The following is a 56714-nucleotide window of genomic DNA, read 5'->3' as shown; positions in this document are numbered from 1 at the left end:
CTTGAGCGCCCCCACCATAGATCGCGCTGCACGGGGAGCCGGAAAAACCGGCCCCCTCACGGCCATCCGCCAGTTTTGCCTTGAGTGCCAGGGGGCTTCCGGCAAGGCTGTGCGGGCATGCGCCGACAGGCATTGCCCTTTGTGGGACTGGCGCCTGGCCTTGCTGGCTGACGGCACATGCCCAGCGCCGGAGGCCGAGGCGGGCCGTCAGGCCCTGCGTGCCATCCGGCGGCAATGCATGCTCTGCGCGGGCGACTGTAAAGAAGTGCGGGCCTGTGCCGCACGCGAGGCGTGTGTGCTGTGGCGTTATCGCTTCGGTGTGCGCCCGCAGACTTACAAAGCCGTACGCCGCCGCTTTTTTGCCCCCAAGCCTCTGAGCCTGTTGTGACGGACGTGCTCTGCATCTGCCCGAGGGCGGTGTGTGCATTCCGCGCGTTTTAAGGCCGCGCTTTTGCCCCCTGGGCGGCGCGGTATAAGGGAGAAGCCTATGTCCCATTATCTTGAATGGTCGAGAGCCTACAGTCACAGGTTGAATACGGCGGATGCCGCTCCCCTTCAGGCCAGGGCTTCTGAAATGGGTCTGCGGCTGGAGCGCGAACTCACGCAGGGCCTTTTGCCCTTTCTGTCAATGCCGTACCGGGCCTCGCTTGAAAGCGGCCTGCCGCCTGTGCTTGAGCGTATGCGACCCTGCAGGCACATGCTGGTGCTGGGCATCGGGGGATCCGCCCTTGGCGCTCGCGCCGTGCAGAAAGCCTTTGCCCCGGGGCAGGACAGGCCGGGGCACACCGGTTCCAGCCTGTGGATTGCCGACAATGTGTGCGCTGAAGAGTTTGAAGCCCTGCTTGCCGCGCTGCATCCGGCAGAAACGGCCGTGGTATGCATCAGCAAGTCCGGGGGAACCATTGAAACGCTGGCACAGTATTTTCTTGTGCGGCAATGGCTTCAGGACGCCCTTGGCGAGGGCTGGCGCGAGCACATGACTGTGGTTACAGACGCCGTGTCCGGTTATCTGCGGCAAGAGGCCTCGAGCTATGGCCTGGCCTCGCTGGAGGTGCCGGACCATCTGGGGGGCCGTTATTCCGTACTTTCTGCTGTGGGGCTGCTGCCCGCCGCCTTTCTGGGCATTGACTGGCGGGCGTTGCTGGACGGCGCGGCCCATGCGGCGCAGCCGCTGGTGGAAAAACCGCGCCGTGTGGGTGAGCATCCTTCCTATGCCATTGCCTGCTGGGCCAGGGCGCTGGAAATACAGGATTACAGCGAACTGATCCTTTTCTGCTACGTTCCCCGGTGGGCCGCCTTCGGGCCGTGGTTTGCGCAGCTGTGGGCCGAAAGCCTGGGCAAGGACGGGCAGGGAATTCTGCCTGTGTCGGCCACGGGCGTTACGGACCAGCATTCTGTGAACCAGATGTTTCTGGACGGTCGCCGCAACAAGGGCTGCATTTTCCTTACCGGCCGGAGACAGCAGCCGGGCCGGGCTTTTGGTCAGGATCTGCCGGAAAAATGGGCATGGCTGCGGGGCAAACCTTTGGGCGCGCTGCTTGAGGCCGAGGCACTTGGCACACGCATGGCGCTCTGCATGAGCGGTGTGCCGCTGGTTCATCTGGATATGGAAGATACCGGTCCCCGGTCTGCCGGGGCTTTCATGCTGCTGCTTGAGGCCGCCACCCTGTTTACCGGCTGGCTCATGGAGGTGAATCCTCTGGATCAGCCCGCCGTGGAGTTGGGAAAACGTCTTGCCAACGCCCGTCTGGGTGCGCCGGGCTATGAGCGTGAACAGACGGATCTGGACAGTTTTATGGCCGTACCGTTGCAGGAGCAGGTGTTTTAGGGCATGTGGACGTTCTTTAGAAAAAAACAGGCTCCGCCTCCTGATGCCATTGCTACGGCAAGCGGGCAGGACGGCGCGGCGCAGGCCGGAAGCGGCCGCGGCATGCCGTCGGGCAGCAGCCAGGATTGCGGCCAGACAGGCTCTACGGCCGGCTCCCGGGGTGATGCCGGCGAGGGGTTGCCCCTGAGTTACGCCCGGCCCCTGTCCTGGCTTTCGCTGGTGATTATTCTGCTCACCAGTCTGGTGCTTTCGTTCTTCATTTCCAATTCAGCCCGCGAAACCCTGCTGACCCGGCAGGAGGGTTTCGCCCGTCTGCTGGTGGAAAACCTCAACAGCCAGATTTTCCGGCGCTTTGCCTTGCCCACGCTTTTCGGCTACGGGCGCATTTCCTTGCGGCAGCCCGCCCAGTACGACCGGCTGGATCAGGTGGTGCAGTCCGTGATTCACGGTCTGCCTGTGGAACGTCTGCGCATCTATGATTTTTCACGCATTGTGGCATATTCCACCCGCAAGGAAGAAATCGGCCGTGCCGGGCTTTCTCCGGCCAATCTGGACGAGGTGTTGCACGGCGCGGCCCCCAAGTCTGAAATAATTTCGACCATACCGGCATGGCAGGCCCCTTTCAGGCTCCCGCTTGAAGAAGGAACCTTTGTTCTCCGTGTGCTGTACCCCTTGCGGGGTGAATCGCTCAAGCCCGGTGAGGATGCCCCCATCATGGGCGCGCTGGAGCTTACACAGGACATTACGGGCGACTATGAGCAGGTGGTGACGTTTCAGGGCATTATTGTAATCATGTGCCTCATGTCTTCGGTGGTGCTTTTCGGCCTTTTGATCATGCTTATCCACAGGTCGGAGCGTGTACTGGCCGAGCGGATGAATAAAAACCGCCAGCTCGAGAAGCAGCTTCACAGCAACGAACGTTTTGTGAGCATGGGCCGCGTGATCGCCAGTATTGCCCACGAGATCAGAAATCCTCTCGGCATCATCCGCTCCAGCGCCGAGCTGCTGCAACGCCGCAGCGATGCCGATGCAGGAACCCGGCGTATACTGGGAGCCATTTTTGACGAATCTGTGCGCCTTTCACAAACCGTAAACGACTTTCTTGACTATGCCCGCCCCCGGCAACCCAAGCAGGACCTGGTTGATATAAGCCTTGTGCTGGACCAGGTGCTGGGCTTTCTGGAGGGTGATATGGGCCGCCGCAACGTGGCGCTGGAACGCAATACTGAAGAGGGCCTTTTCGTTCATGGCGACAAGGATTTGCTGTACCGCGCTTTTTACAATATTCTGGTGAACGGACAACAGGCAATGGACGGCCCGGGCGTGCTGCACATCAGTGGAGTTCATGACGGCGAGGGGCATGTGCGGCTGGAGTTTCTCGACTCCGGTCCCGGTTTTGACGCCTCCGTTCTGGCCAACCTGCTGGACCCCTTCTTTACGACCAAAGACGGGGGAACTGGCCTTGGCCTGCCCATTGTGCAGTCCATTATCACAAGCCACGGCGGCGTGATCCAACTGGAAAACGGCCCGGAAGGCGGCGCTCTTGTACGTGTGCTGCTGCCCGAAGCCCATGCCGGGGTACAGGAATAGTCTCATGAGTGAAAAAGCGCATATTCTGATTATTGACGACGAAAAAAACTACCTTCTTGTTCTGCAGACCCTGCTGGAAGATGAAGGGTACACCGTTACCGCCATCAGCGATCCAGAAACGGCACTGGCCTTTCTGGATGAAAGCGAAGTGGACGTGGTGGTCACGGACATGAAGATGCCCAAGGTAACAGGGCGTCAGGTGCTGGAACGGGTCAAGAAAAGCTGGCCGTATATTCCCGTGCTTATCATGACGGCATTCGGCTCCATTGAAAGCGCTGTGGAGCTTATGAAGTATGGCGCTTTCGACTACATTACCAAGCCGTTTTCCAATGATGAACTGCTGCTTTCCATTCACAACGCGGTGGAACTTGCCCGCGCGCACCGGCAATACCGACTGTTGCAGGAAGTGATGGAAGATCGCTATGGCGTCCACAAGATTGTGGGGCGCAGCCGCGCCATACGTGATGTGCTTATCATGGTCGAGCGCGCCGCTCCCAGCCGGTCAACCGTGCTCATCACAGGTGAGTCGGGTACGGGCAAAGAGCTGATTGCCCGCGCCATCCACTATACAAGCCCGCGTAAAGACAATCCTTTTGTTTCGGTCAACTGTATGGCGCTCAATCCCGGCGTGCTTGAAAGCGAGCTTTTCGGGCATGAAAAAGGATCTTTTACCGGGGCAGTTGCCATGCGTCGGGGGCGTTTTGAGCAGGCCGACGGCGGCACGCTTTTTCTTGATGAAATCGCCGAACTGACGCCGGACCTTCAGGTCAAGCTGCTGCGGGTGCTTCAGGAGCGGCGCTTTGAGCGCGTTGGCGGAGGAGAGGAGATCGAGGTGGACATCCGCGTGGTGGCCGCCACCAATAAAGACCTTGCCGCCATGGTGGAAAAGGGCACGTTTCGTGATGACCTCTATTACCGGCTCAATGTGGTGCAGATTCCCCTGCCGCCTCTGCGCGAACGCCGGGAAGACATCCCGCTGCTTGTGGCTCACTTTGTAGATAAAGTCTGCACAGACAATACGATGCCTGCAAAAACCTTCAGCACCGAGGCTCTCAACTACCTAACGGGCTATGAGTGGCCGGGCAATATCCGTCAGCTTGAAAATGTGGTTGAAAGCTGTCTGGTATTGGTACCCGGTACTGTCATCAATGTTGATAATCTGCCCGCAGAGATTCGCGATGAAGAGTCGCAGTTCAAAAGTGCTGTGGACCTTCTGCCCGTACAGCTTGACCTGGCCGATACGCTGGAAAAAATTGAGGCTGCGCTTATCCGCCGTGCGCTGGTACGTGCTGACCTTGTTCAGGTTAAGGCGGCAGAATATTTGGGAATTTCAAAAAGCCTGCTGCAATACAAGTTGAAAAAATACGCCATAACCGGGCACTAGACAGCTTGTTTTGGGGCATGCATCCTCAGTCCTGATCAGGATGCATGCTGCGGCGGCAGCCGTGTAACCAGGCAATCTACTTGTTTTTATTGTTTTTCCACATGCTGGTTGAGGTTGCGTTATTCCCTGTGCCGGGAGTGCGGGCGTGCAGGCTTCAATCGCCGCAAACCAGCATTGTTCCGGTTTTTCTCGTCCCGGCGTCTGCGCTGTCATGACGTCGGGACGGGATCTGGTGCGCCTTCCGGATCTGCCGTCAAGCCCCTTGGCTGCACGTTTTTTATCAAATCTCCCCTTGAAATTGTTACCCTCGAAGCGCCCCTGGTTATGCCTGGGGCTCGTGCACAGCAACGGGCTGATGAGGACTTTTTGCTGCTGATTGTCAGGCTGCCGAGGTATTCCGTTGCTGTGCCGGCGTGAAGTAAAGGGCGAGGTGCCAGGCCAGGCGGAGATGTTTGCGCAGGAAAAGCCACGCAGCCGTTCATATGATTTCAACGTCAAACTGCTCCAGCATAGACATGCTACACGTGCTCATGGCACATGCAGCATGCGGCCCGCAAACCCGGCAGACAGACCATGTGGCGCATTCTTTCCGATTTTCGGCACCCGGCACGTAGTGGGCTGTTTTTTATTGAAAATATTGGGCCGCTGACCATAAAAACTGCGGTTTTTTCCTCCCCACCCAAGTGGTATCCTTTTTAGCTTGTCAAAATGTATTTTTTGAGCAACTATCATGTAACAAGATTCCACGCGGCAAGGGCCGCACCCTGCCGTAGCGCAGCACATGAAGCTGTGCGTGGGAATATCTTTGTTGTTTTTTGACGCTGATTGATTGCTCAATTAGAACAGCTCCGCGTTGATACAGCGCTGGCGGCTGCGTGAGCAAACATCTGACGTACTTGCGCAAACGTAAATTATCCGTGCGGCCATATGTCGAAACAGACGTTCAGCAGCCTTGAACATACTGTTTTTGCAGGCAAACAGTCATGCCAGTGGTCCAGCAAGAACCGCGCAAACAGCCGGGCGCAGGCTCGCCAGCCTGCAGCACAGCCAGAATGGGCGTATCCGGTGAAACGGCGTTTTCGGCTGGATGACTGTTGAAGGCAGGGACGTATCTGCAAAAAGATGCGAAATGCTTTTCACAGGGGCAACCCTGGCTGCCGCTTCCGGCCATGCGTATAATTCTCAGGCTTTCAATATGATATTGTTTTGCAAACAATGTTTTTGTCGTCGGCCTGCGTGTCTGGTTTGCGCGAAGTTCCGGCGTCAAATACACGCATGGATATTGTGTTGATACGTATATAATACCCCGGCAGAACTACCGGTCGGTTGCACTGCGATGCAAGGAGATAATAGAATATCATGACTACCGTAAATACGAACAACAGCAGCACTGAAAGGCTGCAAGGCAGACGGCGCAGCATACAGCGTCCGCGTGTGCATGTTGAGGTGCTGTCCTGTCTGTTGGAAGATATACAGTCCGGCGTATACCAGGTAGGGCAGAAACTGCCGTCCGAGCGCGAGCTTATGGAAGAATTTGGTGTCGGCCGTCCGGCTGTGCGTGAGGCCTTGTCGGCGCTGGCGCGTATGGGACTTATAGAAGTTTCGCCCGGTATGCGGGCGCGGGTTTGCAGGCTTACACTCAACCCGCTGTTGCGCGAAATGCGCGCCACTATGGAAATATACTCGAGCACTCATGACGGCTGGAGGCAGATGCACGAACTGCGGCAGTTCTTCGAGACGGCCGTGGCCCGGCGTATGGCGCGCCATATGACGGATGAACAGATGGTCGAGCTTGAGTGCATACTGCAAAAACAGCGCGGTTTGCTGGACGATTCGGCCATACGGGAATTTGCCGAGGCTGACATCGAGTTTCACCGTTACCTTGTGAACTGTGTCGGGAACAATTTTCTGGATATTGTTTCCGACGGCTTTGCAGGCTGGTTGATTACTCCCCTGTACGCCTCCATGCAGGTACGGCAGCAGAGCGAACTGGCCTATGAAGCTCATGTGCGCATTTTTGAAGCCCTGAAAAAGCGTGATGCCGATGCTGCGGAAGAAGCCATGCGGGCGCATCTGGAAGAGATGCGCGGTATTTATCAGGTGGATGTCATGTCAGGCACGGAAAAAAAGCCGGGCAAGATGTAAGGGCAGGCAAGCCGTAAGGAGCGTGTTTCCGGGGCCGCCGCCCTGTGCGTCGGGTTTGGGCATGCGCCCTGCTGGCCGCATGGCTGTCGGCCAGAAGGCGCAACATCTCAAGGAAAATCTGAAAAGGCCCCGCAGACTGGGGTGTACTGAAAGAGCGGCGCGCTTTTACGGCACGCCGCTCTTTTTATGCTTACAGTGCTGTGAAGGTTTGCAGCACCATGTAGAGCATTTCACACTTGACATGCTCTACATGGATCTGTCTCCAGATCATTGTCGCCAAATGATTGCAGGGCGGCTTTGCCGACCGTTAAGCAATCATTTGAAGCGTTAATTGCTCTAATGATGCATGGGGTAAATGATGACGCGGGGCGCTGCACAGGTCAGGGGGCAGGCCCTGAGCGCGAAGCCGCGTAAACGCAAAAACCGCAACGGGGATTCCATTGCGGTTTTTGTGGGCCGGACACCCGGCAACTTCTGTTGCCGCTGCTTCCTTTCGGACCTGACGGAGTTGGCAGTGCTGCCGCCGTCCGGCTTGGCAAATGCTTTACTTGGAAAGAGGGCGGCTGTCAATGCCTGATGGCTTGTTCCGCCTGTCCGGTCTGCGGGGGCAGCAGGCCCGGTATGGTTGCGGCGTTGCTCATGAGCCGTTCCAGCATGCTGTCGCTCAGGCCGCCTTTTTCCTGAAGCCTGTGTTTTTCATCCAGGGGATCATACAGCGGCCAGTCCGTGCCGAAAAGTATCCTGTCAGCGGGGTAGGCGGCCAGCAAGGTTTTTACAAGCATGGGTGTGGCAAACGGCGTGGTGCTTGAGCTGTCAAACCACAGGTTGGGGCGCTCCTTGCCGGCGAAAGCCTTGAGCGCATGCGCCCACATGCGGTAGCCGCCAAAGTGCGCGGCTATGACCTGAAGGCGTGGAAAGGCGTCCAGAATGGCAGCCAGCTTGTAAGGGCAGGAGGGGTTTTTTTCTGGAGAAATTTTGTCCCCAATGTGCATTTCAAAAATAAAGCGTCCTTGCGCAGCCTCAAAGATAGGCAAAAGGCGCGGGTCGCTGAGCCAGAAGCCCTGGAAGTCCGGATGCAGCTTGATGCCGCGTATGCCTGCGGCCTCCATGCGGTCAAGCTCGGCCTCCCACTGGGCGTAGCCGGGGTGTATGGTGCCGAAGGCAATCACACTGTCCGGATGCGCCCGTTGCAGGCTGATGGCGTAATTGTTGGCCGGAATGACTTGCGCGGGAGCAGTGGCCGCGCACAATACCACGCACATGTCGATACCGGCCCTGCGCTCATTTTCCAGCAGGTTGGTTATGGTGCCGTTGCCCGCACAGGCAACGGCGTAGTGCCCGTTCAGATGTTCCACCGCCTTGTGCGCAATCTTGGGATGAAAGGCGTGGGTGTGGATGTCAATATGCATGATTAGACGCTGCTCACCCCGTTGACTACGTTGACGGGTGTGCCGGCCTGCCAGCGACGGATATTTTCCGCCGTGAGATCAATGATGTTCTGCCTTGCCCTGGTAGTGGCCCAGGCAATATGTGGGGTGATGAGCGTATTGGGGGCAGAGAGCAGGGGGTTATCGGGGCTTGGCGGCTCCTCCGAGAGTACGTCTGTGCCGAGTCCACCCAACTGGCCGCTTTTAAGGGCGGCAGCAGCGGCGGCTTCATCGACCAGCGGACCACGGGAGGTATTGAGCAGAATGGCACCCTTGCGCATGTTGGACAGAGTCTTGGCATTGATGATGTGCTGCGTTTCTTTCGTCAGGGGGCAGTGCAGCGAAATGACATCCGAAGCGCAGATAAGATGCTCCAGCGTGGCGAAAGCAAAGGGGCTGTACGCGGGTGGATTCTTTGGGGTGCGGCATTGGGCAAGAACATTCATGCCGAAGGCATGCGCCAGCTCGCCCATGCGGCGGCCAATGGAGCCAAAACCAATAAGTCCCATGGTCATGCCTTCAAGGCAGACCGGAGGCACTTTCCAGTAGCACCACTGTTTTGATTTTTGCCAGTCGCCGTTTTTGACGCTCTGGGTATGCAGGCTGGTGTGACGGCACAATTCAAGCAACAGGGCCATGGCATGCTGGGCCACATCACTTACCCCGTAAGCCACCACGTTGCATACGGGTATGCCCCGCTGGGCCAGCGCTTCGGTATCAATGATATTATATCCTGTAGCTAGTACGCCTACCATACGCACACTTTCAAGGGCGGGCAGATCTTCCTTGAGCAGGGGGGTTTTGTTGGTGAGGAGCACATCCGCACCCCTGGCGCGCTCGGCCAGCTGATCCTTGCTGGTTTCGTCATATATGCTTACATCGCCCAAAGCGGTGACAGGCCCCCAATCAACATCGCCGGGGTTGAGCACCCCGCCATCCAGAATGACAATCTTCATGAGAATATCCTCGCTTAGGCGCAGTGTAGCCTGAGCCAGTACCCTTCGCAAGGCCTCTGCCCGCGCGAACAAAACACATGAACGCAGAAATGTGGTGCGCGCACGGAGCAGATGCGTTGCCGCAGGCAGGGTGCGCGTGGCAGGTTGGCGCAATTGCCGCAGAGAAACAGAAAAGGCCACCCTTGCGGGTGGCCTTGCATTCGTCACAAAGACCGGGGTCTAGTGAGCGATAACGCGGAAGTCGTCGCGGCGGTTCTTGGCCCAGGCGGCTTCGTTGTTACCCTGCACGGCGGGGTTTTCCTTGCCGTAGCTGATCATTTCAAGCTGGTTGGGGTTCACGCCCATCATGACCAGGTACTCATACGCAGCGCGGGCGCGGCGCTCGCCAAGGGCGAGGTTGTATTCCTGGGTGCCGCGATCGTCGCAGTTGCCTTCGATGCGAACGCGGATGGCGGGGTACTGCTTCAGAAGGTCGCCCTTCTGCTTCAGCATTTCTTTGTACTGGTTTTCAACGTTGAATTTGTCGAAGGCGAAGTACACGCGGCCATCAGTGATCTGCTGGACGGCAGCGCGCATTTCAGGGGTCATGCCATCATCATAGCCAGGTTCGCCAGTGGTTTTCTTTGCACAACCAAAACCGGCAGCCAGAGCCATGACCAAAGCGAGAATAAGAGCGTAGCGTTTCATTGTGTCCTCCTGAACAGCTCATTCTCCAAGAAATTAATACCTTTCCTTTCTGCACACGTAAGGGCGCATTGCCCTTGCATTACAGATGGTATCCGCACCGTAATTTTTGTCAAGGAGTGTGCGGGGGGTTAGGCGCACTTTCGTAAAATATTTTTTACCCGGTTGGATCGAAAAAAGCAACAAACCGGGTAAAAAACATTTTTTTAAATCTTATTATACTGAATTTATTGCTTTTGCTGTCCGGGCATGCCCCACCGGGGGAAAGACGAGTCTCCGCCGCCTGTGGGCACTCTTTTGGCGTCGCCGCCATGCCGCGTGGTCAGGTAGATGCCGCGGCCGCCTCCACGCGAGGAGGTGAAGGCGATAAAGTAGCTGTCCGCACAGAAAGAGGGTTGTTCGTCGCTGCCGGGACCAAAGCTGATCTGGCGTTCGGTGCCGGTGAGCATGTCCTGCACGAAAATGCGGTGGCCGTATTCTGTCATGCGGCTATAGACCACAAGCGTGCCGTCAGGGGACAGGTTGGCCTCGGAATTGTACGTGCCGTTTTTGCTCACGCGGGTAACGGACCCACTGCCGAGATCCTTGAGGAATATCTGCGGGCCGCCCAGACGGGATGAGGTAAAGGCCATCTTGGTGCCTGTGCTGTCAAAAGTGGGCGACACGTTGATGGAATCGTTCTGCTCAAGCACCCGTTCTTTCTGGAACACATGATTGAGCTGGAAAATGACAGGGTACTTGCCGTTGGAAAGGGCCACTGCCACCTTGTTGTCAGGCATAAAGGCAGGGCCTATGACCACGTTGCCGGGAAAGCGGATGCGCTGCACCTTGCCGGTGGAGCGGTCCCACACGCCAAGGGCATGCGATTTGGGGTCTATCTGGGTAAAGACCACAAAGCGGCCATCCGGCGACCATGCAGGCGACATGGATTCGCCGGGCATATTGGTTATCTGGCGCAGGTCGCGTCCGGTAGGCTTGACCAGCCAGACGTTGGAGTCCATCTTGCCGTTCTTTTTGATGAAGGCCAAGGTGGAGCGGAAAAAGGCCCCGTTGCCTGTCAGGGCTTCAAGCAGGTCGGCGCAGAAGCGGTCCGCCACTTCGGGCAGATCGCGGGCGTTGACCTTGGGGTATTCCTTACCGAACAGGCGGCCACCGGTATTGGTTTCAAATGCGCGAATCTGCACAGGGCGTGTGCCGCTGTCACCCTCGGGCCAGAATGTGGTCACCACAATGTCAGAACCGGCAAGCTGAAAACGCTTGAAGTCCAGAGTGGGCGGCTCATATCCGGCCAGCACCACGCCGCCAAGCACAGCTTTGGGGTCCGTCAGGCGCATGAAAGGCAAAAAGCTCAGGTTTTCCTGAACAATTTTTTGCAGATCCGCGCCCATGCCCGTGGCCTGCACCTGCGGGCCTTTGAGAGGAGCAGCCAGAGCCAGATTGACGATGTTCTGGCCCGGACCGTAAATATCCACGCGCATGGCGGCCTGTGCTCCGCTTCCCAGAGCCAGCCAAAGCCCCAGAGCCAGGAGAAGAAGCAGTTTTTTCATGGCGTCAGCAGTCCTTGTTGGGTCGGCGCGCTAGCGGCGCACCAGTGTAAGAGTTATGTCCAGCGTTGCGCCAAGGTCTCCGAGTGGCGGCGGAATGCTGCCTGCCTTCCGGATGCCCCGGCGCACGAACGGATCAAGATGCCTGTCGCCGCTTTTTTCAAGAAAAGCGACATCTTCAATAGCTCCGGTGGTGGGGTTCACCGTCAGCCGTACAGTAGGATAATAGGTCCCGGGCGGCGTTTCAACCGGTATGATGATGGCGTTGGCAAGCTGCCAGCTCAGGCTGGAAAAATATTTGCCGTGCTTTTTTCCATACTGGTCCTGCGCCCTGTTGTCCGGCCCGTAGATGCGCGGTTCGTCCGGCTGGGTTGCGGGTTGCGCCGCCGTGGGCACAGGGCTGGCAGTTGTTGCGGACGTTTCCTGAACCGCGCCTTCCATTGCGCCTGTGTCCGCCGTCGTGCCGGCGGCTTCTGGCGAAGGTTGCGCGGGCAGGGGCGTCGGGGCGATGATCAGGGGCGGGGTTTTTTTCGTCACAGCCGCAGATCCGTTCCCGGCGCTTCCAGAAGCGCCGATAGCCACCGTGGCCGGGGAACTGTCCTGGCTGTAGCCCACTACCCGGGCGTTCTTGCCGGTCTTTTTCCTGCCCTTGCCGCCTGCCGAGCCGGGGTCAGCCGGGACAGGCTGAACCAATGCCGGGGCCACGGGGGCGGGCCTGACGGCGGGCAGGTCCATGCCGGTGGCCTTGGCGGCCTCTTCGGCCCGTTCACGGGCGCGCTCTTCGGCACTGGCCGCACGGCTGTCGCTCATGGCCGCTTCGGCCTTGGTCCGCGCACGCTCTTCCTGGCGCATGGCTTCCACATCATCAATGGGCGCAGGCCGCACCTTACCCCTTGGCATGCCTGTCCAGAAAGACAGGTGCACCTCAAGGGCTTTACCGTGGGGCGTTTTGCCGAAATTGCCGATCTGGCGCACCGCGCCGCAGGCGGAGCTGTCCAGGGCTTCCATACCGGAAGGGCGCACCGGACTGCAGTCCTGCACGTGGCCTGTACCGTCAAGGGCCACTTCTATCTGTACCTGAAAATCACCCTTGAGCGCCGGTGGGGGCGCCCATATTTCCACAACCTTATTGAGCATTTTTCCGGTGTAACCGCCTGAAGCGTCAGCAGCGGCCATGGCCGCCGCCCGCGCGCCCGGCGCCGCAAGGCACAGGGCCGATGCGGCGGCGAGCAGAACTGTTACGGGAAAAAATGAAAGAAGCAACCTGCGCTGCGGGGAAGGCATTGTATCCTCCTGTGGGCGCAAAACAGCCTATATTTAAAAGGGCTATCTGCCCATGAGTTCGTTGAGGGTAAACACAAGGTCCAAATCACAGTATTCCGCCGATGGCGGCGGGGGAAAGTCTCCGCTCTGGCTGGTACGAATAACGGCATTGACTGCCGAGGCGTCAAATTGCGAGTTGCCCGAGCCTTGCGAAACCACAGCCTGTTGCACCTTGCCCTGCATGTCTACGCGTACGCGCACAATGCAGCTCAGGTTCAGGCGGCCTGCCGAGGCAAAACCCCAGTTGGGGCGCACTGCCAGCATGACCTGTCCCATATATACATCACCAAGGCCGCCGCCGCCAGCACCATCACCTTCGCCGCCACCGCCGCCGCGATTACCCCCGGCACGCTTCTGGGCCTGGGCCAGGGCCTGTTCCACAGCATTGCCCCTGTCGCCGGAGTCCGCGCGGGAAGTGGCTTTGCGTTTGGCCTGTTGCAGAGCCGCAGCCACCGGGTCTTCAGCGGGCTTCTGGGTGTTTTTTTTGTCGTCCTTCCGGGCCTGCTGCTTGGGCGGTTCAGGTTTTTTCTGATCCTTGGGCTTTTCGGGCTCCTTGGGCTTTTCCTGTTTTTGCTGCTTTTCTTCTTTTTTTGCGGCTACAGGGGTTGCCTCGGGCTTTGGCTCGGGCTTTGGTTCCGGCTTTGGCTCGGGTTTCGGTTCGGGTTTTTTAATGGGAGCGGCATCCTGCCTGGGCGTTGGCGGCACAGGAGAAGGCTCTTTTATTTCCACCCGTTCCGGTGCGGCCACTTCGGCTTTGGGCGCAGGAGGCGTGGGGGCAAGGGGGCCGTCGCCCGGCGCGCCCATATGCCCGAGAATGGGAGACGGCGTGCGGTTGCCGCCCGGCGCGCCTTCCACGAGGCTGATCATCACAGGCGGCGCGTCCAGCCGTATGGGAGGGGGGCTGGGCCAGAACCAGATAAGCAGAAAAACTGCCAGGTGCAGGCACAGGGAAAGAACATAGGAGGCCAGGCGCATAGGAACCTACTTCGGGGCACGGGCAGGGGCGTTTTTGCCGCCCTTGGCCGGGGCTTCGTCGGGCTGTTCGGCGATCACACCGAGTTTCTCTATGCCGACGGCCTTGATATGCCCCATCACTTCCACCACTGTGCCATAGGGTACGGCCTTATCGGCCTGGAGGAAGAGAGTTTTGTTTTTTTCTTTGACCAGGCGCTGCAGATAGCCTTCGAGGTCTTCCATATTGTCAACGCCGTATTCATCCAGATATATCTTGCCGTCACTGCGCACGGTCAGCACCATATGGTCTGCTTCTGTGGGCAGCACTTCCACCTGTGTGGTTTGCGGCAGATCTACCTCAAGCCCCTGGCTCATCATTGGGGTGGCTACCATGAAAATGATGAGCAGCACCAGCATGACGTCCACAAAAGGCGTGACGTTGATTTCCGAAACGAATTTGTTGCCGTTGCCGACACTGGCGCCCATATTACATCTCCGTTGCGCCCGTGCGCTGCACGGGGCGGTGGGCGTTAAGCTCGCGCTGGACGCGGTTCAGAAAAACGCCCGCAAAGTTCACCAGCAGGGTGTCCACCTGCGAAAGTTTGCCCATAAAGACGTTGAAGCCGATGGTGGCGGGAACGGCTACGGCCAGGCCGATGGCGGTAGCCACCAGCGCTTCTGAAATGCCCGGGGCTACCGTGGCCAGCGAGGCGGACTTGAGCATGCCGATGGAGTGAAAGGAACTCATAATGCCCCAGACAGTGCCGAAAAGACCGATAAAGGGAGCGGTATTGGCCGTGGTGGCCAGCAGGGAGAGCGAACGCTGCAGACGCGACAGTTCACTGCCTACACCCTGGCGCAACGCGCGGCGAACGTTGTCCACCACGACTTCACTGCTGTTGCCCAGCTCTTTGGAGCGGTTAAATTCCAGCACACCCTGATGGGCGATGTAGTAAAGGGGAGAGGACGGGTCAGACCCCAGCGACTGCACGGCTTCGCGCAGGTTGGGGGCCTTCTCGAATCCGGTGGTGCCTTCAAGCGCCTTGTTGTTGGCGGCGCTGAGGGCAAAAAACTTTTGAATCATCAGGCCCCAGCTGGTGATGGACATGACCACCAGAAGCGCCAGAACCGCCTTGGCCACCAGGCTTGCCTGGGCAATCATTGAAAAGAAGCTGAATTCCATAAGGTTCTCCATAAGTGCGCAGCAGCCTTGGTTTTCACAAATCGCCGCAAGTAGTGCCGGAACGCAGGGCGCAAAAAAGCGCCGGCCATGACGGCAGCGCCGCCACAGTCGCATACGGCTCTGGGGCGGAGAATGCAACGAGTGGGGCAAATTTTCAAGATTTTTTTAGACCTTTTGCCCCTGATCCGCTTTGGACGGGGATTTTATCGCCCGCTGAGGGAATGCACCCGCCAGGGGTTTTCGTCAAGTCCGGTCTTCTTTTCGACTGTCTTTCCGGTTCGCTGCGCCCCCTGAGTCGTGCTTACCCGCGCAATGCCTCCTGGTGCGGGCCATGCTGCGGGGGATGGCGGCAGAGGGGCCTGCCGCCGGAAAGGAGCCGCCTTGCCGTCAGCGCCACGCGCATCCGGCCTGGGGAGAGCCGCAGGCTGTGCGCGACACGTCATCTTATATGAAGGCAGGTTTTTGGCAACCAGACCGGCAGTGCGGCTGGCGGCCAGTCTTGCTTCAGGTTTTAAGGCGCGCTGACCTGTCAAAATTTATGGATATTTCTGAGGCCCGGTGACGCCGGCGAGGTTCCGGCGTATGCTCCGGTACGCTGTGGTTGCTTTCTTTCAGCTTTTCCGGCGAACTGCAAGAATTCCTATAAGATGGTGGTTTTTGAAAATATATTGCCGTAAATGCGAATGCATAATTTATATTTATTTTTTATTTTCAATAGGATATATATCAGGACGTCATAAGGAAAAGCAGGGTCTGACGCGCCTTTGGCGATATGGGCCACGAGAGCACAGGGGTGGGGATAAAGGCGGGCAGGGCTGTATTGCCAATGCTGTGCCGGGCGTTGTATGAAGAGCCATGCGATGTTCGTCCTCTCCATGCGCCTGTCTGAAGGCGCGTGCCACTTTCTCAAGAACGGCGGTTTCAGTGATTCGCTCGTCTGCTCTTTCTCTTGTTATTCTGGCTGTCTTTCTCTGTACCTCTTCCGCTGCTGCAAGCCGTAATACGGCATCCGGGGCTGCGGTTCCCCTTTTTCAAGGGCAGCGCAGCCTTGGCGGCCAGAATGGAGCAGGGGCAGAAGCCACGGGCGGCCAGCCTGGCGGCGTACGCGGCATCACCATGCTGGATGCGGTGAATCAGGCTCTGGAGCATAATCCGAGTCTGGGTTCGCAGGAGGCGCAGGGCCGCTCATCTGAAGAAAGCCGCAAGTCTGCCCGGGGAGCCTTTGGTCCCAGGCTTGGCATGACATACTCGGTTGCCAAGCAGGAAAGAGACAGCACCGTGCGCAACACCGACCCGCCCAAAATGGGTACATACAGTTGGGGCGTGGAGGTTTCTCAGCCTGTTTTTCAGGGGTTTCGCCTGCTGGCAAATTACCAGAAAGCGGCCTTGCAGGCTGATAGTGACAAGGCGGCATTGCGCAATGCCGAGCTTGCCATGACAGAGCAGGTGCAGACCCAGTTTCTGAATTTCTTGCGATATGACGAAAGTGTGCGCAGTGAGCGTGACGCCCTTGCGCGTTTGCGCGACCAGCTCCGCATCACCACGGCTTTTTTTGATGTGGGACTTCGCCCGCGTCTGGATGTACTGCAGGCCGAAGTGGACGTGCGGCAGGCTGAGAATGCGGTGATCAAGGCTGAAAACAGCCGAGACACAAGCCTGGCAAAGCTGAACACCCTGCTGGGCTTTCCGGCCACGGCGGGGGTGGGATATACGGGGCAGCTGGCCCATGTGCCGTTCACACGCTCCCTTGAGCAATGCCTCGAAGCGGCATACCGGCAACGGCCGGACATCTATATGGCCGCAAAATCTGTGGAAATTGCGGGCAAAAGCCAGCAGGCCGTGCAGAGCGACTACTACCCGCAGGTTGAGGCCTATTATAATGTAACCCAGAGCGGCAATACCCCTGATCTTCAGAAAGACGGCGCCAGCGGTTCCCGCACACAGACCTGGGAAGCGGGCGCGCGTGCCACCTGGAACGCTTTTCAGTGGGGCACGACCTATTATGCCGACAAGGAAGCCGGCTGGCTTGTAACCAAGATGCGCTATGAGGCCGAAAACCTGAAGCTCAATGTTGGTTACGACATCAAGTCCAAGCTTCTTGCCGTGCATGAAGCGGAAAAGCGCATCAATGTGGCGGAAAAGGCCGTAGAGCAGGCCACCGAGGCGTATAATGTGGCTCTGGCCCGCTACCAGGAGCAGGTGGGCACAAACTTTGACGTGCTGGACGCCTCATCCAAACTTACTTCGGCCCAGGCTTCGCTTACGGGCGCCAAGGCCGACTATCTTACAGCCCTGTCCCAATTGTATGTGGCCATGGGCGAATTTAAACCTGACCTGATGCGGCGCGACCGGTAAACGGCTTCGCGCCCAAGCACAAGCGATAGAGGAATGAAAGAACCCTACCTTACCATCACGCCCCTGGGGGGCCTTGGAGAAATCGGCCTCAACTGCCAATTGTGGGAAACCGCCGGCGGCGTGGTCATGGTGGACTGTGGACTCATGTTCCCCGACGACGCCCATCTGGGTGTGGACGTGGTCATCCCGCATTTTGGCGCGGTAAGCGCCATCAAAGACAAACTGCTCGGCATCGTGCTCACCCACGGCCATGAAGACCATATCGGGGCCTTGCCCTGGCTTGTGCCCGAGCTTAAAGGTACACGCATCTACGGTTCGCGTTTTACCCTTGCCCTGGTGGAGCACAAGCTGCGTGAGCGGGAAATTCTTGACTGGGTGGAACTGTGCCCGGTGGACGCCCGGACGGTTCTGCCCCTGGGCGATCTGACGTTTCACTTTTTTCCGGTCTGTCATTCCATTCCCGAAGGCTTCGGACTGGGGGTGGAAACCCCTGTGGGCCGCGTCGTGCACAGCGGCGACTTCAAGATTGACCCGCATCCCCTGGATGGTACAGGCACGGACCTTGATGTCTTCAGCAACTTTGCAGGCCCGCAGGGCGCGCGTCTGTTACTTTCAGACTCCACCAACGTCATGCGTGACGGCCGCTCCCTTACGGAAAGGGAAGTGAAGGACTCGCTGGAAAAGATTTTTTCCAGCGCAGAAGGCCGTATCGTTATTACACTTTTTTCGAGCCATATCCAAAGAATACAGGAAGTGTTCGACCTTGCACGCGAATACGGGCGCACGGTCGTCATAAGCGGCAAATCACTGGCCAATAATATCGAGATGGCCCGGGATCTGGGTTTCGCCAAATTGCCGCCCTCTTTTTTCAATGCGCATAACGGTGTTCCCGATCTGCCCGACAACCAGATCGTTCTGGTGGTCACAGGGGCGCAGGGCGAACCTTTGTCGGCCCTGTCGCGCATGGTGCTCGGCGGTCACAGGCAGCTTGAAGTGCGCAAGGGCGACACGGTGGTCATGAGTTCGCGCATGATCCCGGGCAATGCCAAGGCCGTAGCCAAGCTTATTAACGAAATGTACCGCATCGGCGCGGAAGTGCTGTATGAAAGCGTGCATGCCATTCATGCTTCGGGGCATGCCCAGCGCGAAGAACTGCGTGAAATGTTCGAGGCCGTGAGGCCGGAACTTTTTGTGCCGGTACACGGCGAATACCAGCATCTGGTCAAGCACGGGCGTCTGGCCGTGGAGTGTGGGGTAAAAGAAGAAAACGTCGTTCTGCTGGAAGACGGGCAGCCCCTGACCCTGCTGGAAGATTCTTTCAGGCTTGAGCAGAAAGTGCCTGTGGAGTGCACCCTTGTGGACGGCAAGGGCGTTGGCGACGTGGGCTATGCCGTACTGCGCGAGCGCCGGATCCTTGGCGACGAGGGTATGGTTATCGTGGTGCTGGTGGTAGACTCTGAAACGGGCAGTGTACTGCACGGGCCGGAAATGATCTCCAAGGGCTTTGTGTTCGAGCAGCATTACAGCCATCTGCTCGAAGATGCCAAGTGCCTTGTGCTGGATGAGATAGAGGCCGCTCGCCCGGGGCAGCTCAATCGCATGCAGGAGGGCATCCGATCTTCGTTGCGGCGTTTTTTCCGCCGTGTGCTGGAGCGCGACCCCGTGGTTGTACCCATCATCAGCGAAGTTTAAGGGCAGATCAAGGGCTGCCGCAGTTCAATAAGCAATGCGGCATGCCCAGCCCGGCCAGCCCCGGTAAATACGATTATCCCGCCGTGCCCACGGCTTTTGCGGTGTGACGTCAATCCACCGGTGCATGCCGCCAGATGGCTGACAGGCGTCTGCCAGATGACTTCCTGGCGGCTGGCAGGCGACCGTGAAGCCCTCCAGCGCCAGCGACGGCACATATCTTGCTTTGTTCATGACAGGCACACAGCGGCGGTAAAAACTGCCGTAAGGAGAAGTCATGAACAAGACAGTCGGTTCCGCCGGTATTCCTTATATTATGTTAAGCACTGCTTTGGCGGGCTGTGCGCTGTTTTTCGGGCTTTTGCTCTGGCAGGGCGGGCATGATCCCGTCCGCCAGGATTCTCTGGCCTATGCCCCGGGTTTTGCCGTTCAGGCCGACGTGGTGGAGGTGGTCAGGGTGGTTCCGCTGGCAGGAGCCAAGTTGCGCAGCCCCAGCGTCGATGCGCATTCCGGTGCTGTGGTGCAGCTGGTTTACTAGGGCTTGGTTTTAATGGTCCCTGAGCCAGCGGCATAAAGAGCCTTTTCAGGGCAGCCATGTGCCTACGGCCGACCTGTCTTCCTGAAGAAACCCTTTGTTCTGCGTAACAGCATCTTCAGCCTTGAGGCCCAGGCATCGCGCGTTTGCCGCTTCTTTCCCACGCGGTATTTTCAGTGCTGCGATGGACCAGTTTCTTTGGTCACCGGGGTGCGGCGCAAAATCTGCCCGGCCATACCTCTGGCTCCATTGCCTGCACAGATTCAGCCCCGCACCCTGCTCGCGCCACTGCCGGGTCTGTGCGCTCTGAGCGTACCTTTTTCGCGACCTCTGGTGCATGATCACCTGAAATGCCCGCACAATGGCCGAAGCACTATTGCTGTTTTCGTCCACAATTTTTTCTGCCGTAACATCCAAAGCAGACTCGCCCTGCACACATGGTTGCGCTGCCTGCCCAGACTGAGGCAGAGCGTCTTTGGGTATTTTTTGTCAGTGCGTACAGTCACGGTTTACCTCAGTCTTTATGGTAATGAGTGTTTTTATCGCTACAGCCTCGTCTTTCATGTTCTTGCGAAAAAATATTTATCGAGTACAGTTTTACGGAAAATCTGAAAATCGCTCAGGACGATCAGATATTTTATTGGCGTGCAAGCCGTGCCGGCAATGCCCATTTGGGCCATAGCCCGGCACGGCCAGAAATCAGGCCTGCAGCGGATGCATCCGAAAGAATGCACAGGCGTTGTGAACAGTTTTTTGTTTTTATACCGCTTTTGATGCAATATTTTCCTATATTGCTCATAAAAATAGAGGAATATACATTTTTTGAGTGGACCGCATATGAAAATAAAAAAGAAGTTGCAAAGCCCTGCAGTCTCTGGAATACTCTAAAATGTATGCCGTTGACCCCTGTATTTGTGCTTCATACTTCATGATATGAAGTAGTTAGGGAAGTCGAGCGGAAGCAGATGATGAACAAGACAGGGCTGCCGGTGAAGTACCGGGCAGGCTTGACGGTGGATATGCTGTATCTTGTTTAGTATGCACTTGTTTACCACGGAAGCATTGGCGTTCTTGACCACACCGCATTCATGCCCTATTTTTATCTCTTCACACATATTAAAATCGCAAACATTTTTCAGTCATGATCGGCTGAAATCATGTCGCGAATCAAAAAAAAGGTAAACCTCCGTCATGAATTGGGATTGGGACAAGCTACAGGAAAAGAGGCAACGGCAGCAGGGGGCCAATCCTCCCCCCAAGCCGCCCCGCAACACTGAGCCTGACAACGATGAAGGGCAGGACCGGCAGCCCCCACGGGCGCGGCGTACTCCTTTTAACGGTCGGGGCAGAGGGGATGACAATCCCTTGAAAAAACTGTCGCAGATGAACCTTCCCAATGGAAAGGCCTTTTTTCTGATCGGTCTGGCGGTGGTGGGGCTGTGGCTTCTTTCGGGTATTTACATCATTAATCCCGACGAGCAGGGCGTGGTGCTGCGCTTCGGCAAGTATAACCGCACCGAAGGTCCCGGTCCTCATTACGCATGGCCTGCCCCCATAGAAAGCGTGTACAAACCGCAGGTTACCCAGGTGCTGCGCAGTGAGGTGGGTTTTCGCTCCGTGGGGCAGAGCACCACATTTCAGCAGGGGCAGGTACGCACGGTCTCTGAAGAAGCGTCCATGCTCACCGGCGATGAAAATATCGTCAATGTGCAGTTCAGCGTACAGTACAAGATCGGTGATCCGGTACAGTATCTGTTTAACGTGAGCGCGCCCACGGCTCTTGTGCGCAATGCCGCCGAGGCCGCCATGCGCGAGGTCATCGGCAATAGCCAGATCGACTCGGCCATCACTGACGGCAAGCTGAAAATCCAGAGCGAGGCCACACAGCTTCTGCAGACCATTCTGGACCGCTACGGTGCGGGCATCCAGGTGCTGGCCGTACAGTTGCAGGACGTGCACCCCCCGCAGGAAGTCATTGATGCCTTCAAGGACGTTGCCAGCGCCAGAGAAGACAAGAGCCGCATCATCAACGAGGCCGAAGCCTACCGCAACGAACTGCTGCCCAAGGCACGAGGCCAGGCGGCGGCCATGCTCAACGAGGCAGAATCGTATCATGCTGTGCGCGTGCGCACAGCCGAGGGTGAAACCTCCCGTTTTGACGCCCTGAGCGCGGAACACCGCAAGGCCCCCAAGGTCACCGAGCAGCGCCTTTACTATGAAACTATGGAAGATATTCTTGCCGGTGCTGATGAAAAAGTGCTTATGGATGCCCCGGCGGCATCCCGTGCCTTGCCTTATCTGAATCTGCCCAGCCTGGGCGCCCCTGTTGCCCCCAAGGCGTTGGAGAGAAAATAATGCGTACCAATCCTCTGCCGGCTGTCATCGTGCTGCTGCTGATCGTTGTGGTGGGTAGCCAGTGCTTTTTTACTGTCCATCAGACGCAAACGGCTCTTGTGCTTCAGCTGGGTGATCCCCTGGACAGGGTGTATGGCCCCGGCCTGCATTTCAAGATGCCTTTTATCCAGAACGTGGTGTATTTTGATTCGCGGGTGCTGGATTACGAAGCCCGCTCGCGTGAAGCCTTTACGGTAGACAAGAAAGCCATTGTGCTTGACAACTACGCCCGCTGGAAAATTATCGATCCCCTGCAATTTTACCGTACCATGCGCACCATACCTGGAGCGCAGGCGCGGCTTGACGATGTTGTCTACTCCCAGCTGCGGGCGCTGGTGGGCGCATACACCCTCACCGAGGTTGTCTCCTCCCACCGTGCGGCCATCATGAAGGAAGTGACAAACAAGGTTTCAGCCTTGATGCATAGTTACGGTGTTGAAGTGCTGGACGTGCGTATAAAACGCACCGACCTGCCGCCGGAAAACCAGCGTGCCATCTTCGGGCGCATGCGGGCGGAGCGTGAGCGCCAGGCCAAGCAGTACCGTTCCGAAGGTGAGGAAGAATCCACGCGTATCCGTTCCGACGCTGACCGTCAACGTGCAGTTATATTGGCTGAAGCCGCGCGCGAGGCTCAGATAAAACGCGGTGAAGGCGACGCCAGCGCCGCATCCATCTACGCCCAATCCTATAATAAGGCGCCTCAGTTCTATGCGTACCAACGCTGGCTGGAGGCCATGCGCAAATCTCTCAAGGAGAACAGCAAGATGGTGCTGGCCAACGAAGCGCCTCTTCTTAATCCTCAACATTGATGATGCGGCTTGTCCGCATTATGGAGTTCAAGATCATGCCTGCCTTTGCAGAAATATACGAACGTATCAAACTGGCGACAAACAGCCGCACTCAGGTGGAATTGGCCGAGGTGCTGGATATACGCCAGTCGAGCATCTCAGATGCCAAGCGCCGCAATTCCGTTCCCGGCGACTGGTTTATGAAGCTGTTTGAGAAGTTCGGGCTTAATCCCGACTGGCTCAAGCAGGGCATAGGGCCCATGTACCTGCGTACCGAGCAGGGGTACATGCCGCAGGATGCGCCTGCGGCGCTTGCGGAAAACGCCGCCCACTACGGCGATACTCTTGCAAGGGGATCTGTGGTTTCTGTTTATCACATGAATTGCGATTATGATGACGAGCAGCCACGCCCGTCCCTTGAAGTGGCGGGAAAAATTTCCCTGCCGCATTCTTATATGAAAGACAGCCTTGCTGTCCTGCGCATGCGTGGAACCAACATGACCCCCACTATTATGTCCGACGCACACCTTGGTGTGGACACTATGGACAGGGACGTGATTTCCGGCCGCGTGTATGCACTTTTTGCGCCCAACGAAGGCGTGATTCTTCGTCGTCTGTTCCTGAACAGCGCGCAGGACGGGTATGTGCTGCGTTCTGATTCTGCGAACTTCCCCGAAACAACACTCACCCCCGACCTGCTGACCAGACGTTTGCTGGGCCGGGTGGTGTGGGTATTTCAGGACTTATAAACATGACCATAACGCTGGCCGGAAAAGCTTCTTTAGCCACGTTCAGAACGGTCAGCCTGATATGCTGTCTGGTCTGCGGCATGCTCGTGGCCGCCTGCGGCGGCGCGCATACCCAGCCGGTTTCAGAACCTGAAAGCGCCGGTCCGGCCCATGGGGTCGTTCCGGGCAAGGTTGCCGGCCACGATTTGCCCGCAACGGACGAAGCGGTAACTGGCCGGAGCGGCGGGGGAGATCTCTCCCCCGTTCGTCCCGGCCTCCAGGCGCAGCCGGAACTACCCGGCAACGAAAATGTCTCGGAGGCGGGTACGTCTGCCATGGCCCCGGTCTGGCTGCCGCTGGCCATGCGGCTTGCCGCCGATGGGCTTTCCGGACCGCGGGTAGACGCCCTGCTGGGTACGCTGGCCTCTACGCCCAGTCAGTCACCTATGGGCCGCAAAATGCTTGAGCTTTACAAAAGCCGTTTCATGCCCCGGCCTCCTTCCGCCAAGCCCACGTCCACAACCTACTACAAAGGGGTCGTAACGGAACAGAATGCCCGCTTGTGCCGCGCGTTCATTGCCGAGCATAAACAGGCGTTCAGTCAGGCCCAGGCCCGCTACGGAGTCCCTTCGTCCGTGGCAGTGTCTCTGCTTTTTGTGGAAACGCGCCTTGGCAAGGTGCTGGCTGATGTGCCGGAAAACGCCCTTTACACCCTGGCTAGTATGGCCGTGAGCCGTGATTCTTCGCAAATCGATCAATGGCTGCCGCGTATGCCGGGCTATGAAGAACACATGGACTGGCTGCAGGAAACCATGCCGAAACGTGCCGACTGGGCCTATAAAGAAGTACGGGCTCTTGTGCGCCATATCCTGCAGGATGATCTTGATCCCCAGTACCTGCCCAGCTCCATTTACGGGGCGGTCGGCCTGTGTCAGTTCATGCCCTCCAATATCGCGGCGTATGGAGCGGACGGTGACGATGACGGCAAGGTTGACCTGTTTCATGTGCCGGATGCTGTGGCAAGCCTGTCCAACTATCTGGTACGGCATGGCTGGAAGCCCGGCATAAGCCGCGCGCAGCAGCACAAGGTGCTCATGACCTATAACCGGTCCACGGTCTATGCCAATACCATTCTTGCCCTGGCCGATCTCGTGCAAAAGCCCGAAGCTGCGGCAGGCAAGGCCGCTGCACGGGGGCGGCCGGAAAAAAGCGCTGCTTCCGGCAAAGGCGGCAAGGCCCGCCCTTCCGATGTGAACGCCGGGCAGGGGTCTTGAAGCGGCCGGTACTACACGAAGCCATCAGCCTTGCTGTCACGACAGGGGATGACGCGAATATACCCATGCCGTTTGCCTGATGTTCCGTTTATGGAATATTTGAAAAAATCAGATGCTTTTGTGATAAACCGGCATGCCGGGCAGCCATGCGCGACACCTGCCCGGCAGGATTGCTGCGCGGCAGTGCCGGGGAGTGCTCCGGAAAAAACAATGCATACCGGTCTTTTCAGTGCAGGGACTGCCGCTTTCCGAGTTCCTTGTTCTCTCAAGTTATTATTTCATCTACCGATGAAGTGAATGTGGGGGTTCCCCACCGTGGCCGCCTGTTTCGTCAACAGGCCCGCTCCGGTGTATCCGGCGATATACCGGAGATGGGTGAGCCGCCGCTGCCGGGGTGTCCCCGGTAATGGCTCGCTTTCGTGCTGCCCGGCACAGGGTCGGAGCAGTCATCCGAAAGTGAGTATTTGCGGTTGTGTGCCCGCAAATCGCCCGGCGTTCTCTTGAGCGCCGGGCGCACTTTTTTGGGGGGCGTAACCATATGTGCCTTGTGGCTTTTCTTGCCATCGCGCCTGCTGGGTGGCATACTTTACGGATGAAGTGTTCATCACAGTCCGAGTTTCCCCGGATACGGCGGCCGCTGGCTGATCTGCCGCAGTTGCTGGAGCTTGGGGATCCCGCCCGGTCCCGCAGCGTACCTGACGATGCGGCATGCTTTGCCTTGTGGGATAAATACGACATGCTGCCCAACATCCGGCGGCATTCGTTCCTTGTGGCCCATATTGCGGCTACCCTGGCCGCGCGCGCGGCCGCGTCGGGTTTTGACGTCAATGTGTCTGAAGTGCGTGCCGGAGGGTTGTTGCACGATATCGCCAAAACGTACTGTGTGCGTCATGGCGGCAGCCATGCCCAGGTGGGCGCTGCCTGGGCCGTGGCCGAAACAGGCAACTATGCTGTGGCACAGGGTGTCATGATGCATGTCTGGTGGCCCTGGGACCTGCCTGCGGGGCGAGGCATCTGTGCGCTGCCGTTTTTTGTGATGTATGCCGATAAAAGAGTCAGACATGACGCCTGCGTCAGTCTGGAAGAAAGGTATGACGACCTGCTGGGCCGTTATGGGCACAGTGAGGCGGCGCGTGAAGGTATTTGCGCCGCCTTCCGCCAGGGAAAAAATATTGAAAACGCTCTTTCGGAGCAACTGGGATGGACACTGAATGAAGATTCTTTTGATTGCGGGCGGCTGGTCTCCTGAACGGCAGGTATCACTGAACGGCGCAAGGGCCATGGTTCCTGCCCTGGAGGCGCGTGGTCATGAGGTGACATTTTTTGACCTTCTTGAAAATTTTAACGGTCTGCTTGCCGCCGCCGAGCAGCATGATTTCGCCCTCATCAACCTGCACGGCGCTCCGGGTGAAGATGGCCTTGTGCAGGCCATGCTGGATCAGGTGGGCTGCCCCTACCAGGGGGCCGGTCCCGCAGGCTCTTTCCTGGCGCTCAACAAGTGCGCGGCGAAACAGATATTTCGCCGGGCGGGCCTGCCCACGGCGGACTGGGACTTTGTGCCCGCGTTCCCCGGAAAAGACTGGCAGCCCCGGCTGCCATATCCCCTGTTTGTCAAGAGCAATACAGGGGGGTCCTCACTGCGCCTCGGCCGCGCGCGCAACCGTGCCGAGCTTGACGATATTATGGGCCAGATATTCGCTGCGGGCGAAGAAGTCATCATGGAACCCGTGCTGCCGGGCCGTGAAGTGACGTGCGGTATTCTGGGCGAAGATCCTCTGCCGCCCATCCTTATTGAGCCGGTAGCCGGGGATTTTTTCAATTACGAGAGCAAGTACGAACAGGACGGCGCGCGCGAGCTATGCCCGGCCCCCATTGGTGACGAACTGACCGCACGTGTACAGGAACTGACCCTCGCCGCACACAGGGCGCTTGGCCTCAGGGGGTACAGCAGGGCAGACTTTATCCTCGGGCCGGACGACAGCCTTACCCTGCTGGAGGTCAATACCTTGCCCGGCATGACCGCCACCAGCCTTGTACCGCGCGAGGCCAGAACCATCGGCCTTGATTTCGGCCAGTTGCTTGAGCGCCTTATGGAACTGGGCCTCGCCGACTGTAAAAAAAAACAGATGTAGCGCAGCAGTAAAGGGTCTTCGTGCGTGGTGCAAACCCGCACCGCCTCTCCATTCCACCGTGGTAAGCATGGCGGGCCGGAGGGGTTTTTTATCAGCATGCCGAAGGAACGGAGTCCTTTTGTCGTGACACATGCTGCGCGAACATGCCCGGCGGGCGCTCATTGCCGTTCCGCCGTGTCTGGCATACGGCAGAACAAACACTCCGCAGGGTCTTATGCCCTGCTTTCGGGGCGACGCACAGGTTCAAAAGGCCTGCCTGCACCCATTCAGGTATGTCGAAGGCGCAACAGTCTACACTTAACAACGGTGGCTCCATGTCTGACAAAAAAAATTCTGTTGGCCATCTGGCGGCTTTGCTTTGCATTCTTGTCTGGGGTGCAACATTCATTTCCACCAAGGTTCTGTTGCGCGACTTCAGCCCTGTTGAAATTCTTTTTTTCCGGTTCAGTCTGGGTTTTGTCGCCCTGTGGCTGGCTTGTCCCCGCGCTTTGCGGCTGGATGATAAAAAGCAGGAATGGCTTTTTGCAGGAGCGGGGCTTGCGGGAGTAACGCTTTATTTTCTGCTTGAAAATATCGCGCTTACCTACACTTTCGCCTCTAACGTGGGCGTTATTGTGGCTGTGTCGCCGTTTTTCACGGCCTTGTTGTCGTTCTGGCTGCTGGCGGCCGAAAAGCCGGGGCTTAACTTTTTTCTGGGCTTCACGGCAGCCATTCTGGGTATAGGGCTCATAAGCTTCAGCGGCAGCGCCAGCCTGCAACTCAATCCGCTGGGAGACCTGTTGGCTGTGCTGGCCGGGCTTGCTTGGTCGTTTTATTCCATCCTTACGCGTAAAATTCTGGCTTTTGGCTATAACAGCCTTCAGGTAACGCGCCGCTGCTTTTTTTATGGGCTGGTTTTCATGCTCCCCAGCTTGCCTTTTATGGAGTTCCACTGGGGGCTGGAACGCTTTGCCCAGGTCGTGAACTGGGGCAACATGGCCTTTCTTGGTCTTGGAGCCTCGGCCCTGTGCTTTGTGGCCTGGACGTTTGCCATCAAGCGTCTGGGGGCGGTGAAAAGCAGCGTCTACATATATCTTGTTCCTGTGGTGACGGTTATTACAGCCGCTCTCATACTGGATGAACGCATCACCTGGATGGCCGGGATGGGAACCGTGCTGACGCTGGCAGGTCTGGCGCTTTCGGAGATGCGGCAGTTTCGCCTATGGAAAAAAGCCGCCTCGCTGCGGCAGTGAGGTGCGTCGGAAAATTTCGGGCAGTCTTTTCATTCCTGTCCCATTTGCATGAACGCCCGGAAGCTCTGCCAAAACAGACTTTCCGGGCATTCATGCTTTCCGGTTTGGAGATTTTTTACCGTGCCGATTACAGGGCTACCCCCGCAATAAGCGCGGCACCGCTCAGCAGGTAACACGTGCGCACAAGGTGGCCGAATGAATCCAGGTGCAGCCAGTCGCCTGTTCCTGCATCACTTATGTGGCGGCAGGCCCGCAGATAAAAAGGCAGGCCAAGCAGGGTCAGAGCCACGGGCCATCCGGCCAGGCCAGCAGCCCACAGATTGAGCAGCAAAATCCACACAGCGGGCCACCACAGGCGAAAAACAAGGGCGGCCTTGTCCTTGCCCAGCCTGTTGGCAAGTGTATGCTTGCCTGCGGCCAGGTCTGTCTCGATTTCAGGCAGACTCTGGTAATAGAGCACTCCCGCCACCATAAGACCCACAGGCAGCGACAGAGCCAGGCTGCGCGGGTCAAATCCTTCAAGCAGCAGGGCAGCGCTGGCGCTGACCATGATGACGCCCATGTTCAGGCATACAAAAAGCTCGCCAAGCGCCCTGTGTCCGTAACGTATGGGCGGAGCCACATAAAAGATGGCCGAGGCGACGGCAAAAATACTTACAAGCCACAGGCCGGGCCGCAGGCCGGCTGGCGCCAGCGTGGCCAGCAGGCCGCCTACAGCCAGGGTGGCCGGGGCAAGCAGCAGAAGCGCCACGGAGAGCTGGCGGGGACTGATAAAGCCGCTCTGTATCACACGCGAGCCGCCGATATTGTCACCGCCATCCACGCCAAGGATATGGTCAAACAGGTCATTGGCAAAATTGGCGATGGTCAGGCCCAGAAAGCAGCCCAGCAGAAGCAGGGCGTATATCAGCCATTGGCGGGGAGTAATCTGCCCCTGGAGGCGAAAGGCAAAGGACAGGGCCAGGGTGACGGGTATGGCCGCGGTGATGAGAAAAGGCGGGCGGCAGGCCTGCCACCATGCCTGGAAATGCCCGGCAGCCGAGAGCCGCGGGGCATCGGCGGACCGCCCTTGCCAGGCAGCCCGCAGCAGATTGCCGTAATTCATGATTATGCCTTTTCCATTTTCCAGCAATAGGGAATGGACGGATCGTCCACGGGCAGGCGCTGTCCCTCGGCGGGATCGTGAGGGATATCCGCGCAGTTGCAGATGAGCGCCGGGGCATCACCCATGGCGGCAAAGCCGTACCATACGCCCGTGGGAATACGCAGGAGAAAATAGTTTTCCGGCCTGCCCAGGGCCAGTTCACACACGACGCCCTCGGTGGGGGAATCCGGGCGGCCGTCGTAAAGCACAATGCGCAGTAGTCCCGTGGGTACGGCAAAGTGCTGCACCTGCCGGGTATGACGCTTCCAGGCCTTGATGTGGCCGGGCAGGACTTCTGAAAAGTATACTTCACCGAATCCCTTACTGAAGTCCGGCAGCAGGGCGGAACCGGGGCGCAGCATGTGCAGCACCGGTCCGCCGGGTGTGGGAATTATTCCCAGTGATTGCAGCAGTGCCCCGTCAATGCCCACATTCCGGGCCACGGTTTCGAGGGCGTTCATGCTACTTTATCCAGAGCTGGCCGCGCTGTTCGGCGGCATTGACGTAGGCTGCGATCTGCCCAAGGGTGAAATCCAGCATGTTTTGCGGTTTTTTGCCGCCAACGCCCTGATAGAAGCAATGATACCATTCGGCAGTATAGCGGATGGTTTCCTCAAAGTTGAGGGTGGCCTTCCAGCCCAGGTGGGCAAGGGCCTTGTCGCAGCAGAGCTTGAGCAGGGTGCATTCTTTCATGCCCGCCTGTCCGGCCTTGTCCATTTCACTGGCAAAGCCGGGCCAGTGCAGGGCCAGGGCGTCCACCACCTCGGCCACCGTATTGTTGACGTCAGCGGCGGGGCCAAAGTTGTAGGCCTGACCGCGCAGGTCAAAGGGGTTGTTTTGGCCGAGCAGCAGGCGTGCGCCCAGCCACAGATAGCCGGACAGGGGTTCAAGCACGAGCTGCCAGGGGCGGGTGGCCCAGGGGCTGCGTATCTGCACTGCCTGTCCCGCAGCCCAGGCACGGGCGCAATCGGGCACGATGCGGTCAACGGCCCAGTCGCCGCCGCCGATGACGTTGCCCGCCCGAACCGTGGCGCAGGCAGGGCCATCCTTGAAAAAACTTTCAAAATAGGAGTGAGCGATGATTTCGGCGCAGCCCTTGGAGGCAGAGTAGGGGTCGTGCCCGCCCAAGTGGTCGGTTTCACGATAGCCCCAAACCCATTCATCATTTCTGTAGCACTTGTCAGAGGTTATCATCACGGCCGCGCTCACGTCCGGACAGGCGCGCACAGCTTCCAGCACATTGAGGGTTCCCATCATGTTGGCCTCAAATGTCAGGGCCGGATCATCATAGGACTTGCGTACAAGCGCCTGGGCGGCAAGATGAAAAACCACATCCGGGCGAAACTGGCGCACCGCGCGCACCACAGCATCGCGGTCGCGTATGTCGCCGCGCAGGTCGGCCTCAAGGTGCGCACCCAGATTCATTGCGGCATAGTGAGAAGGTTCGGTGGGTACATCGTCGGAAAAACCGCCCACCACAGCACCGAGCTGGCTTAGCCACGCGGCCATCCAGGAACCTTTGAAACCCGTGTGCCCGGTTACGAAAACCCGGCGTCCCTTATATGCATTGGCAAACATATGTGTTCCTCACAATAATTTCTTGCTGTATCCGCGCGCAGCCGCGCATATGCAGCGCAGGACAGGCCGGGTGCGGGGCCTGCACAGCCCGGCGGGCCATGCAGGCGGCGCCGCTTGCACGTCAAGAGGGTTTATACCCAGAATGCACGGCCGGAATCCCACATTTCGTTGAGCTTTATGGAGTCGCGCAGGGTATCCATGCACTGCCACTGGCCGGGATGTGGATACATGGAAAGCTGCCCTTCTGCCGCCAGCCGCTGCAGGGGTTCTTTTTCAAGGTCGCAGTTTTCATCTTCGCTGAGGTAGTCCAGAAACTCGCGCTTGAAGACAAAGAAACCGCAGTTGATGTATTCATCCAGCACGGGCTTTTCTTCCCAGGAGAGTATCCTGCCCTGATTATCGGTACGCACAGTGCCGAAACGTGAGGGCATACGCACGCCGGTAAATGTTCCTATGCTGCCGGACTGTTTGTGAAATTCTATAAGTTTGTTCAGGTCTATATCCGCCACACCGTCGCCATAGGTGACCATGAAACGGTCGGTATCGATATACTTGGCCACACGCTTGAGGCGTCCGCCCTTGAGGGTTTCTTCACCCGTATCGCACAGGGTGACGCGCCAGTCTTCTATATGGCTGGGATATGTGGTGATGGACCCGCTTTTCAGATCAACGGTAAAATCTGTGTTGCGGATGTTATAATCGTGAAAATATTGCTTTATGACCTGGCCTTTGTAGCCCAGGGGCAGCACAAAGTCCTTGAAGCCGAAACGCGCATAGATGGACATGATGTGCCACAGCACGGGCCGTCCGCCGATCTCAACCATAGGTTTGGGTTTGACCGAGGTTTCTTCGCGCAGGCGCGTTCCCTTGCCGCCACACATAATAATGACTTTCATGTAAGTGCCTCCTGACGCCGCGCCTCAGGTCCAATGCCGTGCGCCGCGTGTGGCCCATGTGTAGCAGAACGCCGTGAGGAAAAAAAGCCCCGCAGCCTTCCTGTCCCCCCTTTGCATAGGCGCGTGTGAAGGGGTATAAGAAATTACGGCGTCTGTATGCATGCTTCGCCTTTACCAAGGGGTATATATGAAAAAAGACAATCGTTCCTTCCGTTTTTTACCGTTGATTCTGATTATGGCCGGGCTGCTGGCTGCCTGCATTGCATCCGGCCCGCAGAAGACATTGAAAGATATGGCAGAAGCCCTGAAAAAAAATGACAGCGCGGCTTTTCTTGCCCAGGTTGACCTCAAAAGCTTTGCCGCCAACGAAGTCAAAAACATGACCCGCGAAGACGCGCCGCTGGGGCTGCTGGACAGCCTGGGCCGTTCGCTGGGCATCGGTGGCGTAGATCAGTTGATCGGCAGTATTGTGGATATGGAGGCACGCCTTCAGGGCCACTTTAACCGTGGCGTCAGCACGGGTGAACTGATGGCCCAGTGCCGCGAGGCGCAGACGCCCGACTGTCCCTGGGTGCCGGAAAGCCTGGCTGATGCCAAGGTGATGGAAATCGGCCCCAATGCCGCCGTGGCCCAGGTAACCACCCCTGCCCGCATGACAAGCTGGCTTGCGCTGCGCAAGGTCGGTGAAAAGTGGCAGGTGGTAGGGCAGGCGGTGATGGAAAGCACGGCCCGGCAGTATGCAGCAGGTTCCGGTGCGCCGGCCCCGGAAAAGCCCGCGCCCCAGACCCCGGCACCCCAGAAGCCCGCTCCTGAAAAAACTGTTCCGGATCAGGACAACAGGGCAGGCAACAGTCAGGGTGTAAGCAGAATCTGAAGCAGTGCTCTGGGGTTTGCCCCTTTTTGATCTGTAAAAATCGCATGCCGGATGGTGTTGTACCTCCGGCATGCGATTTTATTTGGGCAGATTCGGGCAACTGGCGATGTTGTGGCTGGTTCAGGCAGGCGATGTAGGAAGCTGCCGCGCAGTCTCCAGAGCAATATCAGGGAAAAATTCCCTAATTCAGACTGGGGGATATTTCGGTCACGATGTTGGTGGCCTGATGCAGCAGGCGCATTTCAAGCTGTTCAAGCAAGGGCTTGCACCCTTCGCCGGTTTTGGCAGCCACGGGCAGGGCATGGGGAAAGGCATCGGCCAGTTCAGCCCTGGCCGGGGCCTCAAGCTGGTCCCACTTGTTCAGGATGAGCAGACGGGGCATACGGTCAAGCTCCATTTCTGCCAGAATGGTTTCAACGGCGCTGATCTGCTGCAACAGGTCAGGGTGAGAGGCGTCGGCCACATGCAAAAGCAGGTGGGCGGCTTCCAGCTCCTCAAGGGTGGCGCGAAACGCGTCCATCAGCTCTTTGGGCAGATTGCGGATAAAGCCTACGGTGTCCGCCAGGATAAGTTCTTTCTCGGCCGGAAAGCGCAAGCGCCGTGTGGTGGGATCAAGCGTGGCGAAAAGTTTGTTTTCCACCAGGACCTCAGAGCGGGTGAGCGTGTTGAGCAGGGTGGATTTGCCCGCATTGGTGTAGCCCACCAGCGCCGCCAGAGGAATGCCCTGGCGTGAACGGCGGTCGCGGGTGAAGGCACGCTGGCGGCGTAAGCGCTCAAGGTCTTTCCGGATGCGGGCCATACGCTCGCGTATTTTGCGTCGGTCGGTTTCAAGTTTTGTTTCGCCGGGGCCGCGCCCGCCGATGCCGCCCATAAGGCGGTCCATGGCGCGGTTTTTGCCCACCAGTCGCGGCTGGGTATAGCGCAATTGGGCCAGCTCAACCTGCAGCTTTCCGGCCCGGCTTACTGCATGTTGGGCAAAGATATCAAGAATAAGCTGGGTGCGGTCAATGACTTTGCGCTCGGTAATATCTGCCAGATTATGCAGCTGCGCAGGCGAAAGTTCACCATCAAAAACAAGAGTGTCCGCCCGACCCTGCAGGGTCAGCACCTCCAGTTCCGCCACCTTGCCCCGGCCCATGATCAGGCGCGGGTTCACCTGGGGGACGCGCTGCACCATGCGCCCGGCTATGGCAAGCCCGGCTGTGCGGGCCAGTTCGGCCAGTTCGTCCAGATTACGCTCCTGCATGATGCGGGGCAGGGCTGCCACAGAGATAAGCAGGGCGCGGGGCCTGTTTTCTGCTTCATGGCTGCTTTCGGCCCGGCGGGAGAGGTCTTTTTCCAGCGCTTCGGCCGTACCCACCATCTGGGCCGCCGTGCGGTCCCACGGGCGTGGCAGCTCCAGATGATAACCTTGCCCGTTGACGTTTGTGGGCAAAAGATGCGCCGCCTGCCACTGTACCGGTTCGCCCACAGGATTGACAGTCAGGACAATGACGGCATCCAGGCGCAGAAAGAGCATGTCCATCAGGTCTTCCTGGCTGAGGCCGTCGGGGGTCAGGTGGGTATGCAGCAGCCGAAGGCCGCGCAAACGCTCGCCGCCGCTGCGGCCTCGGGGCAGTTCGGGTATCAGGATGCTGCCGGCCTTGCCCACAATGACCGTCTGTACACGGCCCTTGCGGTCAATGAGCAGGCCTATTTGCCGCCCGAGAGCGCGTGACAGCAGGGCCAGTTCGCGCGCCTGCTCCACCGTATACACGTCTTCCGCCGGAAAACGGCGGTTAAACAGGCGGTTGAGGGCGGCCAGCTGGCTGGGTTTCAGCCCTTGCAGATTGCCTTCTGGTTTTGAAATATCATGCTCCTGGCGCAATGGTGCGCTTTTCGCTCTGGCCCGCATGCTGGCGGGCCACGGCTGAAAAAAACAGGGCGGCCCGGGGCCGCCCTGCCTGATGGTGGTTACGGGCGCAGATAGGACGTGATGAGGGCGTCGTAGCGCGAGGTGGCTTCAAAAGCTCTTGAGGCCATGGTCTGGCGGAATTCCAGGCTCACGGCATTGTCGTGGCTGCGCATTTCATCCATGGCAGTGGGGTACCACTGGGGCGAAGGCAGCACAAGAATGCTGTGAAAGTTCTTGGCAGCGGCACGCAGCATACAGGGGCCGCCGATGTCGATCTCCTCCACGGCTTCTTCAAGGGAGAGTTTGCGCTCCACAGCTCCTGCAAAGTCGTAGAGGTTGACGCAAACCATGTCAAAGGGGCGTATGCCTTTTTCAGACAGGGTCTGCATGTGGGATTCTTCGTCCTTGTTTGCCAGGATTCCGGCATGGATCTTGGGGTGCAGGGTTTTTACCCGGCCCCCGAGAATTTCGGGAAATCCGGTAACCGTGCTCACTGCGGTGACGGGCAGGCCCGCCGCCTCCAGTGCCTTCTGCGTGCCGCCGGTAGAGACAAGCTCTACCCCGCGGGCAGTCAGAAAGGTGGCAAAATCCACAAGGCCGCTTTTGTCCGTAACGCTCAGAATGGCACGGCGAATGGGCAAGATGTCCATGAAGCGACTCCTAAAATTTCGTGGGCTTACGCGCCGGAAAGTCCGGCACGGCATAAATGTGACCCATCTGAGTTATTACAGTAAAATGCGTGTTTGCGCAATCTTCGCCGGTGGACGTCATTGACGGCAGCTCTTGCGAGGCGGGGCGTGCAAGGCTATGCTCGGTACCGGAGGTTTTATGCTGTTTAAACTCGTATCCTGGAATGTCAACGGGCTGAGGGCGGTTTCTGCCAAGGCTGATTGGGACTGGTTTGCGCACAGTGATGCCCAGGTGGTGGCCTTGCAGGAAACCAAGGCGCATCCGGAACAACTGGACGAGGACGTGCGTGAGCCTGCGGGCTGGGAAAGCCGCTGGGCGTCAAGCACTGTCAAAAAAGGGTATTCCGGCGTAGCCGTGTTCAGCCGTGTACCTTTTCTTTCGTGGAGTGCCGAACTGCCGCAGCCGGAATTTCAGGGTGAGGGCCGTCTGCTGCATCTGGAATATCCGGATTTTCATTTTTTCAACGGCTACTTCCCCAACGGCGGAGCCGAAGAACTGGATGAAAACGGCAAACCCACAGGCAACTTCAAGCGGGTTCCCTACAAGATGGCTTACTTCGAGGCTTTTCTGGCCTATGCCGAAGAGTGCCGCAAGAGCAAACCCATAGTGGTCTGCGGCGATTTTAACATAGCACACAGGCCCATTGATCTGGCCCGGCCCAAGCCCAACGAAAAGTGCACGGGGTTTCTGCCTGAAGAGCGCGCTTTTCTCGACCGCTTCACGGCCCTGGGCTATGTGGATACTTTCCGCCATGTGCATGGCGATGCGCCGGATAACTATTCGTGGTGGTCATACAAGACCCGCGCACGTGCCAAGAATGTGGGGTGGCGCATTGACTATTTCTTCGTGTCGCAAGAGCTTGCGCCCGCCATCCGCGATGCCTGGATAGAAAATGACGTGTACGGTTCAGACCACTGCCCTGTGGGCCTGAGCCTGGAAATATGAAAAAGCGCTGCCATGAGTGGATCATGGCAGCCACTTTTTTCGGGCGGACGACATCACGCTTGCCCGGCCGTTGCCACGCCTGTCGCACCCGATTTTCTGGTGCCGTACCGGGCGGCCCGGAGTGGGTTTGCCCGGCTCATGCGCGGCCGACACTTTAGCTGCCCGGGAGCGGGGCTCATGACGCAAACGCCATTTCTTAATCCACTGCCCCGCAGTGCCGATGCCCAACCCTACGCGGACAGGCTCGAACCTGCGGATATGGATTTTTTACGCCGTACGCTGGGCGGGGACCTGCTTGTTACGGCGGAAGAACTACATGTCTATGCTTCCGATGCCAGCCTGAAAACGGGCAGCCCGCTCGCTGCCGCCCGGCCCCGGTGTGTGGAGCAGGTGCAGGACCTGCTGGCCTGGGCGCAGGACAGGCGCATGCCCGTCTACGTGCGCGGCCGGGGAACAAACCTGGTGGGCGACTGTGTGCCCGTGTTGCCGGGGCTGGTTGTTTCCACGCTGCTGATGGACAGGATAGAGGAAATTTCCGCTACGGATTTTGTGGCCGTGGTGGAGCCGGGGCTGACCACGGGCCGCCTTCAGGATGCCTGCGAGGCCCGGGGGCTTTATTATCCGCCGGACCCGGCCACGGTGCGTTCTTCCAGCATCGGCGGCAATGTCATTACCTGTGCCGGGGGCATGCGCGCGCTCAAATATGGTGTTACCCGCGACTTTGTGCTGGGTATTGAGGCAGTTTTACCCGGCGGCCGCTTGGTGTGCTTCGGCGGGCGCACCCACAAGAACGTAGTGGGGTTGGACCTGGCCCGGCTTATGGTGGGGTCGGAAGGCACGCTGGGCTTCATCAGCAAGCTCTGGCTCAAGCTTTTGCCCAAACCGGAAGCCTCGGCCACCATTATGGCGGGGTATGGCTCGCATGCGGAGGCTCTGGGCGCAGTGGGCGAAATTTTTGCGGCGGGTATCGTTCCCTGTGCTCTGGAGTATATCGGCGACGGCATTATTGACCTTATGGCCGGGAGCCGTCCTGTACCCTGGCCCCGTGAGGTGCGCTCGATCCTGCTCATCCGGCTGGACGGCAGCGCCGATACCCTGCCGCTGGAAGCGGACCGCCTGCTGCGAAACATGCCTACGGCCCTCTGGCATACGACGGGGCTGAATCCGCAGGATGAGGAACGCCTGTGGGAAATACGCCGCCGCATCAATCCCACCACCTTTCTGGCCGGGCCGGACAAGATGGCCGACGATGTCACCGTGCCGCGCGGGCAGCTTGTACGGGCGCTTGCAGAAATGGAAAAAATTGCGCGCGAGCATGACGTGACGTTTCTGCATTTCGGCCATGTGGGAGACGGCAATATCCACGCCAATATTCTTTATGACGCGGCCGACGAAAACATGGCCCGCCGTGTGGAAGAAGCGCGCCTTGGCATGGAGCAGGCCGTGCTGCGGCTCGGGGGCGTCATGTCGGGCGAGCACGGCTGTGGCATCTGCAAGAATGCCGGTTTGCAGATTCCTCCGGCGGAGCGGGCGCTTATGCATGATATAAAGGCTGTTTTTGATCCCAGGGGCATCATGAATCCCGGCAAGGGCTATTAGGCATGGCGGCGCTCAAGCAGTGCACGCAGTGCGGGGCCTGCCTGGAAAGCTGCCCGGTATTCCTGCTGCGCAAAAGTGAGGAGTTCAGCCCCAAGGCCAAGCAGAACCTTTTGCGTTCCGGTCTGAATCGTGATGCGCGGCTTGACTGGCGCGCACTCATGCAACTGGCAGGGCAGTGCGCCGGTTGCGGACGCTGCAAGACCGCCTGTGCAAGGGCTTTGTCCGTACCGGAAGCACTGGCCCCGGCCCGTGCCCGGCAACCGCGCTGGCAGCAGCATTTCTGGCGTTACTGGATCGAGCGTGGCGGCTACCTGTGGCGCGTCGCGGCCCGTATGGCTCCATTGGCCCCACGTGCGCTCCTGCCTAAAAAACTCGGCATTCTGCATGCCTCGGCGCTTGCCATGCGGGCGTCTGACCACGAAGTCTCCTGGCTGCGTCTGCCCCCACAGGGCGTGAAGCCCCTTGCCGGAAAAGCATTTGCTATTTTTGGGGGCTGCACCGCCGACCGCCTGCGCCCGCAGTGGACAGACAAGGCCGGGCGCATCATTGCCGCGCTTGGCGGCAGTGTGGCTGACGCTCCCGGTTTTTCCTGCTGCGGCGGCACGTACGAGCATGCAGGCATGTTGCAACGGGCGCTGGAGGCGGCGCAGGCCAATGTGAACCGCTGGCGCGCGCTTGGTCGTCCGGCACTGGTGGTTTTTTGCGCCTCCTGCCTGCACAGTCTGCGGCAGTACGCCGTCATGGACGGGTTGTTGCCGCCGGAAGAGGGGCAGGCGTGGCTTGAAAGCCTTACGCCGCTTTCATCTCTTTTCAGGGGGGTGCATGTGGAACGCACGACGACGGTTCCGCCTGTTGCGGTATACCATTCGCCATGCCATTGGGACGGCCGGGACGAGGATCTGGCTTTTCTTGCCCCCTTGCTGCCCGCCCTGCATAAAGGCAGGGCGCTTTGCTGCGGCTTTGGCGGTGTACTGCGAATGCTGCACCCCGAATTGAGCCGAGATCTGGCCGAAGCCTGCTGGCAGGGGCTTGCGCCTGATGCAGACGCCGCAGTGCCTGTGCCGTCAGTGGCGCTGACCGGATGCAGCGGCTGTGTCATGCAGTTGCGGGCGCATGCCCCGCAGGGGGTTCGGGTTGCGCACTGGCTGGATATTTTTCAGGCCTGAGCGCGCGCCACGGTATGAACGGCGTAGCGCGTTTTTTATGCCCGGAAAAAGCGTCAAAAAATGGACGCAGAATACCGTTGCCTCACATGGGGCTTGGGCGACTTCGTCTGAGTGCCGCAATGCTGCGGACCATATTTTCAGCGCTGCACAAGAGCGCAGTGGGCCGTAACGTGGCGTGGATTCTGCCGGAAAATACAATTTTCGACAGAATGAAAACTTTGAAGTGTGAAGCAGTTCAAAGTTGATCTACGCTAGTCCAGCAGGCCAAGCAGGCGGGCTACCCGCTGCTCATTGAGGCCGGAGTGCGCCTGCAGCATTTCCTGGCTGTGCTGGGCGGCTTCTTCTTCCACCTGGGCCAGGGCCTGGGTCATTTCCTCGTTGTTGAGCATGTGAGGCGTTTCAGCTGCCGGAGTCTCAAGGGAGGGGGCGGCTGAAGACGCCGCGTCTGCATGGCTGGCGGGCAGCATGGCATTGACCCTTTCCTGAAACGTGGGAAAAAGCGGTCCCATATCATTATTGCGAAAACGGAATTCCAGTTCCACGAGGCTTCTCCTTATGCTTTGCGCTTTCGCCCTGTTGTGCGGCGGCAGGCGATGGGGCGGCAAAATCGGCCGCTCCCGTTTACTGCGCATAATCAAGCAAGAAGTGTGCCTGTGTGCCGAGTGCGATATCCATGCCCGAAGGTGCCCTGCGCATATGACAACGGCCCGCGAGCGTACACTCGCGGGCCGTTGTGCTGGACAGCAAAAAATTGCTAGCAGTGGTTCCTGAGTTCCTCAAGAAAACCTTCAGACACTTCAAAACCCAGTTCCTGCGCCTTGTCGGCCGCTTCTTTGGCCTTGGCAAATTCGCTCTGGTCAAAGTAGGCCAGGGCCAGGTTGTTCCAGGCAGGGGCAAAGGCGGGTTCTTTTTTGATGATGGACAGGCACTGCGCTTCGCACGCCTTGATGTCGCCCTTCATGAAATAGGCGGTCGCCAGCGCGTTCTGGGCCTGCACAAAGTTGGGGTCCCACTTGAGGGCCTTGTTCAGGGCGGTGATGGCCTTGTCCGGCTCGCCGCGTTGCAGGTGCACAAAGGCAATGTTGCTCCACGGCACGGGGAACTTGGCACGGCAGTTGGTTGCTTCTTCATTGTAGCGCAGGCAGCCGTCAAGGTCGCCGCGCTCAAGGCAGATGCCGCCCAGTTGCACATAGCCTTCGGCCAGGTGCGGAGAATTGCGCACGGCGTTCAAAAAGGCTTCTTCGGCGGCGATGAAGTCGCGCTTGGTCAGCAGGGCCAGGCCCAGGTTGTAGTAATGGTTGGCGCACTGCTCATTTTCGGCAATTTCCGCCTTGAGGTCCGCAATGTATTCGTCCAGGTCATCGTAGCGAGCTTTCATTGGATGTGCCCCTCTCTTTTCAGAAGATCATAGTACCAGCGGCAAAAGTCGAAAATGCCCATGTATTTTTCGTCTTTATTGATAACGCCCAGGGCGCATTCCGTAGCGCCCTTGCTGTAAGCCTTGCCATACGGGCCTTTTTTGCCCGCGTCGTGTAAAAATTCGTTCACAAGCTGCTGTGTGGTGCGCTTGCTTATGTCTGTGCGCAGGTCAAGGGGATCGTTGGGCTTCTGGAAGGGATCCCAGTTGTCGTAGCCCAGGCGGTCCACAAACTTGCGGCGGCGCGGATTCATGCGCTCATAAATCTCGCGCTTGAGCTTTTCCTGCTCTTCCGTAAGTTCCTGCGGCGTACCGTCTCGAAAGACGGTAGCGGGTATGCTGCCGAACATGCCGGACTCCTTGCGATGCGCGAAAATCCGTTTTCCGGCGCGTAACTACGGCCCTGTGAGGCCCGCGCCGCCGCCACGCCCCCGCGCGCACGGGCGGTTGCGGCTGTGTCAGCCCCGGCAAAATACAGTGCCGCGCCGTTTTGTATCAGGCCTGTTCTTTCTTGGCCGGCCCAATGCCGAGATAGCTTTCGTCATAACGGGTCAGCAGGGCCATGGACAGCGGTACATACACCTCGTGCAGTTCCTTGAAGCGTGACTGCACCGTGGTTGCGATGTCCTTGCTCAGTCCTTCGAGCCTGTCATACATTTTGTCCATATGTACGGTGGGGTAGGCCTTGCCTTTTTCAAAGGCGGAAAAACCGCAAACATGGCCCTGACCACGGATAGCCGTAGGCACGCCATAAATGCGGCAGGTGACGGGCCGTGCTTCATAAAGAAGGCAACGGTCCGCGTCGTCCAGCAAAGGGCAGCGCATTTTGACCTTGGCGGCGATGCTCAGGATATCTTCGGGGCTTTCGCCGTCTTTTTCTGCCCTGTACAGTTCACGCTTGAGACGGGTGGTGTGGCGGTCAAGTTCTGAAGCGCGTTCCAGTATGGCCGAGCGCTCGGGACCATGCCCGAAAGTGGCGTTAAAGGCCCGGTTGATATACATGGCTTCCACCAGCGAAAGGTCAAACATGGCGTGGCAGCAGTCGCTGCAGCCTTCCTTACAGGTCACGCACTGGGGATAGCTGTCGCGCACCCGTTCAAACAGGGCGTCGGCCTCGGCCCGCAGGCTTTCGTAGCGGGTGAAAATAGCGGTCAGGTCAGGGATCATGGCTTTCCTGTGGCTGTGCGGAAGGCGTATGGGCCGTCCGGCAGGTGTGCGGCGGGGCGGTTTTTTCGGGCTTTGCGTCTTGCCCGTGCGCTTGTGGCCCCGGGCCTTCGGGCGGGTCAGTTTCAGACCCCGCGTTGGTTCGCCGTATACGTATCAGGTTTTTTATGCAGACCTGCACATGCGGGCGCCCGTGGTTTGCGCGTTTTATGTAAGTGCCGCCTGGCGCGCGAGCGTCGGGCGGCACAACACTCTGTCTGCGAGTGGGTCAACAATGGAATGCCGCAAGGCCTTCCATCATCACCTAGTTTTCGTCAATGGTGATGGCGTTAACTTCGCAGACTTCCACACAGGATTCACAGCCGAGGCACTCTTCGGGGCTCACGGCTTCGCACTTGCTGTCTTTGATTTCATAAACTTCAACGGGGCACACGTCCACGCATTCGCCACAGCCTATGCACTTGTCCACATCGACATTCACATTGTAACCCATGATCGTCCTCCCAATAGGTTGTCTTGCTTGATCACACAAGCGGGTAGAATTAGCTTGTGCAATTGGATAGCTTCAGGCCATCCCCCTGTCAAGTGTCCTTTGCGCCGTGCCGTAAAAACGGCTGCCGGCGGCGGTTTGTAAGCATCAGCCCTGTGACAGGATACAGAATCGGCATCAAAATTCCGTGTTTTCCGGGCAGTCAGGACTGTTGTTTTCTCTTACGGAACAAGCCGTGCGTAATAGCCTTTGCCGTTACGCGTGATTTGCATAAGTACCTGGCCTGACATGCGTTCTCGCCTGAAAGCCTGTAAAAGATCCTTTTCTTCCTGCACGGGAATCGCCCCCACTGCGGAGATGATATCGCCTTTTTGCAGAAAGGGCGAAGGCCCATTGGCGTTAACACTGCTCACGGTCACTTTTCCGGCTGTTTGCGCCACCCTGAATCCCCAGCGTTTCAGCATGAGGTTGCGGGCATTTTCATCGGTAAAGGGCGCCGGTGTTATATCCAGCGGCACAGTTTCGCCATCGCGCCGCAGACTCAGGCGCAGCTTGGCGTCTGCGGTCTGGTTGCGCAGAATATCGAGGTAATCGCGCCTGTCGCGCACGGGCGTCGCGTTGATGCTGTCTATGATATCGCCGGGACGCAGGCGGACCTTTTCAGCCGGAGTGCCGGGAAGAACCGCGGTGACCAGCACACCGCGCGCCCTGCTGAGGCCCAGGGCCATGGCCGTGTGCGGGTCTACATCCTGCACGTCAAGCCCAAGCCAGAGCGGGGCAACACCGCCTTTGTCCATAAGGTCAGACATGACGCGCCTGGCCTTGTTGACGGGTATGGCAAAGCCGATACCTTCGCCACGGGCGTCTACTGCGGTATTGATGCCTATAAGCACGCCCTCGAGATTCAGCAGGGGGCCGCCGCTGTTGCCGGGGTTGATGGCGGCATCAGTCTGGATGAGGTCGGTAAAAGCGCTGTTGCGGCTGCGGATGGTGCGCCCCAGGGCAGAAATGACGCCTGTGGTCACCGTGTGGCTGAAGCCGAAAGGATTGCCGATGGCGATGGCTGTTTCGCCGGGCAGGATGTTGTCCGAGTTGCCCAGGCTCACAGAGGGCAGGTCGCTGGCACCTTTGACCTGCAGCACGGCTATGTCGAAATCCGGGTCCGCGCCGCATACGGCGGCGGGAAATTCGCGGCCGTCCAGCAGGCGCACCATAACTTCATCGCCGCCCGCGATAACGTGGGCGTTAGTGAGCACAAGGCCTTTCTTGCCGTCCACAATAACGCCCGAGCCAAGGCTTTCGCGTTTTTGCTTGCGGGGCGAGCGCGGGCCGCCAAAGCCCGGCCCGCGGCCCGGCCCGAAGAACTGTTCCAGTGGCGAAAGGGTCTGCCCCTGGATTACCTGCGTGCTGGTGATATTGACTACTGCCGGCGCAACTGCCTGAACTGCGCGTACAACAGGCGTCATGCGCGGGCTGCCTTCCTGCGGGGCCGCTCCTGCCGTGAGAGGGGCCAGAGTGAGCAGCCCGCCTGAAAGAAGTGTCAGCAGGGTCCAGTACATGGCCCAGGCCAGTGTGCGATGGATGCCGCAAAAATGTCTGGGTCCGGCAAGCCGTCTGATGCCGGAAGGCATTTTTTTGTATATGGCTGTAAACGATTGGGTCATTTTTGGTATCCCTTTGGGGCTTTTTTACCTCACATACATAACCATCGTGAACTGTTCGTAAAGGGCCGCGAAGCAGATTGCCGAATAAAAGGCCCGGCCCTTGCGAAGGATTGCCGGAAAGGCTAGAGAAAAAACATGAACGACAGCACTTTTTCATCTTCTTGTCCGTCCCCCTGGCTGGAACGTTTTTTCCCCGGCTTGCGTATTGAACCACTGCGGCAGCAGGATATGGTTGCGGCCCAGGCCCATCTGGACAATCTTACCAAGCCCCGGGGCAGTCTCGGCAGGCTCGAGGACCTGGCCCGCAGGATTTACGCCATGCGCCGGGGGCAGACGCCTTTGAGCGTCAGCCCGGCTCTCATGCTGACAGTGGCTGGCGACCACGGCGTGGCGGCGCAAGGTGTTTCACCTTTTCCACAGGCTGTGACGCGCCAGATGGTGCAGAATTTTTTTGATGGCGGCGCGGCCATCAATGTGCTGTGCCGCAGCACGGGTATGGATCTGCTTGTTGTGGACGCCGGGTGCGCGGGTGGTCCCTTTGCGGCGCACCCCATCCTGCTTGACCGCCGCCTCGGCAACGGCACGGCAGACTTGAGCCTTGGTCCGGCCATGAGCATCGATGTCTGCCTGGCGGCCCTGCGCACGGGCATCGAACTGGCCCATGACGCCGCCGACAAGGGCTATCAATGTCTTGGCGTGGGTGAAATGGGCATTGCCAACTCCACTTCCGGCACAGCACTTTACTGCGCCCTGCTGGGGCTTGATCCCGAAGTCATGGCCGGACCGGGAGCCGGGTCGGATGCGGCCATGGTGCGCCACAAGGCCGAGGTTGTGCGCCGCGCTCTTGCCGTTAATGCAGGGCATCTGAGCGCTGGTGACCCGGTGGCTGTCCTGGCGGCCCTTGGTGGATTTGAAATTGCCGTCATGAGTGGCGTCATGCTGGGCGCCGCCTCGCGCCGCCTGCCGGTGCTGGTGGACGGCTTTATCTGCAGTGCCGCATATGTGGCAGCTTTGCGCATATGCCCGACCCTGGGCGATTATGCGGTGCTGGCCCACGCTTCGGCCGAACAGGGGCATGGACGCGCTTTGGCCCGGCTTGAAACGGCCGCCACCGACCACCGTCCTCTCCTGCATCTGGACATGCGGCTGGGCGAAGGCACAGGGGGGGCCACTGCCTACGCGCTGCTGCGCTGCGCTGCGGACATATACAATGATATGGCTACATTCGGTGCAGCCGGAGTAGATGCGTGCTGAGCGGCGAGCAGGGCATGCGTGCTGACGGCGCGGCACCTGACACGAGGTTGGACGCGGTTGGACCGGACAGGGCCAATGAGCCTATGGATGGTATGTTTCCCGCTACGGATGCCGCCTGCCTGTCGCAGTCTGTTGCCGCTTCGCTGCTGGAACTGCACAACGTATCGCGACATTTTTCCATCAGCCGCGGCCTGTTCGCGGAGCAACGCATGCTGGTTGCCGTGGACGATGTAAACCTGAGTCTTGCTCCGGGTGAAAGCCTGGGCCTTGTGGGCGAATCGGGCTGCGGCAAATCTACTTTGGGGCGTCTGGCCTGCGGCCTGCTGCCACCTACTGAAGGCCGCGTATTGCTGGACGGCAGGGAGTTGCCCCCTGCCGGTGCGGGCAGTTGGGCCTCCGGCCGGATACAGATGGTTTTTCAGGATCCTTTTTCTTCGCTTAATCCGCGTCGTTGTGTGAGAACCTCCATTGCTGAACCCTTGGCCGCCCGCAACCTGCCCCGCGCCGAACGAAACGATCTGGCTGACCGGATGCTCGCCACCGTGGGCCTTGAGGGCATGGGGGGGCGGTATCCCCACGAGTTTTCCGGTGGGCAACGCCAGCGCATTGCCGTTGCCCGCGCCCTGATCACCCGGCCCGATGTAGTCATCTGCGATGAACCGGTGTCAGCTCTGGATGCTTCGGTGCAGGCCCAGATTCTCAATCTGCTTCGCGATGTGCAGGAGCATTTCGGCCCGGCCTATCTTTTTATTTCTCACGATCTTGCCGTGGTGGGCTTTTTATGCAGCCGTATAGCGGTCATGTATCTGGGGCAGATTGTAGAAGAGGCTCTGGCCGGGCAGCTTTTTTCCGGTGCGGCGCATCCGTATACGCGTGCGCTCATGGCGGCCATGCCCAGCGGAGAAAGTGGGGGCCGTCTGGCAGAACCACTTGAGGGCGAACTGCCCAGCCCGCTGGACCCGCCGGCCGGTTGCCGCTTTCACCCGCGGTGCCCGCTGGCGCAGGATGTCTGCCGTAACGAGGCCCCGGTCTGGAAAGAGTGTGCGCCGGGCTGGCGCGTCCGCTGCTGGCTGGCCTGAGAGAAAATATGGAAGAACGGCTGAAGGCTCGGGATTCAGCTGGTTCGCGGCCAGGGCAAAATTACAGACAGCTTGCAATCATTCACTGTATGCCTGTTGTACAGAGCATGGCGGCGTTCACAGCAGTGAACGCCGCCATTTAGCGTCAGCGGAATATTGTTCAAAGGCGGAATGATGCAGCCATATGCCGCGCCATTCATTGTGAAGGCTGCGCGGCTTTTTTATCTTTCGGCCGGGTAAGCTCCCTGCACGGTGCGCAATGTCATCAACGGCATTGGCTGTCGGGCAGCGGGCAATAAAAAATCATTGTCAGCCCGTTCGTCCGTAAAAACAGCAGGTGTAAATCAACAGCCCATCCAGGGACAGACTGCCCTAGCCGTTATTCCGCTCCATTTCAGCGCCACGGGCACTGGCGGCCAGCACCGCATCCACCAGCAGGCCGGTGAGGCCCGCGCGGTCCAGGGCGTTGACCCCGGCGATGGTCAGGCCACCGGGTGAGCACACATTGTCGCGCAACTGGCCCAATGGCGTCGCATCTTCTTCTGCCATGCGCGCCGAGCCGGCAAAAAGTGCTGTAACCATTTGCCGCGCCTGGGCATGGGGAAATCCCATTGTTACCCCGGCCTGCACAAGTCCCTGCATCATGGCAAAAACATATGCCGGGCCTGCGCCGATAAGAGCGGAAAAAGCCGTGAACTTGTCCTCGGCCATCTCGACACACTGCCCGAGACCGCTGAAAAGCCGCAGAATGTCCTGCCTGCGTTCATTGCCGAGTGCAGGGTCGTCAAAGCACAGGGCAAACACGCCCATACCCACCAAAGCCGGGGTGTTGGGCATGCAGCGCACTACGGGACAAAGCGCTTCGGCCCATTGTTGCAGGCTGTGCATGGTGATGCCCGCCGCCACAGACAGAATGACCTTGCCCTTGTTCAGGGCGGGGCGTATCTGCTCCATTATTTCGCGTATCTGGTAGGGTTTGACGGCCAGCAGGATGATATCTGCGTTTTCCGCCACTCCCAGTGGGGACGCCATGACGCGCACTCCGGCTTTTTCCAGGGCCTGCATGCGCGAGGCTGTGCGGTTGTAACCACAGAGCGTGTAGGCGCTGTTCCGGTTTTCGTTCCGCGTTCCGGGACGGGCCAAACCGGACATGATGGCCCCGCCCATGTTGCCACAACCCACACAGCCTATGCGCAGTGTCATAACTTACTCCGAAATTTCCAGTCCGTTGAAGAAATAGCCGATTTCAAATGCCGCAGTTTCCTGCGCGTCAGAGCCGTGCACGGCGTTGGCCTCAAGGCTCTGGCCGTACTTGGCGCGCAAGGTACCTGGCTCTGCCTGCGCGGGGTTGGTGGCTCCCATGAGGGCGCGCCACCTGGGTACGGCGTCCTCACCGCGTAAAACGACACAAACAACCGGGCCGGAAGACATGTAGTCCGTCAAGCTGTCAAAAAAAGGGCGCTCGCGGTGAACGGCATAAAAACCGGCAGCCTGCGCCTTGGAAAGATGCAACCTTTTAAGGGCCACGATCTTCAGCCCCGAAGCTTCCATAGCCGCCAGTATTTCACCGGTCAACTGGCGCGAAACAGCGTCGGGCTTGATTATGGCAAAGGTGGATTGCATCATGGCGTACTCCTCATGCTAGATTGGTGAAATCAGGACGCCGCATGCGTCCCGTGCGCCCCTTGCGGCGCATCGCCCGTCCGGATACTGCCCCCCATTGAAGCATATCCGCCAGGCAAATTTTTCAGAAGCCGGGCGGGCCGCGCCCCGGGAACAGCCACAGCAGGCCCAGCGTGTGCCGAAAGCGGCAGCCCGCAGCGCTTTTAGCGCACGGGCATCTGCAACGCGCTGTCCGCAGCCGTGTTTGTGGCTGTTCCGGCTTGTTCCAGAGCCATGTTCCATATGAGGCGGCGCAAGGGGACAAGCGCCACGCCTTCACTGTTTTGCCAGGCCCGCAGGGCACTCAGGGTTTCGGCATAAGGATGGCCGATGGCAATGGCGTATCCCCGGATACGCGCCCTGACTGCTGCCTGATCCAGAGCTTTGAGAATAGCTGGCGTCTGGCGGTATGTATCAAGAAAAACATCACGGCTGGCGCTCACCAGTCCCAGGGCGCGGGCCTGCTGCGCCAGCAGCGAACCGGGAGTTGTGAGACTGTCCAGCAGAAAAAAACCTGTACCCGCGAGGCGGGCGCATACAATGCGGCAGGCGGCCGCATCGCCTGTAAAGGCGGAACCCATGTGGTTGTTCATGCCCACGGCAGTAGGCAGGCTCGCCAGGTTTGCTTCAAGGATGGCCTGTATGCGGTGCGGCTCCATGCCGACCTTCAGTGCCCCCTGCCCGGGGTTGGGAATGGTTCCGTCCTTTCGGGGCAGGGCCTCCATCGGCACATGGACGAGTACATCCATACGCCTTTGCGCCGCCAGTTCCGCTGTGCTCGTGGCGTGTGGCGCGTGTGGCCATATGGCGGGCGTAACGGCATAGGGCAGGGCGGCAAGCGCGCCCGCAGCTTCGAGGCTTTGTCCCATGTCGTCAATGACCAGCGCCAGGGCCGGGCGAGGCAGGGGAATATCCAGCCCTGCAAGTTCGCCTTCGCGACCGGGAAAAAGAATGCGGTGCGTCAGGCGGCCGTGGTCGCGTATTTCCAGTTGCCCGTCGCTGGTCCAGCACAGGCGGATGTTCCCGTCGCGCAGGAAAGAAGCGTCCGACGCGGCCCTGCCTGCTCCTGCCTTTTCTGTTCCGGAGGAAGCGGCGTCTGCATGCGGCGCTGCCTGCGCCGTAAGTCCGGCGCCCCCTGCATGAGGGGAAAAAACGTCAGTATGTGCCGCAAACCTGCCCAGCAGGGCCAGTCCCAGGCGCAGGGGGGCGCAAGGACCGGTAATTGTGTAGGCGCGCATGCCGGAAATTTCCGGCAGGTTTTCAGGTCCGTTGGCCCGGTCGCCCGCATGGGAGGCCGCGGGGAGAATTTCGCGCCGCCAGTGCGCCTTGGGCAGCGCAGCTGACATGGCTTCTTCTACCGCCATATCCAGCGCCGTCAGGCGTGTATGGAAGGGCTGGGAGCTGTCGCCCGCTGCGGATTCCAGAGCGCGGGCATGCCCGTATTCAGCCTGCGCGGGTGCGTCGCTGCCGCCAGTCCTGAAAGGGGCCTCTTCCCCACGGCCCAGCCAGAGCGCCAGGGCAAGGCAACCCAGCAGCCAGAGACTGCCGCCCAGGGCCACGCGCCATGAAGCGGAAAGCCTCCCGACCAGCCATGAGCGGCCGGGCAGGAGGCTTGTAGTATGTTTTTTATCAGACATGCGCCACTGGATTGTGTTTCAGGGCGTTACTGAGCCTTGATTTCACTCATCTTGGGCAGGCTTTTGACCATCTGCAGCCCCATGCGCAACTGATTGTCCCGTGCAAGCTGCTCCTGGGCATCATTGGCCGTATTTTTCCCCTTGGGAGCCTTTTTGTCGTTCTTGGTTTCAAGGTGGCGATTCAGGTCCTGCTCGCGCAGGAGCAGGCGCGGATTGTCCTTGTCGTCGGAACGCGGCGCTTCAAAGGGGATTTCAAGGTCAGGCACAATGCCTTCGGCCTGAATGGAACTGCCGTTGGGTGTATAGTAAAGGGCGACCGTGAGCTTGAGCCCGGAACCATCGGAAAGGGGAATGATATTCTGCACAGACCCCTTGCCGAACGAGCGTTCACCCATGATGAGGGCGCGTTTCTGGTCGCGCAGCGCCCCGGCCACAATTTCAGACGCCGAGGCCGATCCCGCATTGATCAGGACCACCATAGGCACACGCACATCGTCGTTCTGTTTTTTGGCCGAATACACACGTTCTGTGTTTTCGCGGCGCCCCTTGATGGAAACAATGGTGCCTTTTTCAAGAAAAGCATCGGCCACGCTTACGGCCTGGTCAAGCAGGCCTCCGGGGTTGTTGCGCAGGTCAAGCACAATACCCTTGATGCCGCCATTGGCTTTGCTTTCTTTTGCTGCCGCCTTGAGCGCGTCTTTCAGTTCATCGGTGGTGCGTTCTGAAAAGCGCGTGAGGCGTATCCAGTAATAGCCGTCCTCGAGTTTTTTGGACTTGACGCTGATGAGGGGAATGGCATCGCGCGTAATACGGACAGTTTGCGGGTTTTTTGAGTCGTTGTGCAGGATGACCAGCTCCACTTCAGATCCCTTGGGGCCGCGGATGCGCGAAACCACTTCTTGAAGCGACAGTTCTTGGACAGGCTGGCCGTTGATGGACAGAATGATGTCGCCCGGCTGCAGGCCGGCGCGGAAGGCCGGGGTATCTTCAATGGGCGTCACCACGGTAATCTGGCCGTTTTCCTGTGAGATTTCTATGCCCACGCCAAAGAATTCGCCGGAGGTCGTCTCCTGCATTTCTTTGTATTCATCTGTGCTCATGAAGGTGGAGTGGGGGTCAAGCCCTTGCAGCATGCCCTTGACGGCCCCGTTGATGAGGTCGCCCTGAGTTACGTCGCGTACATAGTAACGCTCTACCAGATCAAGAACCTGGCTGAAGCGTTTGAGGGCATCAAATTTATTGGAGGCTTCCTTGGCAGGCTCTTTTGCGTCAGCGCCGTACGATACGCCGGGAAACGCCGCGGCAACGCCAATGAGCAGAAGGAATGCAAACATGTGTGAACGGAAAAGAAGACGCATACAGACGTTCTCCAGGCATACAGAAATGAACGTAAAAGTCGTCGCGGCGTGCTTGCCGAAACGCAGAAAAGAAGCGCCGCCCGGTCGGAAGCCCGGTCCGGCGTACATCAATTCATAATGAACTTTTTTATGGTAAAAGGCAAATCAAAAGGCGGCTGTCTCAATATCTTGTTGAATTTTTTGTAAAAATGAAAACCAGTGTTGCGAAATGGCCGGAATGTGCCTGAATGAAGCCACGCGCGGCCATGGCCCGGCAACACCACATGCAGAAAAATAAACATCCAACAGTGCGAATCTAATGATTTTTATTTCAACAGGAACAGATAACGGCTGGCCCAGGCAGCGGCAGCTCCTGCATACGCTCCGCGCCCAGTGCCCGCATGGGCAGGCAGAAGACAGGTATCCGTCATAAAAACAAGGGGCTGCCGTCTGGCGGCAGCCCCCGAGCCGAAAGGCTCCTCCAACCATCATCCATCCAGCGCCATGCGGTCAGCAGGTCTGGCATTTCGGGCAACCGGGCAGGCCGCCGGAAACAGCCTTACTTGCAGCACTCGCTGGCATTGAAAAATGCAGCCGTACCGGCGCCGCACACGGGGCAGTCGTCACAGGGGCCTTCGTGTGTGTAGCCGCAGACCTTACAGATGTAGTAATCGGTTTCGGGCAGGCCGCCGGGATTTTCCAGAGCCTTTTTGTACAGGTTGGCGTGCACTTCTTCCACGCTGTTCACAAAGTCGAAGTACTTGGCAATGGCAGTCTTGCCTTCGGCTTCGGCGTCCTTGATCATCTCGGGGTACATCTTGGTGAACTCGTAGGTTTCACCTTCAATGGCGGACTTGAGGTTAGCCGTGGTGTCGCCGATCTTGCCGGCATTACGCAGGTGAGCGTGGGCGTGGATGGTTTCGGCGGCGGCAGTGGCGCGGAAAAGCTTGGCCACCTGGGTCAGGCCTTCCTTGTCGGCCACCTGGGCGAAGGCAAGGTATTTACGGTTGGCCTGGGATTCACCGGCAAAGGCCGTCATGAGATTTTCCTGAGTCTTGTCCATTTTTTACTCCTTTTATGTAAAGCTGCTGCTTTTTATTATCAAGAACAATTCCTATTTAAACAATCTCACGCTTATTGTAAAGCTTTTTTTCCGGTCACTCCGTCATTTCACACGTTGCTAAGTCAGTATATCATATTTTTCAGTATGTTGCTACATAAAGCAGCGGCAATGCCCGTTTGACTCTGCGCCTTGCCTGCTTCGAGCGTGATCTTTTTGCGGCCGTTGTGGAAATATGGTTACCGGGGAGCCTCCTTTCCGTCAATAAAACCGGGGCTCGGCGGCGTGACGCGCAGCAGGGTGCATACACGGCTCTTTTAGATGAGCCTGCCTTATGCCCGGTTCGGTTTTTTCCCCTGACAAGCTCTTCCCTAAGAAAGGCGCAGCGGCTACACTGCCCGCATGGACCCACAGCATCTTATTGATCATCTTGGCCTTGTTCCGCATCCGGAGGGCGGCTATTACCGCCGCACGTACTGTTGCGGCCACACGCTTGCAGCGCAGGATCTGCCTTGTGGTTTTGACCGGCCCCGTCCCGTATCCACAGCCATTCTTTTTTTATTGCGGGCAGGGCAGTATTCGCGTCTGCACCGTATACGGCAGGACGAACTGTGGCACTTTCATCTGGGCGGTCCCTTGCGGCTGGCATGGATAGACCGGGACGGGCGCTCTCATGAGACGCTTCTCGGCCCGGGAATTCTGAACGGCCAGGTTTTGCAGTGGGCCGTGCCTGGCGGCTGCTGGTTCGGCGCGACACCTGCGCCGGGGTCAGCCTGCTCGCTGGTGGGCTGCACCGTGGCTCCCGGTTTTGATTTCAGTGATTTGTGCTTCGGCAGCCGTAACGAACTGGAGAGGCGCTATCCCCTGGCTCTGGACTGCATCCGCGAGTTTTGCCCTTCTGATGCCGCACAGGCTCCGCACCTCGGCCATATGGAGGGCGCCTCCTGCGGTGGCTCCGGCCTTCGGACGGATGGGGACCGTTCATGAGCCGCTACCCCGTTCCCGCTTCCACTGCCGCAGAGCCGCATTGCACAGAGCTTGTCATACGGCGCAGCCGTTTCCTTGCCCTGTGCGCCCACACCCCGGGGCCAGCCGCAGCGCGCTCCTTTGTGGAGGAAACACGACGCCGCCATGCCGATGCCACACATAACTGTTGGGCCTATGCGGCGGGCGCGCCGGGGCATACGGCACAGATCGGCTCATCGGATGATGGAGAGCCGCACGGAACCGCAGGGCGCCCCATGCTCCAGGTGGTGCTGCACAGCGGGGTGGGGGAGTTGTGCGTAGTGGTGAGCCGCTGGTTCGGCGGCGTCAAGCTGGGAACCGGCGGGCTTGTGCGCGCCTATCAGGACAGCGTGCGTGAAAACCTCGCCTCGCTGCCGCTGGTGGAAAGAGTGCCGCAGGTGCGTCTGGCTGTTACTGTGGAGTACGCTCATGTAGACGCCCTGCGGCGTCTGCTGCCCGGCTTTGAGGCCCTTGCCGTGGATGAAAACTATGAGGCCGAGGCGCATTTTATTCTTTTGCTGCCTGAAGAGAATCTGGAGCGGTTCAAGCCGGCGCTTGCCGGTCTGAGCAACGGCTCGGCTTGCTGCCGTCTTGTGGAGAATGAGGACGCCTGAGCATTTTTCGGCAGCTGACTGGCGCGCCTGTCCCGCTCACTCCGAATATCTGGCGTACCCGATGTGCCCGATGTAACAGGTGCGCCGGGATACAGCAGGGACAGTCACCCGCGCGGTTTACGGCAGATTTTGAGGCGTCCGGGCGTCCGGCGCACGGAAACGCCTGGAGCGATGAAACGCGCCACGCCTGCTGCCGGCGGCCCTATTCGACTTCCTTTACAGGAAGCCCCGGCGCAAGGCGCACCTGGCCTTCCACCACCACCTTGTCCCCTTCAGAGACAGACCCTTCCACCACACTGACGTCATTGTGCTCAAACAGGACTTTTACCGGGCGGTAGGCGGCATTTTTTTTGGCGTCCACCACATACACATAGGATTCGTCGCGGCCGGACTGCACAGCGCGGGAAGGCACGGTAAGCACACTGCTGCCCATGCCGAGGGGAAGTTGCACCTGCACAAACTGGCCGGGCCACAAGCGGCGGGAGGCGTTTTCAAACGTACCCCGCAGGCGGATAGTACCTGTGCGCGTGTCAACGCTGTTGTCCACCAGGGTCAGCAGCCCCTGTTCTGCCTGGCCTCCGGCGGGGGTCGCCGTAACCGGGACGGACTCACCGCCCATGCGGTCAAGAATCACGGGCAGGTGTGCTTCCGGAACTGAAAAGCTCACATAGATGGGCGAAAGTGTGTCGATGGTGACCACGGGAGCGGCATCCGTGGATTTCACCATATTGCCCCTGTCCACATTAAGGGCCCCCACACGACCGCTGATGGGGGCCACTACCGTACAGTATGACAGGTCAAGAGCCGCGCTTTCAACGGCAGCCTTGTCGGACTGCACGGTAGCGCGCAGTGCGGCGGCCTGGGTCGCGGTCTGCTCATAGGCCTCACGGCTTACATAGCCGCCGCCCACCAGCTTGCCGTACCGTGCCATGTCATCAAGGGCCTTGTTCAGCTGGGCCTGTGATTTTGCCAGCAGACCACGCTTTTCGCGCAGGGCGGCCTCAAAAGGGCGCGGGTCGATGGTGATGAGGGGCTGGCCTTCCTGCACGTCCTGCCCTTCCGTAAAGTGGACCTGCTGGATTTCTCCGGCTACTCTGGGCCTGACGCCCACCGAGGCGGAAGCCCGCACATTGCCCACAACGTGCAGCAGACGCGGCACATCAGCGCGCATAACCGGGGTTACGCGCACGGGAGCCGGGGCCGGACCGGAGTTTGCCCGCTCATTGCCGGAACAGCCGTTCAGGGCGGGGAGCAGGGCCAGAACCAGGGCCAGCAGCAGGCCTGAAGCCCGGAGCGTCCGCGCAGGGCGTGTGCAGAAAAAAAAGGGTATGCGTAAGCGGTTGTCAGGGCGCGTCATGGATATATCCTTAAAGAGAAAGCGTGGACATGGCTGCGGAACGGCCGTAAACGGGCCGTGCCAGAAGCCTGCGGGTTCTGGTGTCCACAGGGTGAAGCAAGCCACGCCCTGCGTCAAGAGGGCGGCGGCCTTCAATGAGTCTTGTGTTTTCCTGGCCGGTGCCGCAAGGTTCAAGAGCCTGTGGCAGGGGCTTTTTCCGGGGGGCCGGGCGGTGATAAAAAAAGCCTGTTCCGCAGGATTGCCAATATTGACTTTCACCCTCTTACCGGCATAATTACGCCTCTTTTTTGGGTGCAGTATTTTAACCCTCGCCCGCCGGGCGATACAAGGAGTGAGAATTGGCAAAAAACCGCGCATTGCAGCAGTGGCGGGTGGAGGATTCCATCGAACTGTACGGCATCCGCAATTGGGGGGCCGGATATTTTGACGTTTCCGATGCGGGCGAAGTGGTTATCTGCCCGCAAGGTCCCAAAGGCCCGCAGGTTTCCATTCCGGAGATCATCTCCGGTCTGCGTGACAGGGGCTATGACATGCCCGTGCTTTTGCGCGTGGAAAATATTCTGGACTCGCGCATAGCGAACATTCATGAAAGTTTTCGTAAGGCCATAAAAAATCTCGGCTATACCGGAGCCTACCGCGGCGTTTTTCCCATCAAGGTGAATCAGCAGCAGCAGGTGGTGGAAAAGATCGCCCAGTTCGGCGCGCAGTACCACCACGGGCTTGAGGTCGGTTCAAAGGCCGAGCTTATTGCCGCAGTGTCACTCATGCAGGACAGGGAAGCCTGCATCGTGTGTAACGGGTACAAGGATGAAGAGTTCATGGACCTGGGCCTTCAGGCCCTGCGCATGGGCTTTAACGTATTTTTTGTGCTTGAAATGCCCAGCGAGCTGAACGTGCTGCTGGAACGCAGCAAGGCCCTCGGGGTGCGCCCCAATATCGGCGTGCGTGCCAAGCTGGCCGTAAAGGCTGGCGGCCACTGGACGGATTCCGGCGGCGAGCGCTCCACCTTCGGGCTTTCCCCGGCGCAGGTGGTGGACGTGGTGGACACCCTCAAAAGCCACGACATGCTGGACTGCTTCAAGCTGCTGCACTACCATCTTGGTTCGCAGGTTTCCAACATCCGCGACATCCGCACGGGAGTGATGGAAGGCGCACGCCTTTATGTGGGCCTCATTCAGGAAGGCGCGCCCATGGGGTATCTTGACCTGGGCGGCGGCCTGGCTGTGGACTATGACGGTTCGCACACCAACTTCATTTCTTCGCGCAACTATAATCTGGATGAATACTGCACCGACGTGGTGGAAACCATCATGAGCATCCTGGATGAGGAAAATGTGCCTCACCCGCACATCATCACCGAGTCCGGCCGCGCCACCGTGGCGTACTATTCGGTGCTGCTTTTCAACGTGCTGGACGTCAGCATGATTGAAGAAGTGCAGCTGCCAGAAAGCCTGCCCGAAGGCATGCCCGAGCCGGTGCAGAACCTGCGGGAAACCCTGGCCAACATCAGCCTGCGCAATCTGCAGGAATGCTATAACGACGCCATCTATTACCGCGATGAAATGCGTCAGCTTTTCTCCACCGGCCGGGTGAATCTGCGTCAGCGCACCATTGCCGAGCGTTTTTTCTGGGCTATCATCATGCGCATCGCCCAGGAAAAAACCCGTCTCAAGAATGTGCCGCGCGATCTGGCCGACATTGATGTGAGCCTGGCCGACATCTATTACGGCAACTTCAGCGTGTTCCAGTCCTTGCCCGATACCTGGGCCATCGACCAGCTTTTCCCGGTCATGCCCATACACAGGCTCAGGGAGTTCCCTGCGCGTCATGCCATCATCTCGGACATCACCTGCGATTCCGATGGCCGTATCGATCAGTTTATCGACCCCCAGGGCATGAAACCCACGCTGGAACTGCACCCCCTGCGCGACGGCGAGGAGTACTATCTTGGCGTGTTCCTTGTGGGCGCATATCAGGAAACCCTGGGTGACCTGCATAACCTCATGGGTGATACCAACGTGGTGTCCATCCGTGTAGCCGAGG

The 56714-nt window shown here is 58.8% G+C and carries 52 protein-coding genes and 1 other RNA gene (2 of these 53 cut by a window edge); 25 read left to right on the top strand and 28 right to left on the bottom strand.

The genetic code is table 11. From position 1 onward, the window contains the following. The 6 genes from ACZ495_RS07040 to ACZ495_RS07015 all read left to right on the top strand — a co-directional run. Window positions 1–5, top strand: partial view of a YchJ family protein gene (locus tag ACZ495_RS07040; protein WP_012624481.1) — the 3' portion only. It extends 508 nt beyond the left edge of the window; 5 of the gene's 513 nt are visible here — the last part of the coding sequence; the start codon falls outside the window, past its left edge; it ends in the stop codon at window positions 3–5. Then, entirely contained in the window at window positions 2–388 is a 387-nt protein-coding gene (locus ACZ495_RS07035; protein WP_012624482.1) for a hypothetical protein, read from the top strand. Before ACZ495_RS07040 ends, ACZ495_RS07035 begins: the two co-directional genes overlap by 4 nt. Window positions 389–487: 99 nt before the next feature. Further along, the gene (locus tag ACZ495_RS07030; protein ID WP_464262880.1) at window positions 488–1828 is read left to right on the top strand and encodes a glucose-6-phosphate isomerase; all 1341 of its coding nucleotides are present in this window, start codon (window positions 488–490) and stop codon (window positions 1826–1828) included. Window positions 1829–1831: 3 nt separating this feature from the next. Next, the gene (locus ACZ495_RS07025) at window positions 1832–3418 is read left to right on the top strand and encodes a sensor histidine kinase (RefSeq protein ID WP_012624484.1); all 1587 of its coding nucleotides are present in this window, start codon (window positions 1832–1834) and stop codon (window positions 3416–3418) included. A 4-nt stretch (window positions 3419–3422) separates the two neighbouring features. Beyond that, on the top strand, window positions 3423–4802 hold the full coding sequence (locus ACZ495_RS07020; RefSeq protein WP_012624485.1) for a sigma-54-dependent transcriptional regulator: 1380 nt from the start codon (window positions 3423–3425) through the stop codon (window positions 4800–4802). A 1359-nt stretch (window positions 4803–6161) separates the two neighbouring features. Further along, window positions 6162–6947: an FCD domain-containing protein gene (locus ACZ495_RS07015; protein WP_464262879.1), complete on the top strand. Its 786-nt coding sequence runs from the start codon at window positions 6162–6164 to the stop codon at window positions 6945–6947. A 449-nt stretch (window positions 6948–7396) separates the two neighbouring features. Here ACZ495_RS07015 and ffs read toward each other — a convergent pair. The 9 genes from ffs to tolQ form a co-directional block, all read right to left on the bottom strand. Then, window positions 7397–7482: signal recognition particle sRNA small type (gene ffs, locus ACZ495_RS07010), an RNA gene on the bottom strand. A gap of 31 nt (window positions 7483–7513) precedes the next feature. After that, window positions 7514–8356, bottom strand: a complete 843-nt coding sequence (locus tag ACZ495_RS07005; RefSeq protein WP_296983463.1) for an amidohydrolase family protein — start codon at window positions 8354–8356, stop codon at window positions 7514–7516. A 2-nt stretch (window positions 8357–8358) separates the two neighbouring features. Then, complete coding sequence (locus ACZ495_RS07000; RefSeq protein WP_012624488.1) at window positions 8359–9330, bottom strand: D-2-hydroxyacid dehydrogenase; 972 nt, start codon at window positions 9328–9330, stop codon at window positions 8359–8361. 219 nt (window positions 9331–9549) lie between these two features. Further along, the gene (gene pal, locus ACZ495_RS06995; RefSeq protein WP_012624489.1) at window positions 9550–10017 is read right to left on the bottom strand and encodes a peptidoglycan-associated lipoprotein Pal; all 468 of its coding nucleotides are present in this window, start codon (window positions 10015–10017) and stop codon (window positions 9550–9552) included. A 224-nt stretch (window positions 10018–10241) separates the two neighbouring features. Then, window positions 10242–11561: a PD40 domain-containing protein gene (locus tag ACZ495_RS06990; RefSeq protein WP_012624490.1), complete on the bottom strand. Its 1320-nt coding sequence runs from the start codon at window positions 11559–11561 to the stop codon at window positions 10242–10244. A gap of 30 nt (window positions 11562–11591) precedes the next feature. Next, on the bottom strand, window positions 11592–12842 hold the full coding sequence (locus ACZ495_RS06985) for a TonB C-terminal domain-containing protein (RefSeq protein ID WP_464262878.1): 1251 nt from the start codon (window positions 12840–12842) through the stop codon (window positions 11592–11594). Window positions 12843–12884: 42 nt separating this feature from the next. Beyond that, a complete protein-coding gene (gene tolA, locus ACZ495_RS06980; protein WP_394026066.1) occupies window positions 12885–13856 on the bottom strand; it encodes a cell envelope integrity protein TolA in 972 nt (323 codons plus the stop codon). Between the two features lie 6 nt (window positions 13857–13862). After that, complete coding sequence (gene tolR, locus ACZ495_RS06975; protein WP_012624493.1) at window positions 13863–14321, bottom strand: protein TolR; 459 nt, start codon at window positions 14319–14321, stop codon at window positions 13863–13865. 1 nt (window position 14322) lies between these two features. Next, on the bottom strand, window positions 14323–15018 hold the full coding sequence (gene tolQ, locus ACZ495_RS06970; RefSeq protein ID WP_012624494.1) for a protein TolQ: 696 nt from the start codon (window positions 15016–15018) through the stop codon (window positions 14323–14325). Between the two features lie 924 nt (window positions 15019–15942). Here tolQ and ACZ495_RS06965 point away from each other — a divergent pair. The 3 genes from ACZ495_RS06965 (at window position 15943) to ACZ495_RS06955 (ending at window position 19600) form a co-directional block, all read left to right on the top strand. Then, the gene (locus tag ACZ495_RS06965) at window positions 15943–17373 is read left to right on the top strand and encodes a TolC family protein (RefSeq protein WP_464262877.1); all 1431 of its coding nucleotides are present in this window, start codon (window positions 15943–15945) and stop codon (window positions 17371–17373) included. 33 nt (window positions 17374–17406) lie between these two features. Continuing rightward, window positions 17407–19065: a ribonuclease J gene (locus ACZ495_RS06960; RefSeq protein ID WP_012624496.1), complete on the top strand. Its 1659-nt coding sequence runs from the start codon at window positions 17407–17409 to the stop codon at window positions 19063–19065. Window positions 19066–19339: 274 nt separating this feature from the next. After that, on the top strand, window positions 19340–19600 hold the full coding sequence (locus tag ACZ495_RS06955; protein ID WP_072311167.1) for a hypothetical protein: 261 nt from the start codon (window positions 19340–19342) through the stop codon (window positions 19598–19600). Between the two features lie 45 nt (window positions 19601–19645). On the opposite strand, the gene ACZ495_RS06950 is transcribed toward ACZ495_RS06955, so the two are convergent. After that, complete coding sequence (locus ACZ495_RS06950) at window positions 19646–19990, bottom strand: hypothetical protein (protein ID WP_464262876.1); 345 nt, start codon at window positions 19988–19990, stop codon at window positions 19646–19648. 798 nt (window positions 19991–20788) lie between these two features. Here ACZ495_RS06950 and hflK point away from each other — a divergent pair. The 7 genes from hflK to ACZ495_RS06915 all read left to right on the top strand — a co-directional run bounded on the left by hflK (window position 20789) and on the right by ACZ495_RS06915 (window position 28145). Then, entirely contained in the window at window positions 20789–21952 is a 1164-nt protein-coding gene (gene hflK, locus ACZ495_RS06945) for an FtsH protease activity modulator HflK (protein WP_012624498.1), read from the top strand. Beyond that, a complete protein-coding gene (gene hflC / locus ACZ495_RS06940; protein WP_012624499.1) occupies window positions 21952–22800 on the top strand; it encodes a protease modulator HflC in 849 nt (282 codons plus the stop codon). The genes hflK and hflC overlap by 1 nt, the downstream gene beginning before the upstream one ends. 35 nt (window positions 22801–22835) lie before the next feature. Next, window positions 22836–23528: a LexA family transcriptional regulator gene (locus ACZ495_RS06935; protein ID WP_041724739.1), complete on the top strand. Its 693-nt coding sequence runs from the start codon at window positions 22836–22838 to the stop codon at window positions 23526–23528. A gap of 2 nt (window positions 23529–23530) precedes the next feature. Then, a complete protein-coding gene (locus ACZ495_RS06930; RefSeq protein WP_464262875.1) occupies window positions 23531–24781 on the top strand; it encodes a lytic murein transglycosylase in 1251 nt (416 codons plus the stop codon). 592 nt (window positions 24782–25373) lie between these two features. Next, entirely contained in the window at window positions 25374–26030 is a 657-nt protein-coding gene (locus ACZ495_RS06925; protein ID WP_072311187.1) for an HDIG domain-containing metalloprotein, read from the top strand. After that, complete coding sequence (locus ACZ495_RS06920) at window positions 25993–26913, top strand: D-alanine--D-alanine ligase family protein (protein ID WP_012624504.1); 921 nt, start codon at window positions 25993–25995, stop codon at window positions 26911–26913. The genes ACZ495_RS06925 and ACZ495_RS06920 overlap by 38 nt, the downstream gene beginning before the upstream one ends. 314 nt (window positions 26914–27227) lie before the next feature. Next, window positions 27228–28145: a DMT family transporter gene (locus ACZ495_RS06915; protein ID WP_012624505.1), complete on the top strand. Its 918-nt coding sequence runs from the start codon at window positions 27228–27230 to the stop codon at window positions 28143–28145. Between the two features lie 127 nt (window positions 28146–28272). On the opposite strand, the gene ACZ495_RS06910 is transcribed toward ACZ495_RS06915, so the two are convergent. The 4 genes from ACZ495_RS06910 to rfbF all read right to left on the bottom strand — a co-directional run bounded on the left by ACZ495_RS06910 (window position 28273) and on the right by rfbF (window position 31763). Next, window positions 28273–29250, bottom strand: coding sequence for a prenyltransferase (locus tag ACZ495_RS06910; RefSeq protein WP_464262874.1), 978 nt, complete (start codon window positions 29248–29250; stop codon window positions 28273–28275). Between the two features lie 2 nt (window positions 29251–29252). Continuing rightward, the gene (locus tag ACZ495_RS06905; RefSeq protein ID WP_072311172.1) at window positions 29253–29750 is read right to left on the bottom strand and encodes a dTDP-4-dehydrorhamnose 3,5-epimerase family protein; all 498 of its coding nucleotides are present in this window, start codon (window positions 29748–29750) and stop codon (window positions 29253–29255) included. Window position 29751: 1 nt separating this feature from the next. After that, entirely contained in the window at window positions 29752–30867 is a 1116-nt protein-coding gene (gene rfbG, locus ACZ495_RS06900) for a CDP-glucose 4,6-dehydratase (RefSeq protein ID WP_464262873.1), read from the bottom strand. Between the two features lie 131 nt (window positions 30868–30998). Continuing rightward, complete coding sequence (gene rfbF / locus ACZ495_RS06895) at window positions 30999–31763, bottom strand: glucose-1-phosphate cytidylyltransferase (protein ID WP_012624509.1); 765 nt, start codon at window positions 31761–31763, stop codon at window positions 30999–31001. Between the two features lie 187 nt (window positions 31764–31950). On the opposite strand from rfbF, the gene ACZ495_RS06890 reads away from it, so the two are divergent. Then, on the top strand, window positions 31951–32637 hold the full coding sequence (locus ACZ495_RS06890) for a hypothetical protein (protein WP_464262872.1): 687 nt from the start codon (window positions 31951–31953) through the stop codon (window positions 32635–32637). Between the two features lie 181 nt (window positions 32638–32818). Here ACZ495_RS06890 and hflX read toward each other — a convergent pair whose 3' ends face one another. Further along, on the bottom strand, window positions 32819–34531 hold the full coding sequence (hflX, locus tag ACZ495_RS06885) for a GTPase HflX (RefSeq protein ID WP_081428278.1): 1713 nt from the start codon (window positions 34529–34531) through the stop codon (window positions 32819–32821). A 59-nt stretch (window positions 34532–34590) separates the two neighbouring features. Continuing rightward, window positions 34591–35181, bottom strand: a complete 591-nt coding sequence (locus ACZ495_RS06880) for an IMP cyclohydrolase (RefSeq protein WP_012624512.1) — start codon at window positions 35179–35181, stop codon at window positions 34591–34593. 178 nt (window positions 35182–35359) lie between these two features. Between ACZ495_RS06880 and ACZ495_RS06875 the strand changes: the two genes are divergently transcribed. From ACZ495_RS06875 to ACZ495_RS06865, 3 genes are all read left to right on the top strand, one after another. After that, the gene (locus ACZ495_RS06875; protein ID WP_012624513.1) at window positions 35360–36166 is read left to right on the top strand and encodes an exodeoxyribonuclease III; all 807 of its coding nucleotides are present in this window, start codon (window positions 35360–35362) and stop codon (window positions 36164–36166) included. 177 nt (window positions 36167–36343) lie between these two features. Beyond that, complete coding sequence (locus ACZ495_RS06870) at window positions 36344–37765, top strand: FAD-binding oxidoreductase (RefSeq protein ID WP_464262871.1); 1422 nt, start codon at window positions 36344–36346, stop codon at window positions 37763–37765. A 2-nt stretch (window positions 37766–37767) separates the two neighbouring features. Further along, on the top strand, window positions 37768–38931 hold the full coding sequence (locus ACZ495_RS06865; protein ID WP_464262870.1) for a (Fe-S)-binding protein: 1164 nt from the start codon (window positions 37768–37770) through the stop codon (window positions 38929–38931). A 251-nt stretch (window positions 38932–39182) separates the two neighbouring features. Here the strand turns inward: ACZ495_RS06865 and ACZ495_RS06860 are convergent, their stop codons facing one another. The 6 genes from ACZ495_RS06860 to ACZ495_RS06835 all read right to left on the bottom strand — a co-directional run bounded on the left by ACZ495_RS06860 (window position 39183) and on the right by ACZ495_RS06835 (window position 43666). Then, window positions 39183–39473 (bottom strand): hypothetical protein, encoded by a 291-nt coding sequence (locus tag ACZ495_RS06860; protein WP_012624516.1) that lies wholly within the window; start codon window positions 39471–39473, stop codon window positions 39183–39185. Window positions 39474–39685: 212 nt separating this feature from the next. After that, window positions 39686–40309 carry a tetratricopeptide repeat protein gene (locus ACZ495_RS06855; RefSeq protein WP_012624518.1) on the bottom strand — a complete coding sequence of 208 codons (624 nt, stop codon included), beginning with the start codon at window positions 40307–40309 and terminating at the stop codon, window positions 39686–39688. After that, window positions 40306–40698 (bottom strand): hypothetical protein, encoded by a 393-nt coding sequence (locus tag ACZ495_RS06850; RefSeq protein ID WP_012624519.1) that lies wholly within the window; start codon window positions 40696–40698, stop codon window positions 40306–40308. The genes ACZ495_RS06855 and ACZ495_RS06850 overlap by 4 nt, the downstream gene beginning before the upstream one ends. A gap of 145 nt (window positions 40699–40843) precedes the next feature. Next, window positions 40844–41515 (bottom strand): zinc/iron-chelating domain-containing protein, encoded by a 672-nt coding sequence (locus ACZ495_RS06845; RefSeq protein WP_012624520.1) that lies wholly within the window; start codon window positions 41513–41515, stop codon window positions 40844–40846. A 301-nt stretch (window positions 41516–41816) separates the two neighbouring features. Continuing rightward, window positions 41817–42005: a ferredoxin gene (locus ACZ495_RS06840; protein ID WP_012624521.1), complete on the bottom strand. Its 189-nt coding sequence runs from the start codon at window positions 42003–42005 to the stop codon at window positions 41817–41819. Window positions 42006–42223: 218 nt separating this feature from the next. Further along, entirely contained in the window at window positions 42224–43666 is a 1443-nt protein-coding gene (locus ACZ495_RS06835) for a trypsin-like peptidase domain-containing protein (RefSeq protein ID WP_394026046.1), read from the bottom strand. Between the two features lie 228 nt (window positions 43667–43894). On the opposite strand from ACZ495_RS06835, the gene cobT reads away from it, so the two are divergent. Then, on the top strand, window positions 43895–44920 hold the full coding sequence (gene cobT, locus ACZ495_RS06830) for a nicotinate-nucleotide--dimethylbenzimidazole phosphoribosyltransferase (protein ID WP_464262894.1): 1026 nt from the start codon (window positions 43895–43897) through the stop codon (window positions 44918–44920). A 92-nt stretch (window positions 44921–45012) separates the two neighbouring features. Next, complete coding sequence (locus ACZ495_RS06825; RefSeq protein ID WP_072311189.1) at window positions 45013–45999, top strand: ABC transporter ATP-binding protein; 987 nt, start codon at window positions 45013–45015, stop codon at window positions 45997–45999. Window positions 46000–46371: 372 nt separating this feature from the next. Here the strand turns inward: ACZ495_RS06825 and proC are convergent, their stop codons facing one another. The 5 genes from proC to ACZ495_RS06800 form a co-directional block, all read right to left on the bottom strand. Then, on the bottom strand, window positions 46372–47202 hold the full coding sequence (proC, locus tag ACZ495_RS06820; protein ID WP_012624525.1) for a pyrroline-5-carboxylate reductase: 831 nt from the start codon (window positions 47200–47202) through the stop codon (window positions 46372–46374). A 3-nt stretch (window positions 47203–47205) separates the two neighbouring features. Further along, window positions 47206–47625 (bottom strand): nucleoside-diphosphate kinase, encoded by a 420-nt coding sequence (gene ndk / locus ACZ495_RS06815; RefSeq protein WP_464262869.1) that lies wholly within the window; start codon window positions 47623–47625, stop codon window positions 47206–47208. Window positions 47626–47825: 200 nt separating this feature from the next. Then, window positions 47826–49298, bottom strand: coding sequence for a divergent polysaccharide deacetylase family protein (locus ACZ495_RS06810; RefSeq protein WP_394026043.1), 1473 nt, complete (start codon window positions 49296–49298; stop codon window positions 47826–47828). 26 nt (window positions 49299–49324) lie between these two features. Next, entirely contained in the window at window positions 49325–50656 is a 1332-nt protein-coding gene (locus ACZ495_RS06805) for a S41 family peptidase (RefSeq protein ID WP_394026041.1), read from the bottom strand. A 538-nt stretch (window positions 50657–51194) separates the two neighbouring features. After that, on the bottom strand, window positions 51195–51698 hold the full coding sequence (locus ACZ495_RS06800) for a rubrerythrin family protein (RefSeq protein WP_012624529.1): 504 nt from the start codon (window positions 51696–51698) through the stop codon (window positions 51195–51197). 399 nt (window positions 51699–52097) lie between these two features. Here ACZ495_RS06800 and ACZ495_RS06795 point away from each other — a divergent pair, with 399 nt between their 5' ends. Together ACZ495_RS06795 and ACZ495_RS06790 are read left to right on the top strand one after the other, a co-directional pair. After that, on the top strand, window positions 52098–52682 hold the full coding sequence (locus ACZ495_RS06795; RefSeq protein WP_464262868.1) for a cupin domain-containing protein: 585 nt from the start codon (window positions 52098–52100) through the stop codon (window positions 52680–52682). Continuing rightward, window positions 52679–53314: a YigZ family protein gene (locus ACZ495_RS06790; RefSeq protein ID WP_012624531.1), complete on the top strand. Its 636-nt coding sequence runs from the start codon at window positions 52679–52681 to the stop codon at window positions 53312–53314. Before ACZ495_RS06795 ends, ACZ495_RS06790 begins: the two co-directional genes overlap by 4 nt. A gap of 202 nt (window positions 53315–53516) precedes the next feature. On the opposite strand, the gene ACZ495_RS06785 is transcribed toward ACZ495_RS06790, so the two are convergent. Then, a complete protein-coding gene (locus ACZ495_RS06785) occupies window positions 53517–54671 on the bottom strand; it encodes an efflux RND transporter periplasmic adaptor subunit (RefSeq protein ID WP_394027744.1) in 1155 nt (384 codons plus the stop codon). A gap of 338 nt (window positions 54672–55009) precedes the next feature. Between ACZ495_RS06785 and speA the strand changes: the two genes are divergently transcribed. Then, window positions 55010–56714, top strand: partial view of a biosynthetic arginine decarboxylase gene (gene speA, locus ACZ495_RS06780; protein ID WP_012624533.1) — the 5' portion only. Its footprint extends 212 nt past the window's final position; only the first 1705 of its 1917 coding nucleotides appear in the window; it begins with the start codon at window positions 55010–55012; the stop codon falls past the right edge of the window.

Source organism: Desulfovibrio sp. GTC20076 (assembly GCF_055385905.1).
This window is presented reverse-complemented; position numbering and strand designations above follow the sequence as displayed.

Coding starts and splice junctions, on each gene's coding strand:
- ACZ495_RS07030 (WP_464262880.1), top strand. CDS start 488: ATGTCCCATTATCTTGAATGGTCGAGAGCCTACAGTCACAGGTTGAAT.
- ACZ495_RS07025 (WP_012624484.1), top strand. CDS start 1,832: ATGTGGACGTTCTTTAGAAAAAAACAGGCTCCGCCTCCTGATGCCATT.
- ACZ495_RS07020 (WP_012624485.1), top strand. CDS start 3,423: ATGAGTGAAAAAGCGCATATTCTGATTATTGACGACGAAAAAAACTAC.
- ACZ495_RS07015 (WP_464262879.1), top strand. CDS start 6,162: ATGACTACCGTAAATACGAACAACAGCAGCACTGAAAGGCTGCAAGGC.
- ACZ495_RS07005 (WP_296983463.1), bottom strand. CDS start 8,356: ATGCATATTGACATCCACACCCACGCCTTTCATCCCAAGATTGCGCAC.
- ACZ495_RS07000 (WP_012624488.1), bottom strand. CDS start 9,330: ATGAAGATTGTCATTCTGGATGGCGGGGTGCTCAACCCCGGCGATGTT.
- pal (WP_012624489.1), bottom strand. CDS start 10,017: ATGAAACGCTACGCTCTTATTCTCGCTTTGGTCATGGCTCTGGCTGCC.
- ACZ495_RS06990 (WP_012624490.1), bottom strand. CDS start 11,561: ATGAAAAAACTGCTTCTTCTCCTGGCTCTGGGGCTTTGGCTGGCTCTG.
- ACZ495_RS06985 (WP_464262878.1), bottom strand. CDS start 12,842: ATGCCTTCCCCGCAGCGCAGGTTGCTTCTTTCATTTTTTCCCGTAACA.
- tolA (WP_394026066.1), bottom strand. CDS start 13,856: ATGCGCCTGGCCTCCTATGTTCTTTCCCTGTGCCTGCACCTGGCAGTT.
- tolR (WP_012624493.1), bottom strand. CDS start 14,321: ATGGGCGCCAGTGTCGGCAACGGCAACAAATTCGTTTCGGAAATCAAC.
- tolQ (WP_012624494.1), bottom strand. CDS start 15,018: ATGGAATTCAGCTTCTTTTCAATGATTGCCCAGGCAAGCCTGGTGGCC.
- ACZ495_RS06960 (WP_012624496.1), top strand. CDS start 17,407: ATGAAAGAACCCTACCTTACCATCACGCCCCTGGGGGGCCTTGGAGAA.
- ACZ495_RS06955 (WP_072311167.1), top strand. CDS start 19,340: ATGAACAAGACAGTCGGTTCCGCCGGTATTCCTTATATTATGTTAAGC.
- hflK (WP_012624498.1), top strand. CDS start 20,789: ATGAATTGGGATTGGGACAAGCTACAGGAAAAGAGGCAACGGCAGCAG.
- hflC (WP_012624499.1), top strand. CDS start 21,952: ATGCGTACCAATCCTCTGCCGGCTGTCATCGTGCTGCTGCTGATCGTT.
- ACZ495_RS06935 (WP_041724739.1), top strand. CDS start 22,836: ATGCCTGCCTTTGCAGAAATATACGAACGTATCAAACTGGCGACAAAC.
- ACZ495_RS06930 (WP_464262875.1), top strand. CDS start 23,531: ATGACCATAACGCTGGCCGGAAAAGCTTCTTTAGCCACGTTCAGAACG.
- ACZ495_RS06925 (WP_072311187.1), top strand. CDS start 25,374: ATGAAGTGTTCATCACAGTCCGAGTTTCCCCGGATACGGCGGCCGCTG.
- ACZ495_RS06920 (WP_012624504.1), top strand. CDS start 25,993: ATGAAGATTCTTTTGATTGCGGGCGGCTGGTCTCCTGAACGGCAGGTA.
- ACZ495_RS06915 (WP_012624505.1), top strand. CDS start 27,228: ATGTCTGACAAAAAAAATTCTGTTGGCCATCTGGCGGCTTTGCTTTGC.
- ACZ495_RS06910 (WP_464262874.1), bottom strand. CDS start 29,250: ATGAATTACGGCAATCTGCTGCGGGCTGCCTGGCAAGGGCGGTCCGCC.
- ACZ495_RS06905 (WP_072311172.1), bottom strand. CDS start 29,750: ATGAACGCCCTCGAAACCGTGGCCCGGAATGTGGGCATTGACGGGGCA.
- rfbG (WP_464262873.1), bottom strand. CDS start 30,867: ATGTTTGCCAATGCATATAAGGGACGCCGGGTTTTCGTAACCGGGCAC.
- rfbF (WP_012624509.1), bottom strand. CDS start 31,763: ATGAAAGTCATTATTATGTGTGGCGGCAAGGGAACGCGCCTGCGCGAA.
- ACZ495_RS06890 (WP_464262872.1), top strand. CDS start 31,951: ATGAAAAAAGACAATCGTTCCTTCCGTTTTTTACCGTTGATTCTGATT.
- hflX (WP_081428278.1), bottom strand. CDS start 34,531: ATGCGGGCCAGAGCGAAAAGCGCACCATTGCGCCAGGAGCATGATATT.
- ACZ495_RS06880 (WP_012624512.1), bottom strand. CDS start 35,181: ATGGACATCTTGCCCATTCGCCGTGCCATTCTGAGCGTTACGGACAAA.
- ACZ495_RS06875 (WP_012624513.1), top strand. CDS start 35,360: ATGCTGTTTAAACTCGTATCCTGGAATGTCAACGGGCTGAGGGCGGTT.
- ACZ495_RS06870 (WP_464262871.1), top strand. CDS start 36,344: ATGACGCAAACGCCATTTCTTAATCCACTGCCCCGCAGTGCCGATGCC.
- ACZ495_RS06865 (WP_464262870.1), top strand. CDS start 37,768: ATGGCGGCGCTCAAGCAGTGCACGCAGTGCGGGGCCTGCCTGGAAAGC.
- ACZ495_RS06855 (WP_012624518.1), bottom strand. CDS start 40,309: ATGAAAGCTCGCTACGATGACCTGGACGAATACATTGCGGACCTCAAG.
- ACZ495_RS06850 (WP_012624519.1), bottom strand. CDS start 40,698: ATGTTCGGCAGCATACCCGCTACCGTCTTTCGAGACGGTACGCCGCAG.
- ACZ495_RS06845 (WP_012624520.1), bottom strand. CDS start 41,515: ATGATCCCTGACCTGACCGCTATTTTCACCCGCTACGAAAGCCTGCGG.
- ACZ495_RS06840 (WP_012624521.1), bottom strand. CDS start 42,005: ATGGGTTACAATGTGAATGTCGATGTGGACAAGTGCATAGGCTGTGGC.
- ACZ495_RS06835 (WP_394026046.1), bottom strand. CDS start 43,666: ATGACCCAATCGTTTACAGCCATATACAAAAAAATGCCTTCCGGCATC.
- cobT (WP_464262894.1), top strand. CDS start 43,895: ATGGTTGCGGCCCAGGCCCATCTGGACAATCTTACCAAGCCCCGGGGC.
- ACZ495_RS06825 (WP_072311189.1), top strand. CDS start 45,013: ATGTTTCCCGCTACGGATGCCGCCTGCCTGTCGCAGTCTGTTGCCGCT.
- proC (WP_012624525.1), bottom strand. CDS start 47,202: ATGACACTGCGCATAGGCTGTGTGGGTTGTGGCAACATGGGCGGGGCC.
- ndk (WP_464262869.1), bottom strand. CDS start 47,625: ATGATGCAATCCACCTTTGCCATAATCAAGCCCGACGCTGTTTCGCGC.
- ACZ495_RS06810 (WP_394026043.1), bottom strand. CDS start 49,298: ATGTCTGATAAAAAACATACTACAAGCCTCCTGCCCGGCCGCTCATGG.
- ACZ495_RS06805 (WP_394026041.1), bottom strand. CDS start 50,656: ATGCGTCTTCTTTTCCGTTCACACATGTTTGCATTCCTTCTGCTCATT.
- ACZ495_RS06800 (WP_012624529.1), bottom strand. CDS start 51,698: ATGGACAAGACTCAGGAAAATCTCATGACGGCCTTTGCCGGTGAATCC.
- ACZ495_RS06795 (WP_464262868.1), top strand. CDS start 52,098: ATGGACCCACAGCATCTTATTGATCATCTTGGCCTTGTTCCGCATCCG.
- ACZ495_RS06790 (WP_012624531.1), top strand. CDS start 52,679: ATGAGCCGCTACCCCGTTCCCGCTTCCACTGCCGCAGAGCCGCATTGC.
- ACZ495_RS06785 (WP_394027744.1), bottom strand. CDS start 54,671: ATGACGCGCCCTGACAACCGCTTACGCATACCCTTTTTTTTCTGCACA.